The sequence below is a fragment of the Actinospineispora spinosispora DSM 44797 genome (assembly GCF_000429025.1).
Lineage (GTDB): Bacteria > Actinomycetota > Actinomycetes > Mycobacteriales > Pseudonocardiaceae > Pseudonocardia > Pseudonocardia spinosispora.
The window spans coordinates 170895-226392 of record NZ_KE386834.1; the positions used below are offsets into that span (position 1 = coordinate 170895).

Sequence of the window (55498 nt, forward strand, 5' to 3'; positions counted from 1 at the left end):
TTCGGTGCACATGGCGCACAATGTCGGTCGCGCAGAGTAAGGAGCGATCTTGCCAAGAGGTGGAACGGGCGGCGAGTTCGCCGTCGAGGTGTCCGAGCTCGTCAAGCGCTACCCGAAAGCCTCGTCCAACGCCGTCGACGGACTGTCGTTCGCGGTGAAGCGGGGCGAGGTGTTCGGTCTCCTCGGACCCAACGGCGCTGGTAAGACCACCACCGTCGGCGTGCTCACCACCCGGGTCCTGCCGACGTCCGGACGTGCGTTGGTCGCCGGCCTCGACGTCGTCCGTGACTCGGTCGCGGTGCGCGGGCACCTGGGCGTCGTGCCGCAGCGGGTGAACCTGGACCGCTCGCTCACCACCCGTAACAACCTCATCTTCCACGCCGCCTATCACGGTCTGTCGCGGGCCGACCGCGTCGCGCGCGCCGACGAGCTGCTCGACCGCATGGGGCTGGCGAGCAAGGCGAAGGAGAGCGTCGACAACCTCTCCGGCGGACAGTCGCAGCGGCTGATGATCGCCAGGGGCCTGATGCACCGGCCGAGCGTGCTGTTCCTCGACGAGCCGTCGACCGGGCTGGACCCGCAGGCCAGGCTGTTCGTGCACGACCGGGTGCGCGCGCTGCGCGACGAGGGCGTGACCGTGGTGCTCACGACGCACGACATGGATGAGGCGGCGAAGCTGTCCGACCGGGTCGCGGTCGTCGACCACGGCACGATCCTGGCGCTGGACAGCCCGGCCGCGCTGGTGCGTTCGCTGCCCGGGAGCGCGACGCTCGACGCGGGCGTCCGGACCGAGGGTGTGCCGTCCGACGTGCTGGTCTCCGCGCTGTCCCAGCTGCCGGGCGTGGAGCGGGTCGAGCCGCTCGGCGCCCCCGAGATGCCGGCCCATGCACCGGCCACGGGCGCGGTCGTCACCGAGAGCCCCGCTCTCGCGGGTGCGCTGCGGCTGCGCGTCTACCTGGCGGCCGAGCCCGCCGCGCTGGCCGGACCGGTGGTGACCGCGTTGTCCGCGCGCGGCGCGACGGTCATCGACCTGGCGCTCGGCGAGCCCACCCTCGAGGACGTCTTCATCCACCTGACCGGGAGAGACCTGCGATGAGTGCCCCGGAGTACACGGTCAGCACCACGGGCGCGTTCCTCGCGGTGCTCAGCCGCGACATGCACGTGACCGGCAAGGAGCTGGGCGCGTTCCTGGCGCAGACCCTGATCCAGCCGTTCTTCTTCCTGTTCGTCTTCGCGCACGTGCTCGGCGGCGCGGGTTTCGTCTCCGCCGGGTACGGCCAGATCATGCTGCCCGGCCTGCTGGCGCTGAACGCCTTCTTCGGCGCGCTGCAGGCCGTCGCGTTCCCGCTGGTGCTGGACTTCGCCTGGACCAGGGAGATCGAGGACCGGCTGCTGGCGCCGATCCCGATCCCGCTGGTCGGCGTCGAGAAGATCGTGTTCGGTGCACTGCGCGGGCTGATCTCGTCGCTGCTCATGGTGCCGATCGGGCTGCTCGTGCTCAGCGGCGTGGCGTGGCCGGCCTCGGGACTGCTGCCGGCGTTCCTGATGACCGCGCTGGGCGCGCTGCTGGGCGGGGCGATGGGGCTCGCCATCGGCACCCTGATGCCCCCGAAGCGCATCAACCTGCTCTTCGCGATGATCTTCGCGCCGTTGATGTTCACCGGCTCCGTGCAGTTCCCGTGGCGGGCGCTCGACACCCAGCAGTGGTTCCAGGTGCTGTGCGCGCTCAACCCGCTGACCTACGTCAGTGAGGGCATCCGCGCCGTGCTCGTCCCGGAGGTGCCGCACCTGCCGTTCGGCCTGTGCGCCGTGGTGACGGTCCTGGCCATCGCCGCGCTGAGCTGGCTGGGTATCCGAGGCTTCCTGCGCCGGGCCCTCGACTGACGGGTCTAGCTGGGCCGGAACGACACGTGGCCGGGCCGTAGGTCGGCGATGCTGGTGACGCCCAGCAGCGCCATGGTCCGGGCCACCTCGTCGGACAGGATGCGCACGGCCTTCGCCACACCGCGCTCGCCGCCCGCCATCAGGCCGTACAGGTAGGCGCGGCCGACCAGCGCGCAGTGGGCTCCCTGAGCGACCGCCGCGACGATGTCGGCGCCGGAGGTGATGCCGGTGTCCACGAGTACCTCTGCCCGGCCCTCAACGGCCTCACGAACGGCCGGTACGAGTTCCAGAGGGATCGGGGCCCGGTCCAGCTGACGACCGCCGTGGCTGGACAACAGCACGCCGTCGGCGCCCGCTGCGACGACCCGCTCGGCGTCGGCCACCGACTGGATGCCCTTGGCGACGAGCTTGCCCGGCCAACGACCCCGCAGCCATTCCACGTCGTCCATGGTGATCGCCGGGTCGAACATACGGTCGATGAGCTCGGCCACGGTGCCGTCGCTGGAGGCGAGGCTGGCGAACGTCAGCGGCTCGGTGGTCAGCAGGTCGAACCACCAGTTCGGATGCATCGCGCCGTCGAGGAACGTGCGCAGGCTCAGCCGAGGCGGCACGGTCATGCCGTTGCGCACATCGCGCAGCCTGGAGCCGGCGACCGGGGTGTCCACGGTCAGCATGAGTGTGTCGTAGCCGGCCGCGGTCGCGCGGTCCAGCAGCTCGGCGGCCGGGCCTCGGTCGCGCCACAGGTACAGCTGGAACCACTTGCGCGCTCCGGGCCCCGCCGCCGCCATCTCCTCGATCGACACCGTGCCCATCGTGGACAGCCCGTACGGGATGCCCTCCCGCTCGGCGACCGCGACGACCGCTCGTTCGCCCTCGGTGTGCATCATGCGGGTGAACCCGGTGGGCGCGAGCCCGAACGGCTGCGCGGACGGCTTGCCCAGGATCATCGTCTCGGTGCTGATCTTGGACACGTCGTTGAGCACCGAGGGGTGGAACTCCAGCCTGCGATACAGGTCCCTGGCCCGGTTCAGGCTCAGCTCGCCGACCCCCGCCGCGCCGTCGGTGTAGTCGAACACCGCGCGCGGTGCCCGCCGCCTGGCCAGCTGGCGCAGGTCGGCGATGGACGCGACCCTGGCCAGCCGGCGCTCCACACCGTCCAGTGGGAACGGTGCCGGACGCAGCAGCTCACGCAGCTCGCTGGGACGGGGGAGTCGACGAACCACCATGCGGCCAGCGTGCCATGTGACTAGCCCTCACGCCTGCGCAACATTTCGTAGCCCGCGACAGCCGCCGCGCTGGCCACGTTGAGCGACTCGACGCCGCCGCGCATCGGGATCGAGACCGTACCGTCCAGTTCGGCCCGGACCGCGTCGGACAGGCCCTCGGTCTCGTTGCCGAGAACCAGCGCGAGCCTCGACGGAAGCGGGTCGCGGGTGAGCGACACCGACCCGCCGCCGGCGAGGCCCAGCACGGTGATGCCGGCGGCGCGCAGCGCGGCGCACCCTTCGGCGGCGGTCGCGGCACGCAGCACCGGAGCGCGGAACGCCACGCCGGCCGAGGCCTTGATGACCAGCGGATCGATCGCGGGGACGCCGCGCCTCGGCACGAGAATCCCGTCGAGTCCCGCCGCGGTGGCGCTGCGCAAAATCATCCCGACGTTGGCCGGGTTCGTCACCGCGTCCAGCACCAGCAGCGAGCAGGGTTCGTCGGCCGGCAGCTCGTCGAGGAACTCCGACACCAGACGCATCCGCTGGGCCACGACGTCGGCGAGCACGCCCTGGTCGTGATGGCCGTTGCCGGCGAGCACCTTCACCCGGTGCGCCGTGGCCTGCTGCACCGGAACACCCCTGGCCCTGGCGGCCTTCAGGATCTCCGACAGCGTGCCGCCGCCCCGGGCGTTGTCCGCCGTGATGACCTTGTCGACGGTCAGCGTCGGGTCGGACAGCGCTTCGAGTACCGGTTTGCGGCCGTACACCGTGATGAACGTGTCCTTCGGGCTGCGCCCGGCGGGCTCGCCCACGCGGTCGGTGGCCCGACGGGGTGGAGTTCGGTCACCTCGGGGGAGGCGTTGGTCTCTTGGACTGCGCTGGGACACGGGTGCGAGCCTTGCATATGCGAGGATCGCGCCATGCCGGATCGCCTCTCGGCGTTGGACGCGTCGTTCCTCTACCTCGAGCAGCCCACCACCCCGATGCACGTGGGAGCCGTCTCGATCTTTCGGCGTCCCCGTTCCGGGTTCGACTACGAGAGACTGCTGCGACTGATCGAGCAGCGCATCGGACTGGTGCCGCGGTACCGGCAGAAGGTGCGCCACATCCCCGGCGGGCTGGCCCGTCCGGTGTGGGTGGACGACCAGGACTTCGACCTCAGCTACCACGTCCGCCGCTCCGCGCTGCCGAAGCCGGGCACCGACCGGGCGCTGCACGACCTGATCGCGCGGCTCATGTCGCGCCCGCTCGACCACACCCGCCCACTGTGGGAGATGTACCTGGTCGAGGGGCTCGAGTCGGGCCGGATCGCGATGCTCACCAAGACCCACCAGGCGCTGGTCGACGGGGTGCGTGCGATCGACATCGCACAGCTGATCCTGGACGTCTCGCCCACGCCGCGCACCGACGTCGGCGAGGCGTGGCGCCCGCGCAAGGAGCCGAGCCGCGCCCGGTTGGTGCGCGACGCGGTCTTCGAGTCGTGGAGCACACCGAGCGCGGTGATGGACAACGCCAGAGCGGCCGTCGGCGACGCCGCCGCGACCGCGGGCAAGGTCGTCGACGTGGTCGAGCAGGTCGCGGCGGTGATCAAGACGGCGACCAGCCGCGCACCGGGCAGCCCGCTGAACGTGTCGGTGTCCGCGCAGCGCCGGTTCGCGGTCGCGCGCACCAAGCTGGACTCCTACCGGCTGGTGCGCGCCAGGCATGGCTGCACGGTCAACGACGTGGTGCTCGCGGTGGTGTCCGGCGCGATGCGCAACTGGTTGTTGTCGCGCGGCGAGCCGCTGTCCGGTTCGAGCACGGTCCGCGCGATGGTGCCGCTGTCGGTACGGGCCGACTCGACCGATCACGCGGTGCTGGACGGCACGTCCGGCAACCGGGTGTCGTCGTTCCTGGTGGACCTGCCGGTCGGCGAGGCGAGCGCGGTCATGCGGCTGCACCAGATCACCCACCAGATGCGGGTGCACGCCGAGAGCGGCCGGTCGGTCGGCGCGGAGACCCTGGTGAAACTCGGCGGGTTCGCCCCGCCTACGCTGCACGCTCTCGGTGCGCGGGCCGCCAGCGGTTTCTCCAAGCGCATCTTCAACCTCGTGGTGACGAACGTGCCTGGTCCGCAGGTCCCGCTCTACGCCGCCGGCGCGACGATGCTGGAGATGTTCCCGGTGGTTCCGCTCGCCAAGGGGCAGGCACTGTCGATCGGGCTCACCTCGTACGACGGGGGTGTCTACTACGGGTTCAACGCGGACCGGGATGCGATGGGTGACGTGGAGCTGCTGGCGGGAATGATCGCCGAGTCGTTGGACGAGCTCGTCGGCGCGGCGGGCTGAGGCGTCCGGTGCGAATCTATGTGCCGGCGACCCTGGCGATGCTGCGCAAACTGGTCGCCGAAGAGGTCCTGCACCCGCTCGGCGGGACGGCGTTCGCGTTGACCTCGGCGCTGCGCGAGTCCTACACCTCGGGCGACACCGAGGAGCTCGAGTACGTGGCGATGCGCGACGCGGCGCGCGCCTCCCTGCGGTTGCTGGCGATCGAGCTGTCCGGCGACCAACCGGCCTGGGCGCGGCGGGTGGTGATCGCGGCGGACACCGAGAACGCGGTCCCGAGGCCCGATCTCGACGACGCGGCGGTCCGGGTGTCCGGCGAGATCCCGTTCTCGGCGGTCGCCGCGGTACACATCGACGACCCCGAGGCGGAGTACGCGGTACGTCAGGCGGCCGCCGTGGTGGACGAGGCGGATCTGGGCAACCTGGACGCGGAGTTCGTGCTCGGTGAGGCCGAGGACCACGAGCTGTCCTGGTACGACCCCAGCGAACTGGCGTTCATGCTGGAGCTGCTTGACCTCTAGGTCTTGCGGCAGACCAGCATCTGGTTCCCGCCCGCCTGGAACTCGTAGCCGACGTCGACGACGCTGGTCCGGGTGCCGTCTTCGGCCAGTTCCGCGCGCAGCTGGTCGAGATGCGCGTACGGGGTGTTCAGCGCGATCGGGACCAGCGGGAAAATCCGTACCTCGGCGCTGCTGACCCTCACCAGTTCGCGCAGCGCCGCTCGGTGGAAGTCCCGGTCGAACCGGTCGGCGTAGGTGAACAGGAAGTGCGAGCTGAGCACGAGCTCGAACGTGCCGTCCGCGAAGGGAAGATTCGGGAGCGCGCCCGGCAGGTACCGGCCCGGCCGTGCCTCGCGGTCGTCGGCGAACCGCTCTGCGGAGGCTCGTCGGGTGGTCCGGTGCTGGTCGGCGGTGCTGAAATAGGTCCAGCGGTACTGGTCGGGGTAGAGCCGGATGTAGCGGTTGAGCCGTTCGTTGTCGGCCTGGACATGGCGCAGCAGCGCCGGTCCCGGGGTGTTCGCGTAGGCGAGGTCGCAGGCGTATCCGTCGGGTGCCCGCGCGACGAAACTCGCCGCGCCTGCCGGGCAGTCGAGGATGCGTCTGCGCAGGTCGGCGTCGGTGAGCGCGAACATGGCTCGGTACTCGTCGAACGAGCGCGAGCTGACCGCGAGCGCGCCGAACGACTCGCTCGGTCTGCCTCGTAGGTCGTTCACGATCCGCAGCCAAGCACATGCGTCGGGCTTCGGCGTCCTCCTTTTCGGTGTGGCTCGTGTCGGGTGCACTCGTATCCCCGCTGGCTCGTCAGTGTGCTGGGGTGAGTGCAGCCGTATCCCCGCTGGCCACGCCAAGTGCCGGCCAGTATCGCGGGGGAAGGGGAGCTCTGCGGCGCTTGTGTAGGTCACGGCTGCGCCGCGCCCCCTCACGGTCTCCGGGTGCGAGTGCGCCTGGTCTTGTTCCCTGCGCGGAGTGTCCTGGGTGACATCAAGATCACCTCACCAGTCACACCCACCCCATCGCGGCCGACTCTGCACATCTACGTGCTGTGTCGCACACGTCCGGACATGTGCGACCCAGCACGTGGACGTGCAAAGTGGCGACGACACCCCACCTCTCACACGAGCAACACCGGGGCGACTTCGCAGAGGCTCATGTCGCGTCGCAGGCACTGTCGGCCAGTTCGCGGGGATGGGGGAGCTGCGCGGCACTGTTGTTGGTCACGGCTGCGCCGCGCCCCCACGGTCTCCGGATACACCGCGCTGGTTTTGTGCACGTGCCCGGCGCCCAAGATCACCCCACCAGTCACACACGTAACGCCCCGGGCGACTTCGCAGAGGCTCACGTCGCGTCGCACATGTTGCAACATCTGCGACGCAACACGTAGCTCTGCGAGGCGTGACAAAAGCGACCACAGAGACTCCTGGGACGCCCCGATCGCGCGAGGGCGCAGCCCAATGCGCAAAGAAAGCGCCATCGGCCCGCCACCAGGCACGGCGTGCACGCACACCTGCCCCTTCCCCGCGATCCTGGCTAAGCACTTGGCGTGGCCGCCCGCTGTCAACCCTGAAACCTCGCCCCCGAGGCAGCGCAACCAGGAACCCGCGCGAGGCCGGCGCCAGCCGGGGGTTGAGAGCGGGCGGCCACGCCAAGCACACTGACGAGCCAGCGGGGAACGACGCCAAGCACACTCAAAAGCTAGCGGGGACGACAACTAGTTGGAGACGACCTGCTCAGCGGGAGGAGCACTGATGTCCACAGGCTCCCCCCAATCCCGATACCGAGTCGTCAAGGTATACGTCGTCACTCCGTTGTCGGTAGGCAGATTCCGCACCAGAACCATCCGCAACAGGCGGTTCCGGGCGTCCAGCCACAACGTCGTGTCCTCGGTGCGCGCTCCGGCCTGAACCAGGTAGTCCAGCGTGTCCTTGATGTCGAAATCGGTGGTCAGCTGCGCGGCCTTGGCCAGGTCGAGGCTGATCTTGTAGCGAACGGTCCACACGTTGTCCAGCGCCTCCTGGCTGGACTCGGTGATGCTGACGGCGTTGCCCAGCTGGTTGAACCCCTGGGTGGGGTCCGCGTTCTGCCGTAACGTCTGCACGGCCTGGGAGAACTGCTGCATCGCGGGGCTGGTGGTGTTGTCCTGGATGCGGAACCAGGACTTGCCGGGCGGCAGCATCCCGGACGCGCTGTCCGGCAGCTTGAGGAACGCCCCGTCGGGCACGATCACCAGGGTGAACAGCGGGCCCGGCGGCTTGTTGAGCTCCTGCAGCTGCTGCCCGACCCGCATGGCGATGTTGTCGCCGACGAACTTGAGTGCCCCGTCGCCGGTCATGCTCTGGGCCGAAGTGCCGCTGCTGACCCCGCTGATGTGGAACTGGGCGGTTCCGTCCGCTTTGCGCTGCTCGAACGTCGCCCTGGTCAGCTGGGCGACCGTGGTGAACTTGGGCAGCGGCGAATCAGGCTCCGGCGGGTCGTCGCCGGAGCCGCCGCACCCCGCGACCGAGACCGCCACCAGTGCAAGGACCAGCGCAACCCAGCGATGCATCAGCCCTGCGACACCTGCGCAGGTGGCGGTGCCGCGATGTCCACCGGCTGGCCCCAGTCGTGGTACCGGAAGTCGACGTTGTAGGCGTCCTGGCCGTTGGACAGCGGCTGCTGCGACTGGCTGCGCAGAATCCGGTCCTGGGAGTCCAGCCACAGCGTGCTGTCCACCGTTTTGACGCCCTGGGCGAGTGCCGCGGTCAGCTGACGCTTGGCCGCCGGGTCGGTGCGCAGCTGAGCGGCTTTCGCCAGGTCCATTCGGATCGTGTAGCGCGCGGTCGGGGTGCCGCCGAGTGCTTCGTCGGCGGTGTCGACGAGGGTCAGCGCGGGCCCGAGCTTGGTGAACGTCTGGGCGGGGCTGACGCTCTGCAGCATGCTCTGCACCTGCTGGCCGAGCAGCGCGATCGCCGGGTTGGTCGACTTCTCCGACACCTTGAGCCAGGGTTTGCCGGGGGACAGGGTCGGCCAGCCGGGGCCGGCAGGCGGCTTCGCGTACACCTGGTCACCGATCGCTACCATGGCGTAGGCCTGGCTGCTCAACGGCTTGCCGTCCTGCTCGGCGTCCTGGCTGAACCGCATCGACGTGCCGCCCGCATCGAACCGGACCGCGCCTTCACCGCTGAGCGTGACCGGGCCGATCGCGCCGTTCATGCTGACCGAGGCCGTGCGGTCGGTCTGTTGCCGCGCGGTGATCGCACCGCCCAGCTCCGCGAGCGACGCGTAGTGCTTCGGCGGCGCGTTGTCGGCGCTCGTGGTCGGACCACCACCTGCACCGCAGCCCACGACGAGCACAGCCAGTAATGAGCCGAGCGCGGTGAGTAACGGAATACGTCGATGCATCGGTGTCCTCCATACCCGGGTGCCGATCACCGTACTGGGTCCCGGACGATCATGGACCCGATACCGGCACGCATCTGGGGAGATCATCAGGTCCAGGACGGAGCGGCCAGCGCGACGAGGACCCGCCGCAATGCCGCCAACCGGCCGACACCGACCGCGCCCCGCTCCGCCAACTGGTCGAGTGCGCACTCCGGGTCCGCCGGAGGACCGAGATGTCCGCACCCGCGCGGGCAGTCCGCGACCGCTTCGGACAGATCGGCGAACGCGGTCACCACATCGGTGGTGGTCACGTGCGCTAGCCCGAACGAGCGAATCCCCGGTGTGTCGACGATCCACCCGCCGTCGACGAGCGGCAGCGCCACGGCCGACGACGACGTGTGCCGGCCCTTGCCGACGCCGGAGACCCGTCCCACGGCCCGTTCCGCATCCGGGACCAACGCGTTGACCAGCGTCGACTTGCCGACACCCGAGTGCCCGATGAGCGCGGAGAGGCGCCCGCCGAGCACCTCGCGCAGCGCGTCGGGCGGCTCGTCGTGGCGGGTCACGACGACCGGCAGGTCCAGCTCCGTCCAGGCGGCGGTCACGTCGTCGTGGTCGGTGACCAGGTCGGCCTTGGTCAGGCACAGAACCGGACGCAGCCCGCCCGCGTACGCCGCGACCAGCGCACGGTCGACGAACCCGACGCTCAGCGGTGGGTCGGCCAGCGCGCTGACGATCACCAGCTGTTCGGCGTTGGCGACCACGATGCGCTCGTAGGGGTCCGAGTCGTCGGCGGTGCGACGCAGAACGCTGGACCGTTCGTCGACCCGCACGATGCGCGCCAGCGCGTCCGGTCCGCCGGAAAGGTCACCGACCAGGCCCACCCGGTCTCCGATGACGATCGGGGTCCTGCCGAGCTCCCGCGCGCGCATGGCCACGACCCTGGCGTTCTGGTCGGTGTCCGGGACGCACGTCCAGCGGCCCCGGTCGACGGCGATGACCATGCCCGCCTCGGCCTCGGTGTGGTCCGGTCGCCGTTTGGTGCGCGGCCGGGAGCCCCGGCGCCCGGGGCGGACCCGGACGTCGGACTCGTCGTACTGCCGGGAACTCAGCCCCGGTCTCCGTCTACGAGAGCCGCCCAGCGCGCCGGGAAGTCCGGGATCGTCTTGTTCGTGCTGTCGATGTCGTCGACCGTGATCCCCGGAACCACCAGACCGAGGAGCGCACCGGCGGTCGCCATCCGGTGGTCGGCGTAGGCGCCCCACGGCCGGTCCGGCCGACCGTGCAGCGCGCGCGGACGGATGTCCAGGCCGTCGTCGGTTTCGACGACCTCACCGCCCAGCTCGTTCAGCTCGGTGCGCAGCGCGGCGAGCCGGTCGGTCTCGTGTCCGCGCAGATGCGCGATCCCGCGCAGCCGGGACGGGCCGTCGGCGAGCGCCGCGAGCGCGGCGACGGTCGGGGCAAGCTCGCCGACGTCGTGCAGGTCGACGTCGATTCCGTGCAGCCGGTCGGGGCCGACCACGGTCATGCCGTCCGGCTCCGCCCTGACCTGCGCGCCGAGCTGCTCCAGCACGTCGAGGATCGCCACTCCGGGCTGGGTCGACCCGGTCGGCCAGCCCAACACGGTCACCTGACCAGCGGTGATGGCCGCCGCCGCGAGGAAGACCGCCGCGTTGGACAGGTCCGGCTCGATCTCCCAGTCGCGCGCGGCGATCCGCCCGGGCAGCACCCGCCAGGTGTCCGCCTCACTGTCGTCCACCTCGACGCCCGCGGCGCGCAGCATCTGGACGGTCATATCGATGTGCGGCAGCGACGGCACCGGCTCGCCGTCGTGGTGCACCGCGACGCCCTTGTCGTAGGCGGCGCCGGACAGCAGCAGCCCGGACACGAACTGCGACGAGCCGGAGGCGTCCAGCACGACGTCACCGCCGGCGAGCCCGCCGGACCCGTGCAGGGTGAACGGCAGCGTCGAACCGGTGCCGTGCAGCTCGACGGTCGCGCCCAACGTGGTGAGCGCGTCGAGCACCGGACCCATGGGACGTTCCCTGGCGCGTGGGTCGCCGTCGAAGCGCACCGGCCCCTCGGCGAGCGCGGCGGCGGGCGGGACGAACCGCATGACGGTCCCGGCCAGGCCGCAGTCGACGGTCCCGCCACCGCGCGGGCCGGCACCCGGGTCGATCGAGATCCGCTCGCCCTCGGTGGACGTCCGCATCCCGAGTGACTCCAGCGCTCCGACCATCAGCGCCGTGTCCCTGCTGGCAGGCGCGCCGGACACGACGCACGGGCCGTCGGCGAGCGCCGCGAGCAGCAGCGCACGGTTGGTCTGGGACTTCGAACCGGGCGCGCGGACCCGCCCGGTCACCGGGGTCGAGACGGTCGGTGCGGGCCATGGCGGGGTGGTCAGGCGGTCGGGCACGGTCCCATGATCCCGCACCGGCCGTGGAACGGTGGCGACGGAGGGGAGAAATGTTGTTCGCGACTGTGGGAGGCTGGTGCTATGTGCGGCCGGTATGCCTCGACCAAGTCGGCGGCGGACATCGCGGACGAGTTCCAGGCGGTGGACGCGACACAGGAGAGCACGCTCCCGGTTCCCGGGGCCGACTACAACGTCGCCCCGACGAAATCGGTGCTGTCCGTCGTGGCCAGACACCCTCGGGACTCCGACGGCAAGGCCGACCCGAACCGCACCGTGCGCAGCGTCCGGGTGATGCGCTGGGGTCTCGTGCCGTCGTGGGCGAAAGACCCGTCCATCGGCAACCGGATGATCAACGCGCGCTCCGAGACGGCCGACGAGAAGCCCGCCTACCGCAAGGCCGTGGTGTCCCGGCGGTGCCTGCTGCCTGCTGAGGGCTGGTACGAGTGGCGGCGCGAGGGCAAGGCGAAGCAGCCCTACTTCGTGACCGGCACCGACGGTGCGTCGCTGGCGATGGCCGGGCTGTGGGAGTTCTGGCGCCCCAAGGACGGCGGCGAACCGCTGGTCACCGCCGCCGTGCTGACCACAGCCGCGATCGGCCCGCTGACCGACATCCACGACCGCATGCCGCTGCTGGTGCCCAGCGACCACTGGGAGACCTGGCTGAACCCCGACCTGGGGCCGGACGCCGACGAGCTCGCCGCGCTGCTGCACCCGAGCGAGGACGACCTCACCTCGGTCGTCGACCGGATGGAGCTGCGCCCGGTGTCGTCCAAGGTCAACAACGTGCGCAACGAGGGGCCGGCGCTGCTGGAACGGGTCGACCTCGCCGCACCGGTCGAGGAGCAGAAGACGCTGGCCCTGGATCTGAACGGATGACAACCCACGAGGTCGACACCCCGCACGGCACGGCACGGGTGGCGGTCCACTGCGCGCCCGAGGGCCGCGCGGCGCTGCTGCTCGGCCACGGTGCGGGCGGCGGCGTGACCGCACCCGACCTGGTGGCCGCCGCGCAGGCCGCCAAGCGTGCCGGCGTGCACGTCGCGCTCGTGGAACAGCCCTACCGGGTAGCGGGCAGGCGGGCGCCGGCGCCGGCGACACAGCTCGACGCCGCGTGGCTCACCGTGGCCGAGTACCTGGGGAAAAGCGTCTTCGACGGCCTGCCGACGGTGTTCGGCGGCCGCTCCTCCGGTGCCCGGGTGGCATGCCGGACCGCGGAGGAGGGCGACGCGGCGGCCGTCCTGTGCCTGGCGTTCCCCGTCCACCCGCCGGGCAAGCCGGAGAAGGACCGCCTGCCGGAGCTGTCCGCGGTCCAGGTCCCGGTCCTGGTGGTGCAGGGCGAGAACGACCCCTTCGGCAAACCCGCCCCCGGCCAGCACCGCGACGTGGTCATGCTCCCCGGCAACCACTCCCTGAACAGCGACCTGAACGCCTTGGCAAGAACGGTCACAGAGTGGCTGGAACGGGTCCTGCGAGTGATCTGACCCAAACGGTCGCGGCCAGGCCCAACCACCTCACCCGGCACCGGGCAGGTGGTGACGCACGCTTCAAGGCCGGCCCCGCAAGGCGCCCGAAGGGGTTCCGCCGAAGGCGGGTAGTGCATGAGTGGCGGCTCCCAGGCCGCGGCAGCAAGCGCGCGCGTCGCCGAAGGCGACGTTCTTTTCCGAGTGGGCCCCGAAGGGGTCCGCGAGGAAAGAATCCCGAGGCAGCGAGCCGTCAGGCGAGCCGCCTCGATCGTTCTCGGTTGGCCCGGAGGGCCTTCCGGGAACGATGGCGCGCGGGACAGGCCGGGACTACACACCCAGCCACAACACCCCCTGCGGGCAGTAAACCCGGCCCCTACCGAGCCGCGGGTACCCCGGCAGTCACGGTGAAGGAGGAGATCATCTCCGTCAGGATCTGTTCGTCCGACTCTGCTCTGTCGACCAGGCAGCTGCCGACCAGGGCGTAGACGCTGCGGACGCCCGTCGCCGAGCGGTCGGGGCCTTCCGTGGTCACCGCCAGCTGGCGGACCATGCGGCCCTCGAGCATCAGGTCGGCGCGGCGGGCGGCGCTGGGCAGCTGCTCGTCGGTCTCGGCGCCGTCCATGCCGATGGCGACGATGTCGGTCGCGCCCGCGCCCAGCAGGGCCTCTTCGGCCAGCTCGCCCAGGTTCTTCTCGCCGGGGATGCGCTCGCCGAAGACGACCAGGTTGACCCGGAAGTTCTCCTGGGGCGGTGCGAGGAAAGCGATCAGCCCGCCGGTCGGCTCGATGGCCGACCAGTCGGACGGCACGTCGATGCGGAACGCACCGATCCCGGGTGACACCGAGTTCGGCCACCCCACGTTCTGCATCGAGCCGTTCGTGCTCATCTCACTACCTTAATGCCTACTTAACGTCGGTCTGGGCGTCGCAGATCATGACACAGCATGTGACTGTTCGTAACCTGTGACGGGCAAGCTAGGCCTGTTTCGGGCGACTGTCGTCACTCGATCGGGGCTTCCATGCATCCTGGGTGACGAAGTTTACCGTCCATCTGTGCAGCATGACGCCTGAGCCGTCGGCACGGTGGGCTGACGTTCGCGCTTGTCATGTCGGACAAATCACTCACTCGTCGACGACAGCGCTGGGTGACGATTGCGCGAGCCAGTTGACACGCTGGGTGATCAGAACCGTCGTGATCCACAGTGCGCCCAGTACAGCCGAGGCGGCCGCGGCCGAACGGAAGTCCAGTGGTGGCGCGACCGCGAGGACGTCCTGCAGCCAGGCGGCCCCGCACACGGCGGCCGTCACCAGTATCGAGCCGACGAACGGCCTGGCGAGCCGGGGCAGCCGCTCGGCCGACATCACGACGTCGACCATCACGGCACCGCCGAGCAGGAGGAACGGCACCGCGGAGCGTGGGAACCCGGTGCCGGCGAGCAGTACCCAGGACACGCACCGGTAGGCGAGGTAGGCGGCGGTCACGGTGGTCGCGGTCCAGCGGAGACCGACCGTCCACCGGGCCAGGACGAGCACCAGCATCGCGGCGCCGATGATCCAGGCCAGGTACACCCAGTCCGGGACCGGGAGAGCGAACTGGACGAGTGCGACCCGGTCGACCGGGCGACCGATCTGGTCGGCGGCGAACTGCAGCAGGATCGGCTCCGCCTCGGGTCGCCCGGCGTCCCAGGCGCGCACCGCGAAGATGCCGTACTCCTGCTGTCCGGCCACGAACATGACGTTCTCCAGGACGAACCCCCACAGTGCGCCGAGCACGACGGGGTAGGTCCACCCCGGCCGGCGTCCGTACCGGGACCAACCCAGGATCACCCCGGCCTGGGTGATGGCGGTGCCGAGGTAGAGCAGCGCGTGCGTGGGGCTCCAGGTCGTGATGTCCAGTCCGTAGACGCGGTGGTTCACCACGTCGAGGGGGATGGCGAGCAGGAAGACCGCGGTGCCGACCTGCATCAGCCGCAGCGCGCGCCGGTCGACCCCGTAGCCGGTATAGGTATGGAACGCGACGAGCGCGACGGCGAGCGCCGTACCCGCCGAGTTGAGCAGGTGCGGCGGCGCCAGGTCGTCGCGCAGCCAGCGGAAGTGCCAGGAGACGTCCCAGCCCGCGCCGAGGACCTTCAGGCTCAGCGCGACCAGCCACAATCGGTACACGAGCAGGAGCTCGGGGCGCGGGAGCTCCCGTGGCGCGCTGCCCGGAGTGACCCAGGCATGCAGCAGTTGACGGACGCGTAAGACCGATACCTGCGACATCTGGTCATCATGGGCGCTATTCAGCGCCCGGTGAAGAGTGAAGAGGTCACTGGACCGGCGGAATGTGCTGGTCAGACGTGGATTCGTCGACCGAAGGCGTTATGAAGCCGTGATTGTTGCAACGGTCGCCCCGGTGAGCGCCACCAGGTCGGCGGGCGCGAGCTCGACCTCGAGGCCGCGCCGCCCTCCGCTGCAGAACACCGTGTCGAACCGTTCGGCGCTCGCGTCGACGACGACCGGCAGCCGGCGTTTCTGACCCAGCGGGGAGATCCCGCCGGCTACGTAGCCGGTGGCGCGCTCGGCAGCTGTCACCTCGGCCATCTTCGCCCGCTTGCCCTTCACCGCCGAGGCCAGCGCTTTCAGGTCCAGCGTGTCGGTCACCGGGAGAACCCCGACCGTGAGCGTGCCGTCCACCTCGGCGACCAGCGTCTTGAACACCCTGGCCGGATCGAGCCCGAGCGCGCGGGCCGCCTCGGGCCCGTACGCCTCGCCCGCCCGGTGCGGATAGCTGTGCACCTCGTAGCGCACACGCTTGGCGTCCAGCAGCGCCGTGGCCGGTGTCTTCACGCTCACAAGACTATGGGAATGCGCCACCGGGTTCGGCTGTTACACCGGACGTGCCATGTGCCCTGATGACCCAACAGACGACCACTCAGACGGGAGCGCCGTTGCCTGAGCTCGATGTGTCCGTCCCCACGGTGCCGGCGGTCGTCCGACGGCGAGACCGGGGCGTATCGTCCTCATCGACCGATGTCGAATCCGCCGCTATCTTGGCGGAGGAGTTGGGACGGCCGCCACGGCGGCGTAGAGGGGGCTCGGTGCCGGCTGAGCGCGATCACGCTCTAGGCAAGGACGAGAAGGCGCTCGACGCGAGCGGCTTCGAGCTGACGCCTGCCAATGGCAGGTCGACCCCCGCCGAAGAGACGAGCGAGCAGCGCGCCGCCCGGTTCGAGCGCGACGCCATGCCGCTGCTCGACCAGCTCTACGGTGCCGCACTGCGGATGACCCGCAACCCCGCGGACGCCGAGGACCTGGTGCAGGAGACGTACCTGAAGGCCTACGCGGCTTTCGCGTCGTTCCGTACCGGTACCAACCTCAAGGCGTGGCTGTACCGGATTCTGACCAACACCTACATCAACGGGTACCGCAAGCGGCAGCGCCAGCCCGCGCAGCACCCCACCGACGAGATCACCGACTGGCAGCTCGCCCAGGCGGCGGAGCACACGTCGACGGGGCTGCGTTCGGCCGAGGTCGAGGCGCTCGACCAGTTGCCGGACAGCGATGTGAAGGCCGCGTTGCAGGAGCTTCCGGAGGACTTCCGGATGGCGGTGTACCTGGCTGATGTCGAGGGTTTCGCATACAAGGAAATCGCCGATATCATGAATACGCCGATCGGTACCGTGATGTCCCGGTTGCACCGTGGCCGTCGTCAGCTGCGTGACCTGCTGACCGACACCGCGCGCGACCGCGGGTTCTTGCGTGGGCAGGAGGTGGCCCGGTGAACAGCGGGTGCCCCGACGATCCCGATACCCATTGCAACGAGGTGCTCGCCGAGGTGTGGTTGTTCCTCGACCACGAGTGCGACGTCGCTCGCCGCGACCTGCTGCGCAAGCACCTCGAGGAATGCAACCCGTGCCTGTCGGCGTACGGCATCGAGGAGAAGCTCAAGGAGCTGCTGGCCCGCAAGTGCGGTGGCGAGCAGGCGCCGAAGGAGCTGCGCAGCAGGCTGCGTGACCAGATTCGCTCGGCGGTGCTCGAGCATTCCGAGGTGACCGTCGAGCGCGGTCCCCGGGGGACGAGCGTGGAGTTCCGGCACACCAGGATCGAACGCAGACCCTGACCAGCGCCGCGCCGGGCCTTCCCAGGCGACTTTGCGCGCCTACGTGTCGCGTCGCACACGTCCGGACATATGCGACGCAACACCACGGCGTGCACAGTGCTGGGGAGCCTGTGTGCAGGCGCCCGGGTAGCAGCTGGGCCGCGACACATCATCGACACCCGGCCAGATCGGTCCCGGAACAGCGGAAAGGGCCGGAGCAGCATCAGCTGCTCCGGCCCTTTCCTGCTGTTCGGCTCAGGCGTTGGGCCGCTTGCCGTGATTCGCGCCGCCCTTCTTGCGGTCGCGCCTCTTGCGGGCTCGTCGGGACATGTTCTCGCCCCCTCTCTCACTCGGTGAGTGTCACGATTCTGGGTCGAGTCTGTCATGCGGCACCGGACGCCCGGCCATCGCAGGTGGTGCCGGCCGCCGGTGCCGACACTGTCGGACCGCCTGGCTACCGTTGATGGTGCACATGTGAAGCAGCTGTCCTGATCCGAAGCGGAGTACTCCACTGTCCACCTTGACCGAGCTCCTCGCCGAGCACACCCGGTTGTCCGGGCTCGCGGTCGATCACCTGCAACGGGTGGTCGCCGAGTGGCAGCTCCTCGCCGACCTGTCGTTCGCCGACTTCATGCTCTGGATTCCGCTCCCGGAGTCGGAGGACGAGGGGACCATCGAGGGCTCGCGGTTCCTGTGCGTCGCGCAGGCCCGGCCGACGACGGCACCGACCGCTCATCCCGAGGACGCGGTGGGCAGCGTCGTGCTCGAACCGGAGCACGCGCCGCTGCGAAGGGCACTGGTGGACCAGCGGATCTGCCGCGAGGAGGACCCGCGCTGGCACCAGGGCGTCCCGGTGCGCCGCGAGACGATCCCGGTGCGCCGCGACGGTGTGGTGCTCGCCGTGCTGTCCAGGGACACGAACCTGGCGGTCGCGCGGGTGCCCAGCCCGCTGGAGATCGCCTACCTCGGTGGTGCGGCCGACCTGTGCCAGATGATCGCGGACGGCACGTTCCCGGCCGCTGACGCCGCCGTGGACACGACGAACAACCCCAGGGTGGGTGATGGGCTCATCCGGCTGGACACGGGCGGCAGGGTCGTGTTCGCCAGCCCCAACGCGCTGTCCGCCTACCACCGCATGGGGTTCGCCTCGGACCTGGTCGGGACGGTGCTGAGCAGCATCACCCGGCCGCTGGTGCGGGACCCATTCGACGCGAGCGAGGTCGTCAAGCGGATCCGGGCCGCGATGGAGGGCAAACCCTCGCTGCGGATGGAGCTGGAGGCCGGCGGTGCCGCGACGGTGCTGCGTGCCCTACCACTGCGCCCGCGAGGCGCACCGGCTGGCGCGTTGGTGCTGGTCAGAGACGTGACTGAGGTGAAGAGGAGAGATCGGGCACTTCTCACCAAGGACGCGACCATCCGGGAGATCCATCACCGGGTGAAGAACAACCTGCAGACGGTGGCCGCCCTGCTGCGGCTGCAGTCCCGGCGCACGTCGATCCCGGAGGCCAAGGAAGCCCTGAACGAGTCCGTCCGGCGGGTCACCTCGATCGCGCTGGTCCACGAGACGCTGTCGATGTCCGGCGACGAACGGTTGGACATGGACGAGGTCGTCGACCGGGTTCTGCCGATGATGGCGGACGTGTCGACCGCCGAGTCGAGGGTGTCGCTGCGCCGGGAGGGCAGCTTCGGTGTCGTGGGCAGCGCCCTGGCCACGCCGTTGGTGATGGTGCTGACCGAGCTGGTGCACAACGCGATGTCGCACGCCTACCAGGCGGGGTCCAAGGGGGAGGTCGTGGTGACCGTTCATCGCTCGGCCGGCTGGCTGGACGTCGTGGTGAGCGACGACGGGCGCGGGCTGCCGAAGGGTTTCTCGCTGGAACGGTCGAAGGGGCTGGGCCTGCAGATCGTGCGCACCCTGGTCGATTCCGAGCTGGACGCCTCGCTGAGCATGCGTCCGAGGGAGCCGAAGGGCACCGACGCGGTGCTGCGGGTACCCCTCTTGCGCGGTTAGTTGAGGCTTCAGACACAATTTGAGCCCGGTACCGAGGAAAACCTCGATACCGGGCTCAAATTCCGGGGAGCGCGTGCGAAAGCTCGAGTGTGTTAAAACTCAGGCACCCGCGCGGGCAGCCCTGGTGCGAGCGTTGCGGCGCTTCAGCGCGCGGCGCTCGTCTTCGCTCATGCCACCCCAGACACCGGCGTCCTGGCCGCTCTCAAGCGCCCAAGACAGGCAATCGGTGTTCACGGGGCAGCGCCGACAAACAGTCTTTGCCTCGGCGATCTGCAGCAGTGCGGGCCCAGAGGTGCCTACCGGGAAGAAAAGCTCCGGGTCCTCGTCACGGCAGGTCGCGCGGTGGCGCCAGTCCATGATTCTTTAGCTCCTTGCTCTTGCGCGCTGTGGGACGCGCACCAGTACGAATCTGCGGTCGTGCCGCTTGTGAATTCTTTCACGAGCGACGGGGCTCTTCAAGGGTTTCTCGTCAGACGGGTGAGAGGTTGCTCACCCACACACTGCAGTTGGGGCCCCGGGTGCTTACCCCGCGTCACCAACTACGCTGAACGACTGACGGAACCCGCCGACCTGAACTCGGAAGGCCTCGCGGTTCGCGTGGCTTTCGTCTGCCCGGGCCGACCGTGCCAGAGGATGTCTCCTCAGCGGTCGTGCTTGGCTTCGAGAACAACGGTGAACGATCACGGCCAAAGGTGCGAGCCCCAACGGGATCGACGGTTCGGCTCGGTCGGTGAATGGACGAATTAGGTCTGGACGCTGTCACCCGGCGGAGTACTAACCACGACGAACCGCGGTTCTCACACGACGACGCGTAGCGCCGAGGGAACCGCGAGGAACTCGACCTCGCTGCGTTCTCCCAGGTAGTCGCCGTCCACTTGAAGCGCCACAGGGGTCGGGCTGCTCACACGAATGAGTGGCAATTTGTCTCGGCGTAGCACGTTCGGCCCGCTCGGGTCGCCTTCTTTCCTAAGAATTTCCCGCAATACCGGTAGGACCGTGGACGGGCTCAGGCTCGTCAACCCGAACAGCGCGAGCCCGTCGGCGAAGTTGCAGCCAGGGTTGGTGCGTACCGGGCGTGAACCGAGGTATGTCCAGGGGTCGGTGTTGCAGATGAGCGCCAGCCGGACCTCGGACAGCGTGCCCTCACCCACAAGCTCGACGGTCAGGTCCGCCGGGTGACGCATCTGCGCGAGGTAGTGGCGCAGTGCGGTACGTGCGTAGCGGATCGGGCTCGCCTCGTGGCCGTGCGCCCTCGCCCGCTCGACGGCGGCCACGACGTCCGCGTCCCAGCCGAGGCCGGCGTTGAAGGTGAACCACCGGTCGTCCGCCTTGCCGAGACCGACCGTCCGGCTGCGTTGTTCGGCGAGCGCGCGCAGCACCGCCGACGTGGCTTCCAGCGGGTCCTTGGGCAGCCCGAGAGCTCTGGCGAAGACGTTGGCCGAGCCACCCGGAACGACGGCGAGCAGCGGCTGTTGAGGGCCTGAATGGGGATCACCGCACGGCGGGCTCGCCTCGAGCAGCCCGTTGACGACCTCGTTGACCGTTCCGTCGCCTCCGTGCGCGATGACCAGCTCGACGCCGGCACGGACGGCGGACGCGGTCGCCTCGGCGGCGTGCCCCCGGTACTGCGTCTGCAGGACGTCCAGTTTCAGCTCGCTGGCCAGGGCGTGCGCGAGCACGTCTCGTCCGGCGGCGGTGGTGGAGGTCGCCTGCGGATTCACCACGAGCAGGGCGCGCACCAGGGCAGCCTAACTTCTCGGCCGGGGTTCGGTGGTCCGGAGAGGCCGTCGACCTGGTCACTACTAAGCTAAGACTCGTGAACCGGCACCTCGACACCGTATGAACGCCGAGTCGCCCCCCGAGCCGACGTCCGGGGTCGAGCGCACCGGCTCGCGGCCGCCGACGCAGGTGCGGGCCGCCGGTGTGGTGGTCGGTCTGCAGGGCCTGGTCGGGGTGGGGTTCGCGGTGTCACTCGTCGCCAGGGTCGGCGACAGCTCGCTGGGGCTGGTCCCGGTGCTCGGTGAGGCCGGCATGTTCCTGGTGATGGGCGTCGTGCTGATCCTGGTGGGACGTGGCCTGCTGCGCGGACGCTTCTGGGCCCGCTCGCCCGCCGTGGTCGTGCAGATGATCCTGCTGCCGGTCGCCTACTCGCTGTTGGTCCCGTCACACCAGCCGTTCATCGGCACGGTGGTCGCGGTCGTCGCGGCGGGCACCCTGTACCTGCTGCTGAGCGGCGCGGCCCGAACGTGGTCCCAGGACCTCGACGAGGAGCGCCGCCAGCCCTGAGCCGCGGCTCGCACAGAGGGCCTGCACGCCGCACAGAGGCCGGAGCCTCTGTGCGGCGTGTACTGGCTCTGTGCGAGCCGCTCAGCGTGGGTCGACGAGGTTGACGTGGTCCAGGCGGGGGGCGCCTCGTTCGTCGCCAAGGACCGTCAGGCCTCCCGCGTCGAGCTTGAAGCCGACGCCCGCGGTGGCCGGTAGGTTCAGCCAGCGGGCGGTCAGGACGCGGCTGAAGTGGCCGTGGCCGATCAGAGCCACGTCGCCCTTGCTCAGCACCGCCCGGCAGCGCTCGAGCACCGTGTCGGCCCGTTCCGCGACCTGTTCGGCGCTCTCGCCGCCGGGGCTGGAGTGGGTCCACACGGTCCAGCCGGGGTCGCTGCGCCGGATCTCCGGTGTGGTCAGGCCCTCGTAGGCGCCGTAGTTCCACTCGACGAGCTGCTCGTCGATCGTCGGCGACAGCTGGGCGAGCTTGGCGGTGTCGGTGGCACGACGCCTCGGGCTGGTCAGTGCGAGCGCGAACGGTGGCGAGTCCGGGCCACGGACCTCGGTCAGCAGCCGCCCGGCGGATGTGGCCAGCTGACGGCCACGCTCGGTGAGGGTGATGTCCGTGTAACTCGTGTGGCGACCGGTGGCCGACCACGCGGTCTCACCGTGACGTAGGAGGTAGATGCGGCCGTGGGTCTGCTCCGAATCCGACACCTAACTCACTTTAACCATGCGGTGACCGAGTGTCACCGAAAACGCGCTCAACCGACCCGGCGCAGCTGAGGCCAGATGGTCGTCCACGGTGCGTTCCTGCCCTGGCAGAGCCAGACCACCTGGCCCTGTTCGTCGTTGTCGAGCCCGACGCGGTTGTCGATGTGCGCGACGGATGTGACCGAGGCGAACCAGCGGCGCAGAGTCGGTTCGGGCACCCGGACGGCGAGTACCCCGGTCGCGGACTCGGGCGGCGGGCCCCAGCCGTGGTAGCTGTTCTGCCCGCTGAACGCCGCCGGTAGCTCGAACTCGCTCCGGAAGCGGTCGACGGCACCCGCCTCGCCGTAGTTGTTGCCCAGGACCACCGTGCTCGCGCGCTGGTCCGGCGGCAGCGACCGGTAGGCGGCGGACAGGGTCGCCGCGAACTCGGGCCAGCCGACCGTCTCGGCCGCCGTCGGGTTGACCGCCGGTATCGGGCTGCCCGCGAGTCGGTCCGCCGGGACGAGAGGCAGGAACAGGTACGCGTTGACCGCGGTGGTGAGCGTCAGCGCCGTGCCGATCACGATCCGCCGGGACCGTGCCGAGGAGAACCACCTGAGCACCGGGTCCGCGCCGGCACCGAGCAACAGGGGATAGATGCCGGTCGCGTAGTAGGCCTTGCCGTTCGCGGCGATCAGCGCGACGAACAGCACGACGAAGCCGACCGCGAAGCACCTCTGGCGGACCAGCGCGGGGTCGCGGGCCAGCCGCCACCAGCCGGCCAGCCAGATGGGCGTCAGCAACAGGCCGTACAGAACCAGCTGGTAGGGCAGGAAGGACCAGCGTGGTGTGCTGAAGCCGGTCCCGCCGCCGGAGATGACACCGACCATGCGCAGCTGCGGCCAGCCGTGCAGCGCCTGCCACACCAGGTTCGGCGCCCAGACCGCCACGGCGAGCAGGACGGCGAGCCACAGCCAACGGTCGCGCGCAACCGTGCGGGGACCGGTGATGAGCAGCCCGACGGTGAGCGCGGCCAGCAGCGCCGCGATCAGGTACTTGTTCTGCAGTCCGATGCCCGCGACCAGGCCCACCGGTAGCCAGCGGGTGCCACCGTCGCGCAACGCTCTGATCAGGAGCCAGCTCAGGGCCGTCCAGCTCAGCAGTCCGAGCGTGTCGGTGGAGAGCATGTGGCCGATCGCCAGCGGGAATCCGGACACGGCGGTGGCGGCGGACGCGAGCGCCTGGGCGCCGGGACCACCGCCCAGCTCCCTCGCGATCACCCCGGCCAGCAGCACCACCAGCCCGACGGTCAGCGCCGGCAGGACCCGCAGGCCGGTCGGCGAGTCGCCGAACAGCTCGGACCCGACCCGGGCCAGCAGCGGGGTGAGCGGGGGTTGGTCGACGTAGCCGAACGCCGGGTGCAGGCCGGCCGCGCGGAAGTACAGCTCGTCGCGGTGATAGCCGTAGCGGCCGGAGGTGGCGACGAGCACGGTCGAGGTGAGCAGCGCGATCGCGGCGGGACCGAACCGGGCTGGCGTACGCATCAGACCGGGTACTCGCCGTCCAGCGCGCGGGGCAGCACGGGTTCGAGGATGCGCAGCGTCAGGCCCCAGATGACGTGCCCTTCGACCCGCCACACCGGGACCTGGACGGCCCTGCCCCACCGCCCGAGGTCCATTTCCTGGGTTCCCCTCGCCGCCGGGTCGACGAGGTCCTCGACCGCCAGATCCAGAACCTGTTCGACCTCACGCTGCTGGGGCTGCCAGCGGTCCGGCACCTGATGCAGTCGCCCGACGAACGGCCACACCTTGAACCCGGTCGAGAACGTCTCCAGCGGTGGCAGGTCTTCGAGCACCGTGAGGACATCCGGTTCGAGACCCAGTTCCTCGCACGTCTCGCGGACCGCGGTGTCGCGCATGTCCGCATCCTCGGGTTCGTACTTGCCGCCGGGCAGCGCTATCTCGCCGCCATGCGCGCCGAACGGGGTGCGCTTGATCAGGACCACTCGCAGCTCGCCGGCCGGGGTCCGGTGGAACGGGATGAACACCGCGGCCGGGGTGGGTTCGGCGCTCGGCCCGTTCATCGTCACGCCGTCCATCATCCGTCGTGGACCGGCCGGAGGCCACCGCATTGACATGCAGCCGTCCGGCTGCCTATATTTATGCAGCCGGATGGCTGCATGTTTGAGGTGGAAAGCGATGGACGACGTGTTCAAGGCACTGGCCGACGCCAGTCGTCGGCGATTGCTCGACAGCCTCAACGCGCGCAACGGCCAGACCCTGCGCGAGCTGTGCGCTGGTCTGGAGATGGCTCGGCAGTCGGTCAGCAAGCACCTGGCCGTCCTGGAGTCGGCACAGCTGGTGACCACCACCTGGCGAGGCAGGGAGAAGTTGCACTACCTGAACGCCGCGCCGATCAACGCCATCACCGAGCGATGGATTCAGCGGTACGACCGAGCGCGAGTGCACGCACTCGCCGATCTGAAGAGAGCGTTGGAGCAACCCGCGATGACCAATCCCGTGTTCGTCTACACCACCTACATCAACTCGACGCCGGAGCAGCTCTGGCGCGCGCTGACCGAGCCGGCGTTCACCAGCCAGTACTGGGGTGCTGAGCTGAAGTCCGACTGGCAGGTCGGCTCGCCGGTGCTCTGGCGGGACGGTCCCGACCAGGAGTTCCGCGACATGGAGCAGGTCGTTCTGGAGTCCGACCCGTACCGCAGGCTCGCCTACAGCTGGCACCGGTTCCAGCCAGAGCACGCCGAGCACTTCGGCTGGAGCGCCGAACGGTTCGCCGAGCTGGCGCGGGAGAAGCAGTCCAGGGTGTCGTTCGACATCGAGCCGCACGGCGGCGCGGTCCGGCTGACCGTGACGCACGACGACTTCGAGGCGGGCAGCGAGATGTACACCGCGATCAGCGGCGGGATGGACGGCAGCGGTGGCTGGCCCGAACTGCTGGCGGGCCTGAAGACCCTCCTGGAGACCGGCGCGCCTCTCGCCCCAGCCCCCAGCTCGTGAGTGTTGAGTGTGGCCATGGCCACACTCAACACTCACGAGCTGGTCAGGCGGGCGCGGTAGGCGGCGACGTTGATGCGGTTGCCGCACACCTCCGGCCGGCAGTAGCGCCGCCGCCCGGCTCGGCTGGTGTCGATGAAGACGCCCGTGCAGGCCGGGGACGAGCACTCCCGGAACCGGTCGTGGCCGAGGGACCGCAAGGTGGCGAGCACGCCGGTCGCGGTGAGGAGGGCCAGCCGACCGGCGAGCCCGGCGCCTGGTGGGGCGGCGACCTGCCACTGCCATCGGCCGTTGTCGTCCGGTGTCAGCACCGGGGCGACGCCGTTCGTCGAGGTGAGCCGGCCGGCTCGCGCGGCGAGCGTGGCGGCGTCCGGCGCGGTGATCGCGTCGAACAGCTCGGCACGGAGCTGATGCACGGCAAGGACGTCGGCTCGCGCCGAGCGGCCGAGCTGGAGGTCGTTGTCCGCGAGCCACCGGTCCAGCTCGGTCGGGCCGGGGAGTGCGTCCCCGCCACGGTGGATTCCAGGCAGCGTGTTCACCAGCGCGGTGGCGACCGCCGCACCCTGTTGGTAATCGGTCAATAGAATTTGCACCCCTTACCTCCTCGCCTTACTGTCAGAGGTGAAAAGTAATTTTACCCCTGTCGAGGTGAGGGATGTGTCGCGTAGGCCCTGGGTGATCGCGCTCGGTCTGCTCGTCGTCGCGCTCAACCTGCGTGCGGCGTTGGCCGGGTATCCGCCGCTGCTGCCGATGGTGCGTGCCGAGCTCGGGCTGTCCTCGGGGCTCGCCGGAGCGATCCAGGCGGGTGCCGTACTGGCCATGGCGGCCGGCTCGTTCGGCGGGGCGGTGGTCGTCGCACGACTGGGCGCCGAGCGAACGCTGGGCGCGTCGGTCGCGGTGCTCGCGGCGGGCTGCCTGCTGCGCGGAGTTCCCACCGGCGTGACGCTCGCACTCGGCACGGCCGTGGTCGGGCTCGGCATCGGCACCGCCGGCGTGTGCCTCGCCGGCGTGGTGCGCGCGCGGTTCGCGGCCAGGGCCGGTGCGCTGACCGGCGGTTACGTCACCGCCATGATGGTCGGTGCGACCGTGGCCAGCGCGATCGCCGTGCCGTTGTCCGGTGTGTTCGGTGGCTGGTCGCCGACCGTCGCGGTGTGGACCGTCCCGGCGCTGCTCGCTCTGGCGCTCTGGCTGCCGCTCACCCGGCGGATCCCACCGGTCACGACGACGGCCCGGTCCGCCGCACGCTGGAGCCGGTTCGCACGGCGCGGCGCCTGCTACATGGCGGGTACTTCGCTGCTGGTCTACGGCTGGATGACGTGGCTGCCGCCGTACTACCAGAGCCTGGGGGCGTCGCCCCGGCTCGCGGGCGTCCTGCTCGCCGTGTGGAGCATCGCCCAGGTACCCGCCGCGCTGCTGGTTCCGGCACTCGCCGAACGACGCAAGCGGTGGCGGTTCTGGGCATCGTTGTCACTGGCCTCGGTCGCCGTGGGGACGGCAGGCGCGCTGGTTCTCCCGATGCCGCCGCTCGTCGGGCCGTGGCTGTGGGTGGCCCTGATCGGCTTCGGGTCCGGCGCGGGGTTTCCGCTCGGTCTCGCGGTCATCGCCTGGCGCTCGCGCGACTCCGCGTCCGGTGCCGCGACCAGCGGCCTGGCGATGGGTGTCGGCTACCTGGCCGCGGGCTTCGGCCCCCTGGTCATGGGGCTGCTCGTGGATGTGACCGGTGGTTACCCGGCGGCGATCGCGGTATTGCTGCTCGCCGCGCTGGCGCAGGCGCTGGCGATCGTCGGGATCGGTGATCATGATCCGGATCTTGACGAAGTGGTGACCGTCGCAAAGACTTCCGGTGGAGGAATCACGACGCGGTGATGTGACGGTCGATCTTCGAGCTGGGGAGCATCGCTGTGGTGACCGAACCCGAGGCTGTTGTACCCACGTCGAGCCGCGCCGGCCGGGTTCGCTGGATGATCGTCGTCCTGTTGTTCTTCGGCGTCCTGATCAACTACATCGACCGCACCAACATCTCGGTCGCCGGCGGCCCGCTCGGGCACGAGTTCGGACTCACACCCGGCGAGATGGGCTGGGTGTTCTCCAGCTTCCTCTGGTCGTACACGCTCATGCAGATCCCGGCAGGGCTGCTGCTCGACCGGTTCGGGATGAAACCCGTGCTGCGGGTGGCGACCTGGATCTGGGCGGTGGCCTGCGTGCTGACCGCCGTGGCGAGCGGTACCGGCCTGGTAATCCTGTCGCGCGTGCTGCTGGGCGTCGCCGAGGCGCCGGTGTTCCCCGGCGCGATGAAGGTGACCGGATACTGGTTCCCGCGCCGCGAGCGGGGCCTGTCCACCGCGGTGTTCGACTCCGGTCAGCGGCTGTCCAACGTCATCGGGACGCCGCTGGTCGCGCTCGCGGTGGTCGAGCTGGGCTGGCGCGGCGCGTTCTGGACGACCGGTGCGCTGAGTGTGCTGTTCGCGGTCGTGTTCTGGGTCGGCTACCGCAACCCCAAGGAAGCGGTCCGCTCCGGCAGGCTGAGCGAGGCCGAGTACCGCTACATCCGCGAGGGCGGCGCGCAGGACGAGGACGTCGCGCATCCGAACCCGCTGGCGAACCTCGGATACGTGTTGGGCAGGCGCAAGGTGTGGGGCCTGTCGCTCGGCCTGGCCTGCGCCGGCTACACGACGTGGCTGCTGCTCACCTGGCTGCCCGGGTACCTTCAGTCCGAGCTGCACATGGGGGTCCTGAAGAGCGGTCTGTTCACCGCGATCCCGTGGCTCATCGCGGTGGGTGCGGAGTTCCTCATCCCCGGGTGGCTCGTGGACCACCTGATCAAACGTGGCGGACGGGAGACCGTGGTGCGCAAGTCCGTGCTGGTCGCGGGCATGGTCATCGCGCTGGGGATCACCGGTGCCGCGTTCACCACCGACGTCACCGTGGCGCTGTTCTGGATCACCGTCGGCACGGTCGGGATCACGTTGGCGTACTGCGTGTCGAACAGCCTTCCCGCGCTGATCGCGCCGGAAGGCAGTGTCGGCGCGGTGGCGTCGGTGATGAATTTCATCAACACCCTGTTCGGCCTGGCCGCGCCGATCGTCACTGGCTACCTCGTGCAGGCCACTGGAAGTTTCGGCCCCGCATTCATCGTCGCGGGAATCATCATGGCGGCCGGCATATTCTTTTATACCGTTGTTCTGGGCCCTATCGAACAGATTCCGTCGAAAGCACTCAGCAGTTGATCAGCTCGGGTTTCTGGTTGAGGACCTGAGCCCTGGGTGTCACGAAGTCGGCGTACTCGTCAGTAGCGCTGGGGTCGAAGAAGCCGGTCTTGCAACAGTTCTGGAACGCCATGCGGACCCCGAAGCGCCGCTCGACCGCTCCGCGCATCGCATCGCTGCCGACCAGCCGAAACAGCTGTCCCCAGCTGGCCTCGTCGGGCGGCTCGGTGTCGTTGAGCGCCACCTTGTTCCCGGTGCGCGCCATCTCGTCGGCTAGGCCGCTGACGACCGACCACGCGTAGGGCAGTGAGTTCTTGATGCATTCGACGAAGTCGTCATCGGAAATCGGGCCCTGCTGCGCCTGTTCGAGCAATTTCACCGGAACGGTAAGCGACACGCGATCCTCCTGCAGTCGGGAACGAACCCCACCAACGCTACGGACTCCGCCGCTCCAACGGAATACCCGATTAGGGCGACCCTGCCGAATGCATCAATTCGCATATTCGCCTGTGTGCACGTATGGATCTCATGATCACCACCGTCTGGTGGCTGTTTTCGCGCCCGAAAACAGCCATGAGGCGGTGGTGATCATGAAAACCGCCGCGCAAAAGAACAGCGCCATCCAGCGGAGACCGCTGGATGGCGCTGGGTGAAGCGTGGGTCAGGCAGCCTGCTTGGTCTCCCAGAAGATCTTGTCGATCTGGGCGATGTAGTCGAGCAGCTCCTGGCCGGTCGAGGGGTCGTTGGAACCCTTGGTCCCACTCGCGCCGGCGGCCTTGGTGGCCTTGTTGAACAGCTCGTGCAGCTCCGGGTACTTCTCGAAGTGCGGCGGCTTGAAGTAGTCAGTCCACAGGACCCAGAGGTGGTGCTTGACCAGGTCGGAGCGCTGCTCCTTGATCTCGATGGCGCGCGCCCTGAAGCTGGCGTCGTCGTTGCCCTGGTACTTCTCCTGGATGGCCTTTACCGACTCGGCCTCGATCCGGGCCTGGGCGGGGTCGTACACGCCGCAGGGGAGGTCGCAGTGAGCGGTGGCCTCCAGCCGAGGACGGAGAACGCGAGACAGCAGTCCCATTGGTGCTCCTTATGTGCGTTGGTGATCGTTCCGACAGTGCCGACCCTACTCCCGACCCACATCGGTGGCAGGCTCTGTAGCTGGTGTCATGACGCGATCGGGGGTCCTCGACGGTGCGGTTGCGGCGGGTGGCGGTGCGTGGTCCTTCCATGTCGCCGACGGTGCGCGACGGCGACGTGCTGGTCGCCGCGTTCGACGCCCCGGTGCGCCCGGGGGACGTCGTGCTCGTGCGCTGGGCGGCCCGTCCCGAGCAGCTGTCGGTGAAGCGGGCGGTGCGTGCGGTCGGTGACGGGTGGGAGGTGCTCGGGGACAACCCGTACGGCAGCACCGACTCCCGGACGCTCGGTCCGGCGCGGGTCCTCGCCGTCGTCCGGTTCCGGCTGTGGCCGTGGCCCGGGCGGCTGCCGGACCGTCCGCGCCTGCTCAGCTGACCGGGCGACCGGCGAAGCGGCGGTACAGCAGGGCCAGCACGGCCAGCAGCGCCGGAATGACCAGTACTACTCCGGCGAACGGGACCAGCGCGCAGCACATGAGCGTGGCGAGCGCGGCCAGCCGGCGCCGGCGCCCGCGCAGCAGCTTGACGGCCGCGGCGGTCGCCACCAGGTACACGATGATCACCAGCGAGTCCGGGACCACCAGCAGCGTCTCGGCGTCCCAGCCGGCGACGAAGCTCACGGCCAGGCAGGCCACCGCCCAGCCGCCGACCGCGAGCACCGCCGTCCTCGGGACCTGGTTGTCGTCCAGTCGGGACATCGACTCCGGGAATACTCCGTCGCGGCCCAGCGCGTAACCCAGCCGGGAGGTCGCCGCGACGAACGCGTTGGCCGTGCCCAACGCGATGAGCAGCGCGATCAGCGCGGCAGCCACACCCGCCGAGCCACCCAACGCGCTCGACAACAACCGGGCGATGGAGGTCCGGTTGACCTCACCGTCGCCGTAGGTGCCGGTGCCGACCGTCACCAGCGCGATGCCCCCGTACAGCAGCGTGATGAGTCCCACACTCAGCGCGGTGCTGAGCGGGACGGCCCTGGCCGGGTCGCGGAACTCCTCGGACAGGTGCGAGATCGCCTCCCACCCGAAGAACGCGAAGAAGATCGTCACACCGACATGACCGATCGCGCCGAACCCGTGCGGCGCGAACGGCGTCCAGTGCACGGCGGACATCCGGGGCACCGAGACGGCGATGGTGACCAGCAGCAACACCGCGACGAGACCACTGAAGACCAGCTGCAGCCGCCCACTCACCCGCAGACCCCGGACGTTCGCGCCGGTGGCCACCACCAGGATCGCCGCGGCCAGTGCGAAGACGCCCGGCCGGCCGAGGCCGAGGTACGGGGCTATGTAGTAGGCCCCGGTCAGCGCGACCAGGGTCTGCGCGGTGGCGGCCGCGAAGAAGTAGAACCAGCCGGCGATCGTCCCGGCGGCCGGCCCGAACGCCTGGGTGGCGTAGCTCAGTACTCCGCCGGCATCGGGGCTGCGCGCCGCGAGCGCCGCGAACGTCAGCGCCAGCGGGATGCCGAGCAGGCAGTCGAACGCCCAGGACACCAGTGACGCCGGCCCCGCCTGGCTCGCGCCGAGCCCCGGCAACAACAGCACTCCGGCGCCGACGACCGCCCCGATGTACAGCGCGACACCCTGCGGTACCGAGATCGTCCGACGCAGCACCTGGCCCATCCACGGACGATCGCACCCGCGGCGCGGCCCCGGTAGTGGCAGTACTGCCACTATTCGAAGGATTCCTGCCGCGGGCACAGTCGTGAGTGTTGTGGGCTGCCAGGGCAGCCCACAACACTCACGGGTTGTAGCGGGGGAGCAGGCCCGACTCGGCGGCCTCGGACAGGGTGGGTGCGGCGGCGTCCCGGTCGGACAGGATCGGGGTGATGTCGGCCGGCCAGGGCAGTCCGAGTTCCGGGTCGAGCGCCGAGACGGTGTGTTCGACCGAGGGCGTGTACGGGGTCGAGCACAGGTAGCTGGCCACGGTGTCGTCGGTCAGTGCGCAAATCGCATGTCCGAGGCCCTCGGACACGTAGATGGCGCGGCACGACTCGGCATCGAGCAGCACTGCCTCGTGCGCTCCGAAGGTCGGCGAGCCGACCCGGATGTCGATCACCACGTCCAGCAGCGCTCCGCGCGGGCAGTAGACGTACTTGGCTTGCCCCGGCGGGACGTCGGCGAAGTGGACACCCCTGATGACGCCGCGTTTCGACACGCTGTGGTTGGACTGGGCGACCCGCAGCGGCGCGCCGACGGCCTCGACGAACGCGTCCTCCTGGTACGGCGCGACGAACTCGCCCCGATTGTCACCGAACCTGCGTGGTTCGAAGACCCACGCCCCGGTGATCGACAACGCTCGCGTCTCCATGGTCGAAGGCATGGCCGCCACCGTAACGGGGTGTGACACCTGCTTCTTCAGGGGAGACATCCCCGCCTCGAGATGACATACTTGACGTCTACCTGACAGTCGCGCTTCGCCAACTGCCGCGACATCCCGCGATGGGTACGAGGCGCTGTCGGGCACCGCGCTAACGCGACACCTCCGCGAGCACCGGTGCACGGCCAGCGGGCACCGGTTCATCGCCCGCTCCCATGTGATCGCACCGATTTGCCCAAGGGGACAGCTGTGACTATTGCCGAGGAAGACCTGAACTTGACAGACACCGGTCGGGACATCGAGCTCGACGAAATCCTGAAGTCCCACATCGGCGGCAAGCTGACCGTCGTCCCGTCCGTTCCGCTCGGCGGCGCGCGCGACCTGTCGATCGCCTACAGCCCCGGCGTCGCCGAGGTCAGCCGGGTCATCGCCGACGACGCGAGCAAGACCGCCGAGTACACGTGGTCCGAGCGGCTGGTCGCGGTCGTCAGCGACGGCACCGCCGTGCTCGGGCTCGGTGACATCGGCCCGCGCGCCGCGCTGCCGGTCATGGAGGGCAAGTCCGCGCTGTTCAAGGCCTTCGGCGGGCTGAACTCCATCCCGCTGGTGCTCGACACCACCGATGTCGACGAGATCGTCGAGACCCTGGTCCGGCTGCGCCCGAGCTTCGGCGCGGTGAACCTCGAGGACGTCTCCGCGCCGCGCTGCTTCGAGCTGGAGCGCCGCCTGATCGAGGCGCTGGACTGCCCGGTCATGCACGACGACCAGCACGGCACCGCGATCGTGGTCCTCGCCGCGCTGCGTGGCGCCTGCGCCACGATGGGCCGAGAGCTTGCCGGGCTGAAGACCGTCATCACCGGTGCCGGTGCCGCGGGCGTGGCCTGTGCGGACATCCTGATGGCCGCCGGCGTCACCGACATCACCGTGCTCGACTCGAAGGGCATCCTGGTCCCCGGGCGTGCCGGGATGAACTCGGTCAAGGCCGATCTCGCCGAGCGCACCAACCCGCGTCGCCTCTCCGGCGCGGAGACCGAAGCACTCAAGGGTGCCGACGTGTTCATCGGGCTGTCCTGCGCGAAGCTGCCCGAGGAGCTGCTCGCCACCATGGCGCCGGAGCCGATGGTCTTCGCACTGTCCAACCCGGACCCGGAGGTCGACCCGGTCGTCGCCGCTCGCTACGCGCCGATCGTGGCCACCGGGCGCTCGGACTTCCCGAACCAGATCAACAACGTTCTGGCCTTCCCGGGAATCTTCCGGGGCGCGCTCGACGCCGGCGCCACCCGCATCACCGAGCGGATGAAGCTCGCCGCCGCCGACGCGATCTTCTCGGTCGCTCAGGACGATCTCGCGCCGAACCGCATCGTGCCCAGCCCGTTCGATCCGCGTGTCGCGGCCACGGTTGCTCAAGCTGTGGCTAAGGCCGCGACCGAATCGTCCTGATTCGGTTACTCAGACGCACAGCCCGAAGGCCGATTCTCACTCACAGTAGTGTGTTATGGCGCCTTTACCTGGGGAAACTCTGTGACAGTCACAGCTTGTGACTCTTGGTGACGGACCGCTCGGCTTTCCAGTCAATTCGATATCCCCCACTCGTGTGATTCGACCGGATCGTCCTGTGACCACGGTCGTTGAACAGGATGCAACGCCCACCGGGGCGTGAATCTTGAGATCGTGAGGGGACAGCGAGTGGCCGACCTCGGACAGTGGCTCGACCCCCTGCCCGGCGCTGATCAGGCGCCGCGCGGGCGGGCCGGTGGCCGCACAGGTCTGGTGTCGAACCGGGTGCCGTCGCAGAGCGCGGACATCCCCAGCCCGATCCAGGGCTCGGGTCCACTGCCCAAGTCGTCCGGCCGTCCGGTATCGATGTCCCGGCATTCCGCCGAACGGACATCGATACCGGACTCGCCGGCGGCGATGTTCGACAGCGGTATGGGCTCCGGCGTGGGCGCCGGCAACTTCGACCCGGGCACGGTGCGCACCGCGATGCCGGTCCCGCCGCCCGTCGAAGCCCGGCCGGTGGCTCCGGTCGCTTCGGCGGCCACGACGTCGCTGTCGCTGCCCGCCGCGCCGACGATGCTGTGTGACGACGCGGGCCGCATCCAGCGGGTCAACGCGGCGCTGCTGCGCATGGCCGGTCGTGACCCGAGGCAGAAGGGCGCGAGCGAAGGCATCCTCGGCCGGTCGCTCGACCACCTGGTGGTCGGGCCGGACAACGATGCACGGCTGGTCCGCCCGGACGGCGCGCTGGTCCGGGTCAAGGTCATCCGCTGGACGCTGCCGAAGCTCAGCACCGAGCCGGGTGCCGCCGGTGCCTCCCGCGCGGTGATCCTGGTCGACTCCACCGACACCGCGCCGCCGGTCGCCAGCAGGGACAACAACGAGAAGCGCGTCGAGGAGCTGCAGCGGCTGGCGAAGGTCGGCAACTGGAGCTACGACCTGCGCACCGGTGGTCTGCACCGCGAGCCCGCGCTCGTCCAGCTGTACAAAGAGGCCGGCATCGAAGCCGACTCGCAGCCGAACGGCCCGATCGAGCTGGAGCAGGTCGCACTGCTGTGCGCCGCTCTGCGCGACCAGACCCAGCGCGACGTCGCCGGTGACGACACCGACGCCGACTCACACCACGTCGAGCACCGCACCGCGCCACCCACCGAGCGCGTCTTCAGCTGCCAGGCCAGGGTCGAGCGCAACGCCGCCGGCACGCCGATCCGGCTGGTCGGCACCGTTCAGGACATCACCGAACGGCGGATGGCCGAGCAGCGCATCGAGCGGTCCACCCAGCGCTACCTGGACCTGGTGACCATCGCGCCGGTCGGCGTCGCGGTGTTCAACCGCACCGGTCACCTCGTCGACGCCAACGCCGCGCTGTGCACACTGCTCGGCTCTCCGGGCGACCGCCTGCGCGGTGTGTCGGCCCGCAGCCTGTCGGTCGAGCCCGCCGGGGCCGATGACCTCGCGTTCCTGCGGCAGGTCAGGCCGGGTGCCCCCAACGGGTACCGGATTCCGGAGTACGCGGTCCGCAGGGCCGACGGCACCTCCGTGTGGTGCGAGCTGTCCGTCACGGTGTCCGTCGGCGACGACGGCCGCCAGTTCTGGCTGGTCGTGTTCACCGACATCTCCGAACGGCGCAGGGCGGCCGACGTGCTGCGTATCGCCGGCACGCACGACGAGCTGACCAGGCTCCCCAACCGGTCCGCCGTCAACGCCCGGATCTCCGAGCTCCTCGCCGGCCCTGACCGCAACAAGCTGGCCGTGCTGTGCTGCGACCTCGACGACTTCAAGCGGGTCAACACCGCGCTCGGTCACGCGGCCGGCGACCAGGTGCTGATCATGATGGCGGCCCGGCTGCAGCGTGAGCTGCCCGTCGGTTGCTCCCCGGCACGGCTGTCCGGCGACGAGTTCGTCGTGGTCTGCGACGACGTCGACGCGGTCGGCGGGGTCTCCAAGCTGGCCGAGACGGTCGCCGCGCTCGTGCACGCGCCGTTCGAGGTGGACGGTCAGGCTGTGCGGGTCTCGGCCGCGATCGGCGCGGCGACGCCCGCCGACGGCTCGAGCGGCACCGACTCGCCGAAGGGCATCCCGACCGCCGAGGACCTGCTGCGCTTCGCCGACGCCGCGATGTACGACGCCAAGCAGCGCGGTGCCGGGCAGCTCGCGCTGCTCACCGCCGAGGCCGCGAGCAGCGCGAACAACCAGCTGCGGCTCGAGGACGAACTGCGCGAGGCCATCGCCAACGACGAGCTGGTGCTGCACTACCAGCCGGTCGTCGGCGCGGACGGCGCGGTGCGTTCCGCCGAGGCGCTCATCCGCTGGCCGCACCCCGAGCGCGGCATGCTGTTCCCCGGAGCGTTCATCCCGGTCGCCGAGCGCGGTGGGCTGATGCGCGAACTGGACCGCTGGGTCCTGCGTACCGCGGCGAAGGAAGCGGCCACGTGGCCCGCGCACCAGCGTCGACCGGTCGGTGTCGCGGTCAACCTGGCCGGACTGCTGCCCGGTGACTCGGACTTCCTGCCCGCTGTGCGGTCCGCGCTCGCCGAAAGTGGCCTGGCCAGCGACCGGCTGGTGCTGGAGCTGGTCGAGACCAGCCTGGTCTCACTGCCGCAGCGCACGCTTGCCGCGATGAGCGAGCTGTCCGACATCGGCGTGCGGTTCGCGGTCGACGACTTCGGCACCGGCTACTCCTCGCTGTCCCGGATCAAGGAGCTGCCGGCGCAGATCGTGAAGGTGGACCGCACCTTCGTCAACGGCATCAGCACCGACCCCGCCGACTTCGCGGTCGCCAGGGCGGTCGTCCAGATGGCGTCGGCGATGGGCCGCTACACGGTCGCCGAGGGCGTGGAGACGGCCGAGCAGTTCTACGCGCTGCGCGAGCTGGGCGTCGACGCCTACCAGGGCTGGCTGTTCGCCAAGGCGCTCGCGCCGGACGCGTTCCGCGAGGTGCTGGCCGGGCCGGCGATGCCGATCCCCGACGGAGAGCCCGGCCCCCCGCCGGATGGCCTCTCCACCCAGGCACTCCGTACCCCGTGACCCCCTTCTCCGCGAGTCGGGGCATTCCGCGCCGCGGAATCTAGCGACTCGCGGGGGTTGGGGTCTCGTACTCGATGTGGTACTTCGCGGCTATCGGGTTGATCTTGGCCGGGTCCAGTCGGCCGTCGGTGAGGACGCTCGGGCCCGCTTCGACGAGGTCCTCGACGTAGCACTCCCAGCCACCCGGCGTCGAGATCTGCAGCACCCGGGGTGGGGGCGTCGAGCCGCGACGCAAGGCGTGTGGCACACCTCGGGGGAGCACCGCGAACATTCCAGGTCCGGCGCGATGGGTGTGGTCCTCGAAGTCGATCTCCAGCACCCCTTCGAGTACGTAGATGCACTCGTCGGCCTCGTGGTGGACGTGGCGGGGGATGTCGTGGGCGAGTGTCACCTCCAGCAGGGACAGGCGTCCCTCGGTGTCCTCCGAGCGAGCCTTCACCGCGAAGGCGGGCGGTAGGGGTACGCGGCCCGGCCGCTGCTCGTCGCCTTCCAGCAGGATGAATCGGGTGTTCTCCATGGGGCTCCTCCACGACTAAACGGAATCGGACTCCGTTTCAATTTATACTCCGCTGTCACACTCTTTGGCCAGCGGGACTCTCATCCGATGACCGCCGAGGGAGGACTCCCATGACCGACCCGTTTCTCGACCACCGCCCGCTGCTGTTCTCTCTCGTCTATCCGATCCTCGGCAGCGTCACCGATACCGAGGACGTCCTGCAGGAGACCTGGCTCGCGTGGTCGGGCAGGGTCGGATCGCCCACGGCGGAGCCGATCGAGAACCCGCGCGCCTACCTGGTGCGGATCGCGGTCAACCGGGCGCTGGACCGGCGGGAGAGCATCAACCGGCGACAGGAGGAGTACATCGGGACCTGGCTACCGGAGCCGTTCGCCGCCGACGTGGTCCCGGACGCGGCCGAGCACACAGAACGGGCCGAGCAGGTCTCGATGGCGATGCTGGTCGTGCTGGAGACGCTCAACCCGACAGAGCGCGCCGTGTTCGTCCTGCACGAGGTCTTCGGCTACCCACACACCGAGATCGCCACGATCCTGGGCCGCCGCGCGCCGGCCGTCCGGCAGATCGCGCACCGCGCCCGCGAGCACGTGCACGCCCGGCGTCCCCGCTACGAAGCCGACCCCGCCGTGCGACGGCAGGTGACCGAGCGGTTCGTGGCGGCGATCCTGGACGGTGACGTCGAGGCGCTATTGAAACTGCTGGCTCCCTCGGTCACCCTCTGGGCCGATGGCGGCGGCAAGGCACCCGCCGCCGGCCCCCGGCCCTTGCACGGGCCGGAGCGCATCGCCCAGGTGATCGTCCGGGGCGCGGCCCGACGGGCGATCCCGGCTGTCGACGTCTCGTACCGGACTGTCAACGGCTCACCCGCGGCACTGCTGTCGGCCGGCTCGGTCCTGCTCGCGGTGGTGGTGCTCGATCTGGTCGCGGACAGCGGTCAGGTGTGCGGGATCTACACGGTCACCAACCCGGACAAGCTCTCACACATCTAGGAGTTCGCTGTGCTCGCTGCCGTGACCATCTTCGCCATCGTCGCCAACTTCTTCTCCGGGGCCGGGGCGATCTTCCGGTTGAAGCCGATCCTGCCCGCCATGGCCCGTGCCGGGGTTCCCGCCTCGTGGTTGCCGGTGATCGGCGCGTTGAAGCTGGCCGGGGCCGTGGGGTTGTTGGTCGGGCTGCTCTGGCTGCCGTGGGTCGGTGTCGCGGCGGCTGTGGGGCTGGTTCTGTATTTCGTGTGCGCCGTCCATACGCATCTGTTGGCTCGGGACTATTCGTCGCAGTTCTATCTGGCGCTGTTCTTTCTGGCGTTGGCTTCTGTCACGTTGGGGGTGCAGGTCGTTTCCTCGTGATCCCCGCTGGCTTTTCAGTGTGCTTGGCGTCGTCCCCGGTGGCTCGTCAGTGTGTTTGGCGTCGTCCCCGCTGGCTCGAATTGTCTTGGCGTGGCCGCCCGCTATCAACCCCCGGCTTCGCCGGCCTCGCGCGGGTTCGTGGTTGCGCGGGTTCGGGGGCGAGGTGTCAGGGTTGACAGCGGGCGGCCACGCCAAGTGCTTAGCCAGGATCGCGGGGATGGGGCAGGTGTGCGTGCATGTCGTAGGTGGTGGCGGGCCGATGGCGCTTCTTTGCGCATTGGGCTGCGCCCTCGCGCGATCGCGTAAGTCCCAGGAGTCTCTGTGGTTGCTTTTGTCACGCCTCGCAGAGCTACGTGTTGCGTCGCAGATGTTCCAACATCTGCGACGCGACATGAGCCTCTGCGAAGTCACCCGCCGCGTTACGCGTGTGACAGATGGGGTGATCTTGGGCGCTGGACATGTGCACTCAACGAGCACGGTGCACCCCGAGACCGTGAGGGGGGCGCGGCGCAGCCGTGACCAACAACAGCGCCGCAGAGCTCCCCTTCCCCCGCGATCCTGGCCTGCACTTGGCGTGGCCGCCCGCTGTCAACCCTGAAACCTCGCCCCCGAACCCGCGCAACCAGGAACCCGCGCGAGGCCGGCGCCAGCCGGGGGTTGATAGCGGGCGGCCACGCCAAGCACACTCGATGGCCAGCGGGGATACGACTGCACCTCACCCCGGCCCACACGGAAAAGCCAGGGATGGAAGCCCCGAGACGCGTGTGACTCAATCTTGAGCCTCTTGGTCAACATTTGACATTGACTCAGGTTTTGGATCTCGCCACGCAGCGTGACCTCGGGATAGCCTGTGCCGATCGCGGCGACCGGCAAGGGGTCGCCGGTGACGACGGGGGACACCCGGATGATCGAGTTCCGGGGAGTGGACAAGCGCTATCCCGATGGCACGGTCGCGGTCGACCAGCTGGATCTGGTGGTCGAGAACGGCAAGGTCACGGTTTTCGTGGGTCCCTCCGGCTGCGGCAAGACGACCTCGCTGCGCATGATCAACCGCATGATCGAACCGACGAGCGGCACCGTGCTCGTTGACGGCAAGGACGTCATGAAGCAGGACCCGGCCGAGCTTCGGCGGGGTATCGGGTACGTCATCCAGCAGGCGGGGCTCTTCCCGCACCGGACGATCCTGGACAACGTGGCGACCGTTCCGCTGCTGCTGGGCTGGGACAAGAAACGGGCCCGTGAGCGGGCCGCCGAGCTGATGGAACTGGTCGGTCTCGCCCCCGAGATGGCCGCCCGGTACCCGGCGCAGCTGTCCGGTGGCCAGCAGCAGCGCGTCGGTGTCGCCCGCGCGCTCGCCGCCGACCCGCCCGTGCTGCTGATGGACGAGCCGTTCAGCGCCGTCGACCCGGTTGTCCGGGAGAGCCTGCAGGACGAGCTGCTGCGGCTGCAGAGCGAACTGGGCAAGACCATCGTCTTCGTCACCCACGACATCGACGAGGCGATCAAGCTGGGCGACAAGGTCGCCGTGTTCCGGGTCGGCGGCAAACTCGCCCAGTACGACTCGCCCGGCGTGCTGCTGACCCGCCCCGCCGATGACTTCGTCGACGGTTTCGTCGGACGTGACCGGGGCTACCGGGGGCTGGGCTTCCGGTCCGGGGACGGGCTGCCGATCGGCGAGCTCGCCACCGTCACGCTGGGTAGCTCCAGCAAGGCCGCGCGGGCCGAGGCCGGCGACGGCTGGGCGCTCGTGCTGGACAACGACAAACGGCCGCAGGGGTGGGTTCGGGGTGCTGAGCTGTCCACCGACGAGGGCGCGGTGATCAACAGCGACCAGCTGATCGCCGGTGGTTCGCTGTACGACACCTCGTCGGACACACTGCGCGGCGCGCTCGATGCGGCGCTGTCCTCGCCGTCCGGACTCGGCGTCGCCGTGGACGGCAGCGGGGCGGTCGTCGGGTCGATCACCGCGGACGTCGTGCTGGAGAAGCTGGCCGCCGCGCGGGCCGACGAGGACAACACGTGATCTGGGGCTGGATCCCGCGCAACGCGTCGCTGATCCTGAGTGCGCTCGGTGAGCACATCGTCCTGGCGATCCTGCCGGTCATCATCGGTCTGATCCTCGCCGTGCCGCTGGGCTGGCTGGCGCACCGCTCGCCGGTGGCGCGCTCGATCCTGATCCCGTCCGCCGGCATCCTCTACACGCTGCCCTCGCTGGTGCTGTTCATCGCGCTGCCGGGCATCCTCGGGACCAAGGTGCTGAACCCGATCAACGTCGTCGTGGCGCTCACCATCTACACGGTGGCGCTGCTCGTCCGCTCGGTCGCCGACTCGCTGGCCGCCGTGCCCGCGATGGTCGTCGCGGCCGCGACCGCGATGGGTTTCCGCTCCACCCGGCGGTTCATGGAGGTGGAGTTCCCGCTGTCCATCCCGGTGCTGATCTCCGGTCTGCGGGTCGCGACCGTGTCCAACATCAGTCTGGTCAGCGTCGGTGCGCTGGTCGGTGTGGGTGGTCTCGGTCAGCTGTTCACCGTCGGCTTCAACCGGCAGAACCTGACCGAGGTGCTCGTCGGCATCGTCCTGTCGATGGTCCTGGCGCTGCTCGCCGACGCGCTGCTGCTGACCCTGGGTAAAGCCGTCACGCCCTGGCATCGGGTTGCCTCGTCGATCGGAAAGCCCGCATGAACATCGTCGAGTGGTTCTCCGACCCGGCCAACTGGACCGGGGACGCCGGCATTCCGACCCGGCTGATGGAACACCTGGGCTTCAGCGGTTTGACGCTGCTGATCGCGATCCTGGTCGCGGTACCCATCGGAGCCTTCGTGGGGCACACCGGCAAGGGCGGGTTCCTGGTCGTCGGCATCGCCAACTGGCTGCGCGCCCTGCCCGACCTCGGGCTGCTCGTGCTGCTGGTGCTGATGGTCGGCATCCACCTCATCACGGTGACCGTCGCGCTGCTCGTGCTGGCCATTCCACCGCTGCTCGCCGGGACCTACTCCGGCGTCAGCAACGTCGACCGCTCGGTCGTGGACGCCGCGCGCGGCGTCGGCATGCAGGAACGCGACATCCTGTTCAAGGTCGAGCTGCCCAACGCGCTGCCGCTGATCCTGAGCGGTCTGCGTTCGGCGGCGCTGCAGGTCGTCGCCACCGTGGCGATCGCGGCGTACGCCGGGTACGGCGGTCTCGGCCGGTTCATCATCGACGGACAGGCCACCCACCATCTGGTCGAGATGGCCGGTGGCGCGGTGCTGATCGCGGTCCTCGCACTCGTCGTCGAAGGTGTGCTCGCCGGAGTACAGCGGCTGGTGGTGTCGCCGGGGCTGCGGATCAGCGGCACCCGCGCGCGACCGACGGCCGACCCGAAGAAAACCAAGGAACTGACCGGAGCCGCCACGTGAAGCGCGCCCTGACCACGATCGTCGCGCTGGCGTGCGGCGCGCTGAGCCTGGTGGGGTGCGGTGCTAACAGCGACGTCACCCTGGGCTCGGCGAACTTCGCGGAGAGCCAGCTGCTGTCCGCGATCTACGCGGGCGCGTTGAAGGCCAAAGGCATCTCGGTGTCCGAGACGCCGCCGCTGGGTAGCCGGGAGGCCTACATCCCGGCCCTGCAGGACGGCTCGATCGACCTGATCCCGGAGTACACGGGCACCCTGCTGTCCTACTTCGACATCCACGCCCCGCAGACCGAGCCCGCCGAGGTGTACGCCGCCGTCCAGAAGGCGCTGCCGGCGCCGTTGACCGTGCTGGAGATGTCCCAGGCGCAGGACCGCGACGCCGTCGTCGTCCCGAAGGCCATCGCCGACAAGTACAACGCGAAGTCGATGGAGGACCTCGCGCCGCACTGCGGCGAGCTGGCCTTCGGCGGTCCGCCCGAGTTCCAACGCCGTTCGGACGGCATCCCGGGCATCCAGAAGGTCTACAACTGCACGTTCAAGTCGTACACCAGCCTGGATGCCGGCGGGCCGTTGACGCTGCAGGCGCTGCGGGACAACCAGATCCAGGCCGCCGACATCTTCACCACCGACCCGAGCATCCCGCAGGACAACCTGGTCGCGCTGACTGACCCGAAGAGCAACTTCGCCGCCCAGAACGTCGTCCCGCTGATCAACTCGACGAAGGCGACACCGCAGGTGCGGGCGGTGCTGAACGAGGTGTCGTCGAAGCTCACCACCGAGGCGTTGATCGCGCTCAACGCGCAGTTCAACGCCCCGGACAAGCCGGACCAGAGCACCGTCGCCGCGGAGTGGCTGAAGCAGAACGGCCTGGGCTAGCCGCTCAGACCCGTGAGTGGCGAGTGGTCTCAGAGGACCACTCGCCACTCACGGCTGTTGACCTGCGCGTCGGGCGATCGCGCGCAGGAGCTCCAGGGTCTCCAGCTCGCGGTTGTCCGACTCTTTGTTGGACAGGCCGTAGCGGCGGTTGCCGGACAGCTTGACGATGGTCGTGGAGCTGGTCGGGTCGACGTAGACGAACTGGTTGTAGACGCCGATCGCGCTGAACTCGCCTCGGTCGCCCTCCGGAATCCACCACTGGTAGCCGTAGCCCATGGCGAACGGCAGCCCGCCCGCCAGTGGCTTCCCGGGGGCGAGGTGCGCGGCGCCGACGGTAGTGGAGTCGTGCACCCACTCGGCGGGGATGATCTGGCGGCCCTGCCACACACCGCCGCCCCGGTAGAGCTCGCCGATCCTGGCGAAGTCGCGGGCGGTCAGGTTCAGCCCGGCGAAGCTCAGCTCGGTGCCGGCGGGGTCCACCAGCCAGTACCCGGGGGCGTTCATGCCGAGCGGCTCGCACAGCATCTGGTGCATGTAGTCCGACACCGAGCTGCCGGTGGCGCGGGCGACGAGCGCGGCGAGGGCCATCGTGTCGCCGGAGTTGTAGCGGCACAGCGTGCCGGGCTCGACCTCCGGCACCATCGTGGCGATGAAGTCGTCGAACGTGCCGCCGATGCCCATCGCGGCCTTCGTGAGCCGGAAGACGTCGGCGTCCGGGTCGCTGTAGTCCTCGTTCCACCGGGCGCCCGAGGACATCCGGAGCAGGTCCCGGATGGACACGCCGTCGTAGGCGGAGCCGGGTTTCACCGGCACGTAGGAGCTGATCGGTTCGTCGACGTTCTTGATGTCACCTTCGTCGATCGCGATGCCGACGAGCGCGGAGATGACGCTCTTCGCCACCGACATCGACAGCCAGTGGACGTTCGGCCCGCCGGTCAGCGCGTAGTGCTCGTGGCGGATCACGCCGTCGACGAGCACCAGCAGCGCGGCGGTGTCGGTATCGGCCAGGAAGTCCTCGGTGGACCGCGTCGTGCCGTCGAACTCGTAGGTCGGGGGCAGCGCGATCTGCTCGCCCTCCGGCCAGGTGTGCGGCCTCGACGAGGACGCCATCTCGCTCGTGGCGAGGATGTCCTTCAACCGGGAGAAGTTCTCGTGCTGGGGAATGCCGCTGAACAGGCCGAGCTCGGCGATCGTGGCCATCGTCATCCTTTCGTGTCTGGCTGGTAGCGTGCAAAGTAGCAGTACCACTCGGTTACTACAACCACTTGGTACGGGTAGTTTGGAGAACGTGATGGCGACGAGTACCAAGCGGGTCGACGGGCGCACCCTGCGCTTCCAGCACCGGCGGCCGGAACTGCTGGCCGCCGCGACCGAGTACGTCCTCGAGCACGGCGTGACCGACCTGTCGCTGCGCCCGGTCGCCCAGGCACTGGGTATCACCCACGCGACGCTGCTGCGGCACTTCGCCTCGAAGGACGACCTGGTGATCGCCGTGCTGGACAAGATCCGGGCCGATGTGACCGAGATGCTGAGCGCCGACGAGGAGCTGCGGGCCGCACGCTCGACGGGCGAGCTGTTGAGGGCTTTCTGGCACCGGTCGTGCGAGCCGAGACAGCAGCGCCGGTTCCTGGTGTGGTTCGAGGTCGCCGGCAGCGGTGCCCGCAACCGTGCGCTGGCCCAGTCGGTCGTCGACGACTGGCTCGACATCATCATCGAGCGGCTCATCGGGGACGGCTGGCCGCCCGGGGACGCGTCGGCGCTGGCCACGCTCGTCCTCGCCCAGGTGCGTGGCCTGCACCTCGACCTGCTCGTCTCCGGTGACCGGGCGAGGGTCGACCGTGCGCTGGAGTTCTCGCTGCGGCTGCTGGAACCGCCAGAGCACCCGTGAGTGTTTTCGGCTGCTCCGGCAGCCGAAAACACTCACGGGTCTTTTAGGCCCAGTGTGTCGTGCAGGCCTCTGGTGCCCTCCTCGGTCACGTGCACCACCCGTCGTGAAGTGCCGCGCCGGATCCAGCCGAGGTCGAACAGTCTGTCGGCGAGCGCGCCGCCCAGCTGGCCCGCGAGATGCGGCTTGCCCTCCGCCCAGTCGACGCAGTAGCGGACGGCGCGTCTTGGGCCGGTGACCCGGACACCGAGGTCGGTCAGCAGTACGGCGCCGACGGGGCTGAGCAGGTACTCCGCGCCCGCGCCGTTCTCGTAGGGGGTGCGCGCCGACGGGGTGTCGGGGAGGGTGCCGCCCTGGTCGACCAGTACACCTCGGTCGATCAGCGCGGACATCACCGCGACACCGAGCCTGCCGGCGAGGTGGTCGTAGCAGAGCCGGGCGCGCAGCAACGCCTCGGCGCGGGTCGAGCGGCGCAGTGTCGACACCGGGATCGGCTGGGCCAGCAGGGAGAGCTGCTCCAGGATGCGGGCGACGTCCGGGGTGGCCAGCCGGTAGAAACGGTGCCTGCCGTCGCGTTCCACGGTGAGCAGCTTGGCGTCGAGCAGTTTGCTCAGGTGACCGCTGATCGTGGATGCGGCCACACCGGCCTCGGCGGCCAACGCACTCGCGGGTAACGCCTGACCGCCGGCGAGCGCGAGCAGCACCCTGGTGCGGGACGGGTCGCCGATGGCGGCGGCGACGCCCGCGATGTCGGCTTCGACCGCGACGGCCGGCGTGCTGGTCACTCCCCGAAAGTACCGCCGATCCGTCCGGAATAGCACCGGGTCGAACCGGGTTGCCGAAGAACATGAGAGCGATCGGAGTCCACGAGTACGGCGGCCCGGAAGCCCTGGAGATCCTCGATCTCCCCGAACCGGTTCCCGGTCCCGGCGAGGTGCGGATCCGGGTCCACGCGGCGGCGGTCAACCCGACGGACACGCTCTTGCGCGCCGGTGCGCACGCGGCCCGGCTGGCCGGTCACCGTCCGCCGTACGTGCCGGGGATGGACGCCGCCGGTGTGGTGGACCTGCTCGGCCCCGATGTCGACGACCGGCTGCGGCCGGGTCAGCGGGTGATCGCACTGGTCGTGCCGACCGGTGTGCACGGCGGCGCCTACGCCGAGCAGATCGTGGTTCCGGCGGCCTCGGTGGTGCCCGCGCCGGACGGCGTCGATCTCGCGGCGGCGTCGACGTTGCTGATGAACGCGCTGACCGCGCGGCTCGCGGTCGACGCTCTGGAGCTGAGCAGGGGGCAGACGCTCGCGGTCACCGGCCCGGCGGGCGCGTTCGGCGGTTACGCCGTGCAGCTGGCCAAGGCGGACGGTCTCCGGGTGATCGCCGACGCGGCCCCGAAGGACGAGCAGCTGGTGCGCGACCTGGGCGTCGACGAGGTGCTCGCCCGGGGTGACGGCCTGGCGGAGCGGATCCGCGCGGTCGAGCCGGACGGTGTCCCCGGGGTCGCCGACGGTGCCCTGCTCAACGAGCAGGTGCTGCCCGCGATAGCCGACGGCGGCGGTCTGTCCGTCGTGCGGGGGTGGCAGGGGGCCGTCGACCGGGGTATCACGGTCCATCCGATCCTGGTGTCGAACTCGGCCACCGACACCGCTGCGCTGACCCGCCTCGCCGAGCAGGCCGAAGCCGGCGTACTGACCCTCCGGGTGGCGGAGGTGCTGCCCGCGAGCGAGGCGGTACGCGCCCACCGGCTCCTGGAAGCAGGGGGGATCAGAGGACGCCTGGTCCTGGACTTCGGCGAGGCCAACAGCTGACCCCACACCCGCGGAGTCGACACCGCCCGCCCACGCCAAGTGCGGGCCAGGATCGCGGCAGCCTCCAGGAGGGCCGGTTTGGGCGACTTCGCAGAGCGTCATGTCGTGTCGCAGACACTGCAGCATCTGCGACACGACACGTGGATCTGCGAGGTGGGCCACAAGGTCTGCGAGGTGCGCGACGTGGGCGAGGTGCGCGACGTGGGCGAGGTGGGCGAGGGTCCGCTCCGCGAGTCTCCCCGCAGGGGGTTCAGTGCGCGGCACTGCAAAGAACGCAACGGGCGAAGCAGAACGCAACCAGACAAGCGCGCGTCAAGCAACGGCAGCGAAGCCGGAGCGAAGCGACCGGCGAAGCCGCCGAAGTTTCCGGTTGCGGGCCCCTCGAGGCGAAGCCGATGAGGGGTCCCGACCGGAAACTTACGACGCGCGGGGGCCCGCCAGTGAGCAGACACGTGCCCGTAGGATCTCAGGTGTGCTGAAGATCGCAGGCGCCGAGAGGTCAGTGCAGTCCCGGCTACACCGTCTTCTGACGACGGTTTGTCTCATCGCGAGCGTCGCACTGTTAGCGACCGCGTGTGCCTCGGCCCCGATCCCGGTCACCAAGGCCCCGCCGCCCGGGTCGGTACCGAGGCAGGTGGACAAGCCGACCGACTGCACGGCGTCGCTGGCCGACCCGAAGCGCGCGCAGGAAGGTCTCGACGCCGCGCAGCCCGGGCAGAAGCTGTGCATCTTCGGCCAGTACGTGCAGGGTGCCGAGTTGACCATCAAGAAGTCCGGCACGGCGAGCCAGCCGATCCAGGTGGTGTCCGACGGCTCCACCATGACGACGATCCACATCCAGGCGGACAACGTCGTCGTCGAGGGCTTCAACACCCAGGGTGGCCGGGGCATCAAGGCCCGGGGCAACAACATCACGATCCGCAACAACGACGTGCGCAGCGCGACCGACGACGGCATCCGCTGCTCGGTGTGCACGAACTCGATGATCGAGGGCAACACCGTCCGGGATGCGGACGGCACCGGCATCCTGATCGATGGTCAGAACGACACGGTGCAGCACAACGACGTCGCCGGATCGCGGCGGCGCACCGCGACCGACGCCGACGGCATCCGCTTCTGGGGCATCAACCAGAAGATCACCGACAACACCGTGCACGACATCAGCCAGCAGGGCTACCCGGCCGGGACCGAGCCGCACACCGACTGCTTCCAGACGTTCGACGACGACAGCCCGATCAGCTACGGCGTGGTCATCCAGAACAACAAGTGCGTCAACGTGGACGCCCAGTGCATGATCGCCAGCGGAACCGAGCGGCACAACGCGGGTGTCCCGTTCAACCAGATCGCCATCCAGTTCCTCGACAACTACTGCCAGAGCGGCGCCGACCAGGCCATCTACCTGGAGGGCTACCCGAACGTGGCGATCAAGGGCAACACGTTCTCCTCGCAGTACGCGGTCGCGTTGCTGGCGGTGCAGAGCGCGGTCAACGTCAAGTTCGAGGACAACGTCCTGGTGGGACAGTTCCAGCCGTTCAACGTCGACCCGACATCGATGGCCGGCTTCACGCAGTCCAACAATGTCAACAAATAGGCGGTAGCGTCCGGGGGGTGGACGAACTGTGTTGGGCCGGTGCTGGTGAGCTGGCCCGGCTGATTCGTGACGGTGAGGCTTCCGCCCGCGAGGTCGTGCAGGCGCACCTCGACCAGATCGACCGGGTGAACCCCCAGGTCAACGCGGTGGTCACGGTGGTGGCCGAGCGGGCGATGGCCGAGGCGGAGCAGGCCGACCAGGCGTGGGCGCTGCGGCGTGAGCTGGGCCCGCTGCACGGGTTGCCGATCGCGCACAAGGACACCCACGAGACGGCGGGCATCCGGACGACCTACGGTTCGCCGTTGTTCTCCGACAATGTCCCGGCGACCGACGAGCTGGTCGTCGAGCGGCTGCGCGGTGCGGGCGCGATCACGATCGGCAAGACGAACGTGCCGGTGTTCGCCGCCGGAAGCCACACGGTCAACCCGCTGTTCGGTGCGACGCGCAACCCGTACGACCTGAGCCGTTCGGTGGGTGGCAGCAGCGGTGGTGCCGCGGCCGCGCTGGCCAGCGGTATGCATCCGCTCGCCGACGGCAGCGACATGGGTGGTTCACTGCGCAACCCGGCGTCGTTCAACAACGTGGTCGGTCTGCGGCCCTCGCCGGGGCGCGTGCCCAGCTGGCCGGACCTGCTGCCATGGTCGCCGCTCGTCGTCCAGGGTCCGATGGCCCGCACCGTCGCCGATGTGGCGCTCGGGCTGTCGGTGCTCGCCGGTCCCGACCCGCGCGCGCCCGCCGCGCTGGACCGTCCCGGCTCCGACGTCGCCGGGCCGCTCACCGCCGACCTGACCGGGCTGCGCGTCGCGTGGGCACCGGACCTGGGCGGCCGGGTCGTGGTGGATCCCGAGGTGCGCGCGGTGCTCGACTCGGCGCCCTCGGTGTTCGCCGAGCTGGGCTGTCACGTCGAACCGGCCTGCCCGGACCTGACCGACGCCGACGAGGTCTTCCGGACCCTGCGCGCCTGGCGGTTCGAGCTGGCCTACGGCGACATGGCGGCGGAGTACCCCAGCGAGTTCAGTGCGCACCTGCTGGACAACATCGAACGGGGCCGCGCGCTCACCGGCTCGGACGTGGCACGTGCCGAGCAGGCGCACACCGCGCTGTTCCACCGGGTGCGGGAGTTCTTCACCCGCTACGACCTGCTGATCGCCCCGGTCAGCCAGGTCCCGCCGTTCCCGGTCGAGTGGACGTACCCGACCGAGATCGCCGGCACCCCGATGATCGACTACCTGGACTGGATGTCCTCGGCGTTCCTGATCACCGTGACCGGCTGTCCCGCGCTGTCCGTGCCGGGCGGTTTCACCCCGGGTGGCCTGCCGATCGGTCTGCAGATCATCGCTCCGCACCAGGCCGACCTGGCGGTGCTGCGCGCCGGTCACGCGTTCGAACAGGCGACGAATCATGGAAGCAGACGCCCGCCGTTGTTGTGACTCTCTCGGGTGTTGTGACCTGGCGCACATGGTGGGACGCTTGAGGTTCATCGCTTTTCAGCGACAACGGGGCGGCAACTTCCATGGGCGAGTGCGAACCGAGGAACTATCTCCAGCCCTGCCTCCTGCTTCTGCTGCGCGAGCGCTCCGACCACGGCTACGACCTGGCCAGCAGGCTCCGTGAGCTGAACGTCGCCGAAGGTGACCCGGGCGCGGTGTATCGCGCGCTGCGCGGTCTCGAGCGCCACGGCCTGGTCCGTTCGACGTGGCACACCTCGGACGCGGGACCCGCCCGGCGGACGTACCAGCTGACCACCGAGGGCATCGCGGATCTGGACCGTCAAGCCGAGCTGCTCGAGGCGACGCACCAGACGCTGCACGTGTTCCGGAGTCGCTACCAGCGGTTGAGGGGGGTCAACGGTCATGACCACGAGCGGATCGAGGGAGGGCTCATTCCGCGGAGCCGGGGGCACAGCCACGATCACGGCGCGGGACGCGAGCGAGGCGTTCGACCGCCGTTGCGCTCCGGCGAACGCGCTGGCGGCTGACGCCGACGCGATCGCGGCTGCCTGCCACGCGATGGCACGCCGGTTCCATCGGGGCGGCCGGCTCATCGTGTTCGGGGCGGTGGGTTCGATGTCCGACGCCGCGCACGTGGTGGTGGAGTTCGTGCATCCGGTGGTCGTCGGGAAGCGCGCGTTGCCCGCTTTCGCGCTGACCGGCCCGCGCAGGCCCTCGCAGCTCGAGCTGCTGGCGGAGCCGGCGGACATCGCGCTGGGCATCGCGGGCGGACCGGACGACGAGGTCGGCGAGACACTCGCGGCCGCCGGGCGGCTCGGTCTGCTCACCGTGGCACTGTTCGGAGGTGCGCACCCACCTGCCGTCGATCACCCGCTGGTCGTGGCCTCGGGCGATCCGCTGGTGGTCAAAGAGGTCCAGGTGACGACCTACCACGTGCTGTGGGAGCTGGTGCACGTCTTCCTCGACCAGCCCGGCCTCCTGTCATGAGCACGGCGGGGCACTGCGGCGGGGAGGTGTGCATCACCTGCTCCGACCAGGCGGTGCCGGTGCGGATCACCGAGCTGCTCCCCGACGAGCTCGCCACGGTGTCGACCGAGGCCGGCACGGTCGAGGAGATCAGCGTCGCGTTGGTCGACGCCTCCGTGGGTGACGTCGTGCTGGTGCACGCCGGTGAGGCGATCGCCCGGCTGGACGAGCCGTGACCGGCATCGAGGAGCTGTACCCGTTCTTGTACGCGGGGCACGACGACACGGAACTGGCGGCGGTGCTCAGCCAGCTGGCCGGGTCCACCCGGGACAAGGTCGCCGAGATCGAGCGGGTACGGGCCGCGCTGCGCGACGCCGAGGCGGGGCGGCTCGCGGACTGCGCGAACGCCATGGCCACGCGATTCGCGGCCGGTGGCCGGTTGTTCACCTTCGGCAACGGTGGCAGTAGCACCGACGCGGAGGCCGTCGCGGGCCAGTTCCTCTCCCCGGCGCGCGCCGGAGCGCGTGCGCTGCCCGCGCGGGCGTTGACCCACGACGTGGCGACGTTGACCGCCCTGGCCAACGACGTGTCGTTCGACGTGGTCTTCGCGCGACCGCTCGCGGCGGCGGCCGGCCCGGGTGACATGGCGATGGGCCTGTCGACCAGCGGCGGCTCCCGCAACGTGCTGCGCGCGTTCGCCGAGGCGCGCAGGCTCGGGGTGCTGACGATCGGGCTTGCCGGGTACTCCGGTGGCGCGATGGCCGAGGCGGGGCTCGACCACCTGTTCGTCATGCCGTCCGACTCGGTGCACCGGATCCAGGAGGCCCAGACGACGGCGTACCACGTCCTGTGGGAACTCGTTCAGCGTGCGTTGGGCGCATGAGCGTCCGGGTGCGGGTCCGGGTGAGCGGCATCGTGCAGGGTGTCGGGTTCCGGCCTTTCGTGCACACTCTGGCCGGGTCGCTCGGGCTGTCCGGACACGTCGGCAACGACGGTTCCGGGGTGCTGCTGGAAGCGCAGGGAGATCGGGGCGCGGTGCGCAGCCTGCTGGCCGAGCTGACCGCGCACCCGCCGGCGTTGGCGGTGGTCGAGGACGTGTCGGCGACCGAGATCCCGGTGTGTCCCGACGCGACCGGCTTCGTCATCTCGGCGAGCGACATCGCGGGCCCACGCCACACGTTGATCTCGCCGGACACCGCCACCTGCGACGACTGTCTCGCCGAGCTGGCCGACCCGGCCGACCGGCGGTACCGCTACCCGTTCCTCAACTGCACGAACTGCGGTCCCCGGTTCACGATCGTCACCGGAGTCCCCTACGACCGCGCCGCGACCACGATGGCGGACTTCCCGATGTGTGCCGCGTGCGCGGCGGAGTACCACGACGTCACCGACCGGCGGTTCCACGCCCAGCCGGTGTGCTGCCCCGACTGCGGGCCGACGCTGTCACTCGACGGCGACCGTTCCGATCCGATCGCCGGCGCCGCGCGGGCACTGCGGCGCGGTGAGATCGTCGCGGTCAAGGGCCTCGGCGGCTTCCACCTGGCCACGCTGGCCGGCGCCTCCGCACGCTACGCCGACGTCGGGGCGGCCGCGGTGGCCCGGCTGCGGGCGCGCAAACATCGGGAGGACAAGCCGTTCGCGGTGCTGGTCAAGGACCTGGACGCGGCCAGGGAGCTGGTGGGGGTCGACGAGGTGTCGGCGGAGCTGCTCACCTCCCGGCGCCGGCCGATCGTGCTGCTGCCCCGCCTGCCCGGGACCCGGCTCGCCCCGGAGATCGCGCCGGGCAACCAGCACCTGGGGATCCTGCTGCCCTACACCCCGCTGCACCATCTGCTGCTCGACGAGGTCGCCGAACCGATCGTGCTGACCAGCGGAAACGTGTCCGACGAACCGATCGCCTTCCAGGACTACGAGGCCGCGCGCCGGCTCGCGCCGATCGCCGACGTCTTCCTGACCCATGACCGGCGCATCCACGTCAGGGCCGACGACTCGGTGCTGCGGGTGGTCGAGGGCGCTCCGATGCCGATCCGCCGCTCTCGCGGTTACGCCCCGGAACCACTGCCGATGGTCGTGGCGGCGCGTCGCCCGGTGCTGGGGTGTGGCGCCGAGCTCAAGAGCACGTTCTGCCTCGCCAGGGGTGAGCACGCGTTCCTGTCCCACCACATCGGGGACCTGGGGAACTACGAGACACTGCGGTCGTACACGAGCGGGATCGCGCACTTCGGTGAGCTGTTCGACGTCGATCCGGTGGTGCTCGCGCATGATCTGCACCCGGAGTACCTGTCGACGAAGTTCGCGCACGACACCGCTGATCGCCGGGACGTCGAGCTGCTCGGGGTCCAGCATCATCACGCGCACCTGGCGTCCTGTCTCGCGGACAACGGGGTCGCCGGACCGGTGATCGGGGTCGCCTGCGACGGCCTCGGCTACGGACTCGACGGGACGCTGTGGGGTGGCGAGGTCATGGTGGTCTCGCTGACCGAGTTCCGCAGGCTTACCCACCTGGAGACGGTCGCGTTACCCGGCGGCGCCGCCGCGATCCGCGAGCCCTGGCGGATGGCCGCGTCCTACCTGCGTTCGGCGGGCCATCGTGAGGTCCCGTCGGCCGCCGCGAGCCTGGCGACGCGGCAGGGCGCGCGATGGGACCAGGTCGGTGCGCTGCTCGACGGTGGTGTCAACACCCCGCCGACCAGCAGTGCGGGGCGGCTGTTCGACGCGGTGGCGGCGTTGGTCGGTCTGCGGGACCGGGTGAACTACGAGGGCCAGGCGGCGATCGAGCTGGAGCAGCGGGTCGATCCCGCCGAGATGGACTGGTATCCGGCGCGGCTGGAGGGGGCGCTGATCCGAGGCGTGGACCTGGTGTCCGCGGTCCTCGACGACCTCGCCGCCGGTGTCGACGTCGGCCGGATCGCCGGTCGTTTCCACAACGGCGTGGTCGAGGTGCTGGCGATGGCGTGTGTGAAGGCGCGGGCGGAGACCGGGCTGGGTGTCGTCGCGCTGTCCGGCGGGGTGTTCCAGAACGTGCTGCTGACCACGCGGCTGGCCGCGCGGCTGCGGACCGACGGGTTCGAGGTGCTGACCCATCACCGGGTGCCGCCCAACGATGCCGGGATCAGCTTCGGGCAGGTCGCGGTGGCCGCCGCGCGGGATCTCAGACCAGCTCGTGGGTGAACCGTCCGTCGGCGTCGGCGGTCACCGCGATGGTGGTGCGCTGTTCCTGGCAGCCGTAGTAGTACTCGCCGCCCCGGTGGCCCGCCGCGGTCAGGTGTGCCTCCAGCTGGTGGCGTGACGCGGGCTGGCTGTCGGTCACGGCGTGCATGCCGCAGTCGCACATCCAGGCGTTCAGGGAGATCGGGCTCTTGCTCGGCCACTGCCTCAGCCGGGTCACCAGGGAAGGCGGGGTCTCTCGCTGCATGAAAATTAGGTTAGGTTGCCCTAACTAAATGCGCCAGGGTTGTGTGTCCTCCGTAACCTGGTTGCACGTGATCATGGGCGCGTGACTGACTGGTGTCGTGCAGGGATACCAGCCGATGGACAGCTTCGGGTCGGACGCTGCCGCCGTGTACGACGACCGCCCGCGTGGCGACGAGGACGCCGCGGTCGCGTTACTCGCCTCACTGGCCCGCGGCGGGCCGGCGCTCGAACTGGCGATCGGGACCGGCCGGATCGCGCTGCCGCTGGCCGGCACCGGACTGCGGGTCGACGGCATCGATCTGTCGCCGGACATGGTCGAGCGGCTGCGCGCCAAGCCCGGCGGCTCGCGGCTGTCGGTCACCATCGGCGACATCGCGGACGTCCCGGTCGAGGGCAGCTACCGGCTGATCTACCTCGTGTACAACACACTGTTCAACCTGCTGACCCAGGACGAGCAGGTCCGCTGCTTCGAGAACGTGGCGCGGCACCTCACCGACGACGGGCTGTTCGTCGTCGAGGCGTTCGTGCCGAGCTACCTGGTGCGGCTGCGCGACGACCAGTACGTCGACGCCGAACACGTCGGTGCCGACCGGGTCCAGCTGGACGTGGCCCGGCACGACCCGGTGACACAGCGGCTGGAGGAGAACCACGTGGTGCTGTCGCCGGAGGGGCTCCGCTTCTTCCCGATCGTCACGCGCTACGCCTGGCCGAGCGAGCTGGACCTGATGGCCCGGCTGGCCGGCCTCCGGCTGACCGACCGGTGGGGAGGTTGGTCCCGGGAGCCGTTCACGTCGTCCAGCCGCAACCACGTCTCGCTGTACAGAGGCCCCGGCTCGACGTCACTGTCCTGAGTCGGCTTTTGCACACCGTCATGTTGCGTCGCACATGTTCGGACATGTGCGACGCAACACGACGGTGTGCAAGGTGTGCGCCTCGAGACGCCTCTGTGTGAGCTGTTCAGCGACCTCGCAGCCAGGCGTACCAGGCGGGCAGGCCGGCGCCTGTGGTGGCGGAGAGCTGCAGGACCTCTGTACGTGGGTTGACCCGGTGGATGGCCGCCAGACATTCGGCTACGTCGAACCGCAGGTGGGGCAGCAGGTCGATCTTGTTGAGCAGGACCAGATCCGCGGCGGCGAACATCTGGGGGTACTTGAGCGGTTTGTCCGCGCCCTCGGTCGTCGAGGTGATCACCACCTTCGCGGCCTCACCGAGATCGAACAGCGCGGGGCAGACCAGGTTGCCGACGTTCTCGATGAACACCACCGACCCCTCCGGCGGGTTCAGCGCGCGCAGACCCCGGTCGACCATCGACGCATCCAGGTGGCACCCGGAACCGGTGTTGATCTGCACCACGCGGCAGCCGGTCGCGGTGATCCGGTCGGCGTCCAGCAGCGTCTCCTGGTCGCCCTCGACGACGCAGACCGGCGGGTCACCGGCCAGGTCGACGATGCTGCGCTCCAGCAGCGTCGTCTTGCCGGCGCCGGGGGAGCTCATCAGGTTCAATGCCCGGACGCCCCGCTCGGCCAGCCAGCGGCGGTTGCGGTCGGCCAGCTCGTCGTTCTTCGCCAGCACCCGCTGTTCCAGCGCGATCGTGTGGCCGCGCTCCGGCTCCACGACGTGCCCGTGGCCGTGTTCATGCCCGTGCCCGTGTCCATGACCGTGCTCCGGATCGACGACCCGGACCCCGTTCCCCGAGCATCCGCAGGTAGCGCACACGTCAGACCACCTCCACCTCTCGGATCAGCAGCTCCCGGCCGCCCAGCACCTCGACGTCGACGCTGCCGCAGTCGCACATCACGATCAGCTCGTCGGTGTCGAACTCGGCGCGGCAGTCCCGGCAGCGGCCTCTGCCCGGCGAGGAGACGATCTCCAGCT

59 protein-coding genes (1 of these 59 running past the window's edge) are annotated in these 55498 nt (G+C 69.8%); 32 read left to right on the plus strand and 27 right to left on the minus strand.

The genetic code is table 11. The features are described 5' to 3' along the window. Positions 1 to 49 precede the first annotated feature (49 nt). Together G406_RS0130220 and G406_RS0130225 are read left to right on the plus strand one after the other, a co-directional pair. Complete coding sequence (locus tag G406_RS0130220) at positions 50 to 1096, plus strand: ABC transporter ATP-binding protein (protein WP_245607265.1); 1047 nt, start codon at positions 50 to 52, stop codon at positions 1094 to 1096. Next, positions 1093 to 1884 carry an ABC transporter permease gene (locus G406_RS0130225; protein ID WP_037079359.1) on the plus strand — a complete coding sequence of 264 codons (792 nt, stop codon included), beginning with the start codon at positions 1093 to 1095 and terminating at the stop codon, positions 1882 to 1884. The genes G406_RS0130220 and G406_RS0130225 overlap by 4 nt, the downstream gene beginning before the upstream one ends. Positions 1885 to 1889: 5 nt before the next feature. Here the strand turns inward: G406_RS0130225 and G406_RS0130230 are convergent, their stop codons facing one another. After that, complete coding sequence (locus tag G406_RS0130230; RefSeq protein ID WP_028936687.1) at positions 1890 to 3110, minus strand: alpha-hydroxy acid oxidase; 1221 nt, start codon at positions 3108 to 3110, stop codon at positions 1890 to 1892. Between the two features lie 20 nt (positions 3111 to 3130). Further along, complete coding sequence (locus G406_RS0130235; protein WP_028936688.1) at positions 3131 to 3904, minus strand: TrmH family RNA methyltransferase; 774 nt, start codon at positions 3902 to 3904, stop codon at positions 3131 to 3133. 108 nt (positions 3905 to 4012) lie between these two features. Here G406_RS0130235 and G406_RS0130240 point away from each other — a divergent pair, with 108 nt between their 5' ends. Together G406_RS0130240 and G406_RS0130245 are read left to right on the plus strand one after the other, a co-directional pair. Then, positions 4013 to 5419, plus strand: a complete 1407-nt coding sequence (locus tag G406_RS0130240; protein WP_028936689.1) for a WS/DGAT/MGAT family O-acyltransferase — start codon at positions 4013 to 4015, stop codon at positions 5417 to 5419. Positions 5420 to 5427: 8 nt separating this feature from the next. Next, positions 5428 to 5937, plus strand: coding sequence for a DUF6912 family protein (locus tag G406_RS0130245; RefSeq protein WP_028936690.1), 510 nt, complete (start codon positions 5428 to 5430; stop codon positions 5935 to 5937). Here the strand turns inward: G406_RS0130245 and G406_RS0130250 are convergent. The 5 genes from G406_RS0130250 to aroA form a co-directional block, all read right to left on the minus strand. Further along, positions 5934 to 6629 carry a class I SAM-dependent methyltransferase gene (locus tag G406_RS0130250; RefSeq protein WP_028936691.1) on the minus strand — a complete coding sequence of 232 codons (696 nt, stop codon included), beginning with the start codon at positions 6627 to 6629 and terminating at the stop codon, positions 5934 to 5936. The genes G406_RS0130245 and G406_RS0130250 overlap by 4 nt on opposite strands. A 995-nt stretch (positions 6630 to 7624) precedes the next feature. Further along, positions 7625 to 8458, minus strand: a complete 834-nt coding sequence (locus tag G406_RS0130255; protein ID WP_156935234.1) for an SCO4651 family lipoprotein — start codon at positions 8456 to 8458, stop codon at positions 7625 to 7627. Further along, positions 8458 to 9294: an SCO4651 family lipoprotein gene (locus G406_RS0130260; protein WP_156935235.1), complete on the minus strand. Its 837-nt coding sequence runs from the start codon at positions 9292 to 9294 to the stop codon at positions 8458 to 8460. Before G406_RS0130260 ends, G406_RS0130255 begins: the two co-directional genes overlap by 1 nt. 86 nt (positions 9295 to 9380) lie before the next feature. Next, a complete protein-coding gene (gene rsgA / locus G406_RS0130265) occupies positions 9381 to 10277 on the minus strand; it encodes a ribosome small subunit-dependent GTPase A (RefSeq protein WP_425414646.1) in 897 nt (298 codons plus the stop codon). A 104-nt stretch (positions 10278 to 10381) separates the two neighbouring features. Next, positions 10382 to 11689, minus strand: a complete 1308-nt coding sequence (gene aroA, locus G406_RS0130270) for a 3-phosphoshikimate 1-carboxyvinyltransferase (protein ID WP_028936695.1) — start codon at positions 11687 to 11689, stop codon at positions 10382 to 10384. An 81-nt stretch (positions 11690 to 11770) separates the two neighbouring features. On the opposite strand from aroA, the gene G406_RS0130275 reads away from it, so the two are divergent. After that, positions 11771 to 12565 carry an SOS response-associated peptidase gene (locus tag G406_RS0130275; RefSeq protein WP_028936696.1) on the plus strand — a complete coding sequence of 265 codons (795 nt, stop codon included), beginning with the start codon at positions 11771 to 11773 and terminating at the stop codon, positions 12563 to 12565. Then, complete coding sequence (locus G406_RS0130280; protein ID WP_028936697.1) at positions 12562 to 13170, plus strand: alpha/beta hydrolase family protein; 609 nt, start codon at positions 12562 to 12564, stop codon at positions 13168 to 13170. Before G406_RS0130275 ends, G406_RS0130280 begins: the two co-directional genes overlap by 4 nt. Positions 13171 to 13525: 355 nt before the next feature. On the opposite strand, the gene G406_RS0130285 is transcribed toward G406_RS0130280, so the two are convergent. From G406_RS0130285 to ybaK, 3 genes are all read right to left on the minus strand, one after another. Further along, the gene (locus G406_RS0130285) at positions 13526 to 14038 is read right to left on the minus strand and encodes a hypothetical protein (RefSeq protein ID WP_028936698.1); all 513 of its coding nucleotides are present in this window, start codon (positions 14036 to 14038) and stop codon (positions 13526 to 13528) included. A 235-nt stretch (positions 14039 to 14273) separates the two neighbouring features. Further along, positions 14274 to 15413: a hypothetical protein gene (locus tag G406_RS50840; protein WP_051342898.1), complete on the minus strand. Its 1140-nt coding sequence runs from the start codon at positions 15411 to 15413 to the stop codon at positions 14274 to 14276. Positions 15414 to 15512: 99 nt separating this feature from the next. Beyond that, the gene (ybaK, locus tag G406_RS0130295) at positions 15513 to 15980 is read right to left on the minus strand and encodes a Cys-tRNA(Pro) deacylase (protein ID WP_342666250.1); all 468 of its coding nucleotides are present in this window, start codon (positions 15978 to 15980) and stop codon (positions 15513 to 15515) included. 317 nt (positions 15981 to 16297) lie between these two features. On the opposite strand from ybaK, the gene G406_RS0130300 reads away from it, so the two are divergent. Together G406_RS0130300 and rsrA are read left to right on the plus strand one after the other, a co-directional pair. Next, entirely contained in the window at positions 16298 to 16915 is a 618-nt protein-coding gene (locus G406_RS0130300) for a sigma-70 family RNA polymerase sigma factor (RefSeq protein ID WP_028936700.1), read from the plus strand. Then, positions 16912 to 17253: a mycothiol system anti-sigma-R factor gene (gene rsrA / locus G406_RS0130305; protein ID WP_028936701.1), complete on the plus strand. Its 342-nt coding sequence runs from the start codon at positions 16912 to 16914 to the stop codon at positions 17251 to 17253. The genes G406_RS0130300 and rsrA overlap by 4 nt, the downstream gene beginning before the upstream one ends. A 234-nt stretch (positions 17254 to 17487) precedes the next feature. Here rsrA and G406_RS59870 read toward each other — a convergent pair whose 3' ends face one another. Beyond that, a complete protein-coding gene (locus G406_RS59870) occupies positions 17488 to 17562 on the minus strand; it encodes a 50S ribosomal protein bL37 (protein ID WP_414710562.1) in 75 nt (24 codons plus the stop codon). Between the two features lie 181 nt (positions 17563 to 17743). Between G406_RS59870 and G406_RS0130310 the strand changes: the two genes are divergently transcribed. After that, on the plus strand, positions 17744 to 19243 hold the full coding sequence (locus tag G406_RS0130310) for a sensor histidine kinase (protein WP_028936702.1): 1500 nt from the start codon (positions 17744 to 17746) through the stop codon (positions 19241 to 19243). 99 nt (positions 19244 to 19342) lie between these two features. Here the strand turns inward: G406_RS0130310 and G406_RS0130315 are convergent, their stop codons facing one another. Together G406_RS0130315 and G406_RS0130320 are read right to left on the minus strand one after the other, a co-directional pair. Beyond that, positions 19343 to 19600, minus strand: a complete 258-nt coding sequence (locus G406_RS0130315; RefSeq protein WP_028936703.1) for a WhiB family transcriptional regulator — start codon at positions 19598 to 19600, stop codon at positions 19343 to 19345. A 440-nt stretch (positions 19601 to 20040) separates the two neighbouring features. Beyond that, a complete protein-coding gene (locus tag G406_RS0130320; protein WP_028936704.1) occupies positions 20041 to 20982 on the minus strand; it encodes a diacylglycerol/lipid kinase family protein in 942 nt (313 codons plus the stop codon). Between the two features lie 100 nt (positions 20983 to 21082). On the opposite strand from G406_RS0130320, the gene G406_RS0130325 reads away from it, so the two are divergent. Then, positions 21083 to 21529, plus strand: coding sequence for a hypothetical protein (locus G406_RS0130325; RefSeq protein ID WP_051342899.1), 447 nt, complete (start codon positions 21083 to 21085; stop codon positions 21527 to 21529). An 81-nt stretch (positions 21530 to 21610) separates the two neighbouring features. On the opposite strand, the gene G406_RS0130330 is transcribed toward G406_RS0130325, so the two are convergent. Genes G406_RS0130330 through G406_RS50845 form a run of 3 tightly spaced genes read right to left on the minus strand, consistent with a single transcriptional unit; the run spans position 21611 to position 24281 of the window. Then, the gene (locus G406_RS0130330) at positions 21611 to 22222 is read right to left on the minus strand and encodes a histidine phosphatase family protein (protein WP_028936706.1); all 612 of its coding nucleotides are present in this window, start codon (positions 22220 to 22222) and stop codon (positions 21611 to 21613) included. A gap of 47 nt (positions 22223 to 22269) precedes the next feature. Beyond that, positions 22270 to 23742, minus strand: a complete 1473-nt coding sequence (locus G406_RS0130335; RefSeq protein WP_028936707.1) for a glycosyltransferase family 39 protein — start codon at positions 23740 to 23742, stop codon at positions 22270 to 22272. Further along, on the minus strand, positions 23742 to 24281 hold the full coding sequence (locus tag G406_RS50845) for an NUDIX hydrolase (RefSeq protein ID WP_245607307.1): 540 nt from the start codon (positions 24279 to 24281) through the stop codon (positions 23742 to 23744). Before G406_RS50845 ends, G406_RS0130335 begins: the two co-directional genes overlap by 1 nt. A 115-nt stretch (positions 24282 to 24396) precedes the next feature. On the opposite strand from G406_RS50845, the gene G406_RS0130345 reads away from it, so the two are divergent. Then, on the plus strand, positions 24397 to 25215 hold the full coding sequence (locus G406_RS0130345) for an ArsR/SmtB family transcription factor (protein ID WP_028936708.1): 819 nt from the start codon (positions 24397 to 24399) through the stop codon (positions 25213 to 25215). 32 nt (positions 25216 to 25247) lie between these two features. Here the strand turns inward: G406_RS0130345 and G406_RS0130350 are convergent, their stop codons facing one another. Further along, positions 25248 to 25793, minus strand: coding sequence for a CGNR zinc finger domain-containing protein (locus G406_RS0130350; RefSeq protein ID WP_245607266.1), 546 nt, complete (start codon positions 25791 to 25793; stop codon positions 25248 to 25250). A gap of 76 nt (positions 25794 to 25869) precedes the next feature. On the opposite strand from G406_RS0130350, the gene G406_RS50850 reads away from it, so the two are divergent. Both G406_RS50850 and G406_RS0130360 read left to right on the plus strand, forming a co-directional pair. Then, positions 25870 to 27078, plus strand: a complete 1209-nt coding sequence (locus G406_RS50850) for an MFS transporter (RefSeq protein WP_245607267.1) — start codon at positions 25870 to 25872, stop codon at positions 27076 to 27078. Between the two features lie 38 nt (positions 27079 to 27116). Next, the gene (locus G406_RS0130360) at positions 27117 to 28439 is read left to right on the plus strand and encodes an MFS transporter (RefSeq protein WP_245607268.1); all 1323 of its coding nucleotides are present in this window, start codon (positions 27117 to 27119) and stop codon (positions 28437 to 28439) included. Here the strand turns inward: G406_RS0130360 and G406_RS0130365 are convergent. Beyond that, a complete protein-coding gene (locus G406_RS0130365) occupies positions 28429 to 28815 on the minus strand; it encodes an SCO5389 family protein (RefSeq protein ID WP_028936711.1) in 387 nt (128 codons plus the stop codon). The genes G406_RS0130360 and G406_RS0130365 overlap by 11 nt on opposite strands. Positions 28816 to 29079: 264 nt before the next feature. After that, positions 29080 to 29490 (minus strand): superoxide dismutase, Ni, encoded by a 411-nt coding sequence (gene sodN, locus G406_RS0130370; protein WP_028936712.1) that lies wholly within the window; start codon positions 29488 to 29490, stop codon positions 29080 to 29082. Between the two features lie 128 nt (positions 29491 to 29618). Here sodN and G406_RS0130375 point away from each other — a divergent pair, with 128 nt between their 5' ends. Continuing rightward, positions 29619 to 29921, plus strand: a complete 303-nt coding sequence (locus G406_RS0130375; protein ID WP_342666261.1) for a S26 family signal peptidase — start codon at positions 29619 to 29621, stop codon at positions 29919 to 29921. Here G406_RS0130375 and G406_RS0130380 read toward each other — a convergent pair. Then, positions 29914 to 31164: an APC family permease gene (locus tag G406_RS0130380; protein ID WP_037079368.1), complete on the minus strand. Its 1251-nt coding sequence runs from the start codon at positions 31162 to 31164 to the stop codon at positions 29914 to 29916. The two genes, G406_RS0130375 and G406_RS0130380, sit on opposite strands and share 8 nt — an antisense overlap. Before the next feature lie 118 nt (positions 31165 to 31282). After that, complete coding sequence (locus G406_RS0130385; protein ID WP_028936715.1) at positions 31283 to 31852, minus strand: dTDP-4-dehydrorhamnose 3,5-epimerase family protein; 570 nt, start codon at positions 31850 to 31852, stop codon at positions 31283 to 31285. Positions 31853 to 32137: 285 nt separating this feature from the next. On the opposite strand from G406_RS0130385, the gene G406_RS0130390 reads away from it, so the two are divergent. Both G406_RS0130390 and G406_RS50855 read left to right on the plus strand, forming a co-directional pair. Further along, complete coding sequence (locus G406_RS0130390) at positions 32138 to 33301, plus strand: NAD(P)-dependent malic enzyme (protein ID WP_028936716.1); 1164 nt, start codon at positions 32138 to 32140, stop codon at positions 33299 to 33301. 231 nt (positions 33302 to 33532) lie between these two features. Beyond that, positions 33533 to 36385: a putative bifunctional diguanylate cyclase/phosphodiesterase gene (locus tag G406_RS50855; protein ID WP_156935236.1), complete on the plus strand. Its 2853-nt coding sequence runs from the start codon at positions 33533 to 33535 to the stop codon at positions 36383 to 36385. Between the two features lie 40 nt (positions 36386 to 36425). Here G406_RS50855 and G406_RS0130400 read toward each other — a convergent pair whose 3' ends face one another. After that, on the minus strand, positions 36426 to 36902 hold the full coding sequence (locus G406_RS0130400) for a cupin domain-containing protein (protein ID WP_028936717.1): 477 nt from the start codon (positions 36900 to 36902) through the stop codon (positions 36426 to 36428). Between the two features lie 110 nt (positions 36903 to 37012). On the opposite strand from G406_RS0130400, the gene sigJ reads away from it, so the two are divergent. The 6 genes from sigJ (at position 37013) to G406_RS0130430 (ending at position 42512) form a co-directional block, all read left to right on the plus strand. Beyond that, entirely contained in the window at positions 37013 to 37888 is an 876-nt protein-coding gene (gene sigJ, locus G406_RS0130405) for an RNA polymerase sigma factor SigJ (protein ID WP_028936718.1), read from the plus strand. A 21-nt stretch (positions 37889 to 37909) separates the two neighbouring features. After that, positions 37910 to 38245, plus strand: a complete 336-nt coding sequence (locus G406_RS0130410; protein ID WP_245607269.1) for a DoxX family protein — start codon at positions 37910 to 37912, stop codon at positions 38243 to 38245. Positions 38246 to 39149: 904 nt separating this feature from the next. Continuing rightward, positions 39150 to 40268 (plus strand): ABC transporter ATP-binding protein, encoded by a 1119-nt coding sequence (locus G406_RS0130415; protein ID WP_028936720.1) that lies wholly within the window; start codon positions 39150 to 39152, stop codon positions 40266 to 40268. Continuing rightward, positions 40265 to 40927: an ABC transporter permease gene (locus tag G406_RS0130420; protein WP_051342903.1), complete on the plus strand. Its 663-nt coding sequence runs from the start codon at positions 40265 to 40267 to the stop codon at positions 40925 to 40927. Before G406_RS0130415 ends, G406_RS0130420 begins: the two co-directional genes overlap by 4 nt. Then, positions 40924 to 41640: an ABC transporter permease gene (locus tag G406_RS50860; protein WP_051342904.1), complete on the plus strand. Its 717-nt coding sequence runs from the start codon at positions 40924 to 40926 to the stop codon at positions 41638 to 41640. Before G406_RS0130420 ends, G406_RS50860 begins: the two co-directional genes overlap by 4 nt. Then, positions 41637 to 42512: an ABC transporter substrate-binding protein gene (locus tag G406_RS0130430; RefSeq protein ID WP_028936722.1), complete on the plus strand. Its 876-nt coding sequence runs from the start codon at positions 41637 to 41639 to the stop codon at positions 42510 to 42512. The genes G406_RS50860 and G406_RS0130430 overlap by 4 nt, the downstream gene beginning before the upstream one ends. A 48-nt stretch (positions 42513 to 42560) precedes the next feature. Here the strand turns inward: G406_RS0130430 and G406_RS50865 are convergent, their stop codons facing one another. Further along, positions 42561 to 43712: a serine hydrolase domain-containing protein gene (locus G406_RS50865; protein WP_211241322.1), complete on the minus strand. Its 1152-nt coding sequence runs from the start codon at positions 43710 to 43712 to the stop codon at positions 42561 to 42563. 91 nt (positions 43713 to 43803) lie between these two features. Between G406_RS50865 and G406_RS50870 the strand changes: the two genes are divergently transcribed. Next, a complete protein-coding gene (locus G406_RS50870) occupies positions 43804 to 44400 on the plus strand; it encodes a TetR/AcrR family transcriptional regulator (protein WP_037079372.1) in 597 nt (198 codons plus the stop codon). 32 nt (positions 44401 to 44432) lie between these two features. On the opposite strand, the gene G406_RS0130445 is transcribed toward G406_RS50870, so the two are convergent. Further along, positions 44433 to 45182 carry an ArsR/SmtB family transcription factor gene (locus G406_RS0130445; RefSeq protein ID WP_028936723.1) on the minus strand — a complete coding sequence of 250 codons (750 nt, stop codon included), beginning with the start codon at positions 45180 to 45182 and terminating at the stop codon, positions 44433 to 44435. 62 nt (positions 45183 to 45244) lie between these two features. Between G406_RS0130445 and G406_RS0130450 the strand changes: the two genes are divergently transcribed. The 8 genes from G406_RS0130450 to hypF all read left to right on the plus strand — a co-directional run bounded on the left by G406_RS0130450 (position 45245) and on the right by hypF (position 53380). After that, on the plus strand, positions 45245 to 46201 hold the full coding sequence (locus tag G406_RS0130450; RefSeq protein ID WP_028936724.1) for an NADP-dependent oxidoreductase: 957 nt from the start codon (positions 45245 to 45247) through the stop codon (positions 46199 to 46201). A 634-nt stretch (positions 46202 to 46835) separates the two neighbouring features. Next, the gene (locus G406_RS57960; protein ID WP_028936725.1) at positions 46836 to 47792 is read left to right on the plus strand and encodes a right-handed parallel beta-helix repeat-containing protein; all 957 of its coding nucleotides are present in this window, start codon (positions 46836 to 46838) and stop codon (positions 47790 to 47792) included. 17 nt (positions 47793 to 47809) lie between these two features. Further along, positions 47810 to 49222 carry an amidase gene (locus G406_RS0130460; protein ID WP_028936726.1) on the plus strand — a complete coding sequence of 471 codons (1413 nt, stop codon included), beginning with the start codon at positions 47810 to 47812 and terminating at the stop codon, positions 49220 to 49222. An 83-nt stretch (positions 49223 to 49305) separates the two neighbouring features. Next, positions 49306 to 49770 carry a helix-turn-helix transcriptional regulator gene (locus G406_RS59115; RefSeq protein WP_051342905.1) on the plus strand — a complete coding sequence of 155 codons (465 nt, stop codon included), beginning with the start codon at positions 49306 to 49308 and terminating at the stop codon, positions 49768 to 49770. Further along, positions 49703 to 50230, plus strand: a complete 528-nt coding sequence (locus G406_RS0130470) for an SIS domain-containing protein (protein WP_028936727.1) — start codon at positions 49703 to 49705, stop codon at positions 50228 to 50230. Before G406_RS59115 ends, G406_RS0130470 begins: the two co-directional genes overlap by 68 nt. Continuing rightward, positions 50227 to 50445, plus strand: coding sequence for a HypC/HybG/HupF family hydrogenase formation chaperone (locus tag G406_RS0130475; RefSeq protein WP_028936728.1), 219 nt, complete (start codon positions 50227 to 50229; stop codon positions 50443 to 50445). Before G406_RS0130470 ends, G406_RS0130475 begins: the two co-directional genes overlap by 4 nt. Then, positions 50442 to 51092: a D-sedoheptulose-7-phosphate isomerase gene (locus G406_RS0130480; protein ID WP_028936729.1), complete on the plus strand. Its 651-nt coding sequence runs from the start codon at positions 50442 to 50444 to the stop codon at positions 51090 to 51092. The genes G406_RS0130475 and G406_RS0130480 overlap by 4 nt, the downstream gene beginning before the upstream one ends. Continuing rightward, positions 51089 to 53380 (plus strand): carbamoyltransferase HypF, encoded by a 2292-nt coding sequence (gene hypF / locus G406_RS0130485; protein ID WP_028936730.1) that lies wholly within the window; start codon positions 51089 to 51091, stop codon positions 53378 to 53380. The genes G406_RS0130480 and hypF overlap by 4 nt, the downstream gene beginning before the upstream one ends. Here the strand turns inward: hypF and G406_RS0130490 are convergent. Further along, positions 53361 to 53624 carry a hypothetical protein gene (locus G406_RS0130490; RefSeq protein ID WP_156935238.1) on the minus strand — a complete coding sequence of 88 codons (264 nt, stop codon included), beginning with the start codon at positions 53622 to 53624 and terminating at the stop codon, positions 53361 to 53363. The two genes, hypF and G406_RS0130490, sit on opposite strands and share 20 nt — an antisense overlap. Positions 53625 to 53739: 115 nt before the next feature. Here G406_RS0130490 and G406_RS0130495 point away from each other — a divergent pair, with 115 nt between their 5' ends. Further along, the gene (locus G406_RS0130495; protein WP_051343034.1) at positions 53740 to 54474 is read left to right on the plus strand and encodes a class I SAM-dependent DNA methyltransferase; all 735 of its coding nucleotides are present in this window, start codon (positions 53740 to 53742) and stop codon (positions 54472 to 54474) included. A 106-nt stretch (positions 54475 to 54580) separates the two neighbouring features. Here G406_RS0130495 and hypB read toward each other — a convergent pair whose 3' ends face one another. Continuing rightward, on the minus strand, positions 54581 to 55339 hold the full coding sequence (gene hypB, locus G406_RS0130500; protein ID WP_028936733.1) for a hydrogenase nickel incorporation protein HypB: 759 nt from the start codon (positions 55337 to 55339) through the stop codon (positions 54581 to 54583). 1 nt (position 55340) lies between these two features. Continuing rightward, positions 55341 to 55498, minus strand: the 3' end of a protein-coding gene (locus G406_RS0130505) for a hydrogenase maturation nickel metallochaperone HypA/HybF (RefSeq protein WP_028936734.1). The gene runs 172 nt beyond the window's last position; 158 of the gene's 330 nt are visible here — the last part of the coding sequence; its start codon lies off the right edge, out of view; its stop codon occupies positions 55341 to 55343.

Bases quoted from the DNA above. Each gene is read 5' to 3' on its own strand.
- G406_RS0130475 (WP_028936728.1), top strand. From the start codon at position 50,227: ATGAGCACGGCGGGGCACTGCGGCGGGGAGGTGTGCATCACCTGCTCC.
- G406_RS50865 (WP_211241322.1), bottom strand. From the start codon at position 43,712: ATGGCCACGATCGCCGAGCTCGGCCTGTTCAGCGGCATTCCCCAGCAC.
- G406_RS0130335 (WP_028936707.1), bottom strand. From the start codon at position 23,742: ATGCGTACGCCAGCCCGGTTCGGTCCCGCCGCGATCGCGCTGCTCACC.
- G406_RS0130450 (WP_028936724.1), top strand. From the start codon at position 45,245: ATGAGAGCGATCGGAGTCCACGAGTACGGCGGCCCGGAAGCCCTGGAG.
- sigJ (WP_028936718.1), top strand. From the start codon at position 37,013: ATGACCGACCCGTTTCTCGACCACCGCCCGCTGCTGTTCTCTCTCGTC.
- G406_RS0130495 (WP_051343034.1), top strand. From the start codon at position 53,740: ATGGACAGCTTCGGGTCGGACGCTGCCGCCGTGTACGACGACCGCCCG.
- G406_RS0130490 (WP_156935238.1), bottom strand. From the start codon at position 53,624: ATGCAGCGAGAGACCCCGCCTTCCCTGGTGACCCGGCTGAGGCAGTGG.
- G406_RS0130400 (WP_028936717.1), bottom strand. From the start codon at position 36,902: ATGGAGAACACCCGATTCATCCTGCTGGAAGGCGACGAGCAGCGGCCG.
- hypF (WP_028936730.1), top strand. From the start codon at position 51,089: ATGAGCGTCCGGGTGCGGGTCCGGGTGAGCGGCATCGTGCAGGGTGTC.
- G406_RS0130260 (WP_156935235.1), bottom strand. From the start codon at position 9,294: ATGCATCGACGTATTCCGTTACTCACCGCGCTCGGCTCATTACTGGCT.
- G406_RS50840 (WP_051342898.1), bottom strand. From the start codon at position 15,413: ATGTCGCAGGTATCGGTCTTACGCGTCCGTCAACTGCTGCATGCCTGG.
- G406_RS0130415 (WP_028936720.1), top strand. From the start codon at position 39,150: ATGATCGAGTTCCGGGGAGTGGACAAGCGCTATCCCGATGGCACGGTC.
- G406_RS59115 (WP_051342905.1), top strand. From the start codon at position 49,306: ATGGGCGAGTGCGAACCGAGGAACTATCTCCAGCCCTGCCTCCTGCTT.
- G406_RS0130280 (WP_028936697.1), top strand. From the start codon at position 12,562: ATGACAACCCACGAGGTCGACACCCCGCACGGCACGGCACGGGTGGCG.
- G406_RS0130275 (WP_028936696.1), top strand. From the start codon at position 11,771: ATGTGCGGCCGGTATGCCTCGACCAAGTCGGCGGCGGACATCGCGGAC.
- G406_RS0130380 (WP_037079368.1), bottom strand. From the start codon at position 31,164: ATGGGCCAGGTGCTGCGTCGGACGATCTCGGTACCGCAGGGTGTCGCG.
- G406_RS0130225 (WP_037079359.1), top strand. From the start codon at position 1,093: ATGAGTGCCCCGGAGTACACGGTCAGCACCACGGGCGCGTTCCTCGCG.
- G406_RS0130315 (WP_028936703.1), bottom strand. From the start codon at position 19,600: ATGGACTGGCGCCACCGCGCGACCTGCCGTGACGAGGACCCGGAGCTT.
- sodN (WP_028936712.1), bottom strand. From the start codon at position 29,490: ATGGGACTGCTGTCTCGCGTTCTCCGTCCTCGGCTGGAGGCCACCGCT.
- G406_RS0130255 (WP_156935234.1), bottom strand. From the start codon at position 8,458: ATGCATCGCTGGGTTGCGCTGGTCCTTGCACTGGTGGCGGTCTCGGTC.
- G406_RS0130285 (WP_028936698.1), bottom strand. From the start codon at position 14,038: ATGAGCACGAACGGCTCGATGCAGAACGTGGGGTGGCCGAACTCGGTG.
- G406_RS0130230 (WP_028936687.1), bottom strand. From the start codon at position 3,110: ATGGTGGTTCGTCGACTCCCCCGTCCCAGCGAGCTGCGTGAGCTGCTG.
- rsgA (WP_425414646.1), bottom strand. From the start codon at position 10,277: ATGGTCATCGCCGTCGACCGGGGCCGCTGGACGTGCGTCCCGGACACC.
- G406_RS50870 (WP_037079372.1), top strand. From the start codon at position 43,804: ATGGCGACGAGTACCAAGCGGGTCGACGGGCGCACCCTGCGCTTCCAG.
- G406_RS0130240 (WP_028936689.1), top strand. From the start codon at position 4,013: ATGCCGGATCGCCTCTCGGCGTTGGACGCGTCGTTCCTCTACCTCGAG.
- G406_RS50845 (WP_245607307.1), bottom strand. From the start codon at position 24,281: ATGAACGGGCCGAGCGCCGAACCCACCCCGGCCGCGGTGTTCATCCCG.
- G406_RS0130385 (WP_028936715.1), bottom strand. From the start codon at position 31,852: ATGGAGACGCGAGCGTTGTCGATCACCGGGGCGTGGGTCTTCGAACCA.
- G406_RS0130345 (WP_028936708.1), top strand. From the start codon at position 24,397: ATGGACGACGTGTTCAAGGCACTGGCCGACGCCAGTCGTCGGCGATTG.
- G406_RS50860 (WP_051342904.1), top strand. From the start codon at position 40,924: ATGAACATCGTCGAGTGGTTCTCCGACCCGGCCAACTGGACCGGGGAC.
- G406_RS0130325 (WP_051342899.1), top strand. From the start codon at position 21,083: ATGAACGCCGAGTCGCCCCCCGAGCCGACGTCCGGGGTCGAGCGCACC.